We start from the raw sequence: 56,386 nt of genomic DNA, 5'->3' as shown, positions 1-56,386 counted from the left end.
CCCACCGCCGAGAAGCGCGACAGCGAAATCAGCGAGCCGTAGTCGGTGTACTTGTACTCCGGCAGGGGCTTGCCTTCGATGCGCAGCTTCAGCGATTTGGCCAGCAACGACGCCTGTTGGTGCGCAGCCTGGGCCCGTGGTGGAACGTTGCGATCGGAGCCCGGTTGCGGGCACGCGGCGCAGTCACCGAAGGCGAAGATGTTTTCGTCGCGGGTGGTCTGCAGCGTCGGCAGCACTTGCAGCTGATTGATGCGGTTGGTTTCCAGGCCATCGATGTCCTTGAGGAAACCCGGTGCGCGGATCCCGGCAGCCCAGACTTTCAGGCTCGCCTTGATCTCGTTGCCATCGGCGGTGATCAGGCTGTCAGCGGTGACCTGGCTGACCGAGGCGTTGGTCATCACGTTGACCCCGAGTTTCTCCAGGGTCTTGTGCACCGGCCCGCTGATGCGCTCCGGCAGGGCTGGCAGTACCCGTGGCCCGGCTTCGATCAGGGTGATGTGCATGTTCTCCGGTTTGATCCGATCAAGACCGTAGGCGGCCAGTTCATGGGCGGCGTTGTGTAGTTCTGCCGCCAGTTCGACGCCCGTGGCGCCCGCACCGACAATGGCCACGCTAATCTGCTGGATCGCATCGGTCTGCCCGGCGTGGGCGCGCAGATAGTGATTGAGCAGTTGCTGGTGAAAACGCTCGGCCTGCTTGCGGGTGTCGAGGAACAGGCAGTGCTGCGCGGCGCCCTGGGTGCCGAAATCGTTGGTGGTGCTGCCGACCGTGATCACCAGCGAGTCATAGGGCACTTCCCGCGCCGGGACCAGTTCAACGCCGTTTTCGTCGTAGGTGGCGGCCAGCTGGATCTTCTTCTGCTCACGATCGAGCCCGCTCATGCGCCCCAGCTGGAACTCGAAGTGGTTCCATTTGGCCTGGGCGACATAGTTGAGTTCGTCTTCGGAAGAGTTCAGCGATCCGGCGGCCACTTCGTGCAGCAGCGGTTTCCAGATGTGCGTGAGGTTCGCGTCGACCAGCATGATGCTGGCGGTGCCGCGTTTGCCCAGAGTCTTACCCAGACGGGTAGCCAACTCCAGACCGCCGGCGCCGCCGCCGACAATGACAATACGATGGGACATAGGGATAGCTCGCAAGGTTTTTAAAGGAAATCGGTACGGCTACCCGAGCGAGCGCGATGCAGCTCATAGCGTCAGGTAACTGATAAATCGGCTCAACAGGCCCAGACCAATGGTCACTGCCAGCACCAGCACCAGGAGCATCCACGGCCGGAATGGCCGGCGCTCGACACGGTGTTGGGACAACTGCAGGTACTCTTCGACATGCTTCTGGTCTTCGGGGTTCAGGCGGCTGGTCATAAAGGCCTCGTCAGGTAGACGTTACTGAATGAGAACACGCTACAGCGGTTTTCAACCGGGATTGAACGCAGCATAGCCACTGTCCGGGACCGGTTCGACAGACACACTGTCCCCGAGGCGAATGATCCCGCTTTGTAACACTCGCGCAGTGATTCCGCCATGCCCGCGCACGGCCTGGAACGTGCCCGGGCCGAGGTTGTTCTGCAGGCGCGCGCACGGCTGACACCAGCCCGTGGTTTCGAAAATCGCCTGACCAATGCGAAAGCGCCGCCCCTTGAGGCTGAACAGGTTGATCCCGCTGATAACGAGATTGCGCCGCAGATCTTCAGGCCTGACCGGATGCTCGTGGGGACGGCCCATCAATGCACTGATCACGGCCAGGTGTTCGAACTGAATCAGCGTGACCTGTCGGGCGTTACGTACTCCGGGGCGGGCATGATCCCCGGTCAATCCCGCTTCAAGGCGTGCTTCTACGGCGTCGAGCTCGAGCATCGGCCCACGAGATTCAGGACGCACGCCAATCCAGCGTACGCGGCCGCTCTGCGGGACCTCGGCGATCAATTGTTGAAGCGGCGTCACAGGCTGATCCCTACATCGAACACGATGCTGCGCCCCAGATTGCCGCGCAGAAAATCCGGGGCATCGGGATGGGCGAACAGCACCCGGGCGAACGTAGGTCCGACCAGCGACAGCGAACGCCAGCCCTGGCGCAGGTATTCGGTGGGCGGCGGAAAGTGGCTGTTGAGGTCGAGCACTTCGCGCTTGAGGCTGGCGAAGGCAATGATGTCCAGCTCGCCGAGATCCATGCCGCGTTCCTTGTAGTTGTGCGCTTTCTTGCGCAAGGTCGGCGCCAGTCTCAGCAGAAATTCATTGGCCGGAATCCGCCGCGGCTTGGCTTCACGGCGCACCAGTTGGCTGAGGGAAAACGCACTGCGCCGACGTTGCAGCTCATCGCGCCATTCGTCGTTCAGCCGACGACCTTCATCGAGGACGAAAAACACCTCGAAATTGGCGTCGCGAAACAGCACGTCCGGCGGCTCACCGGCCGGGGCGAATTCGTCGGCGCGATAAGGAATGTTCAAGCCTTGCAGCAGGCGCTGGCAGACCCAACGCTCACGCTCCCATTTGCGGGCATTGGACAGGAACGCGTTGGCTTGCTCGGCCGCAATGGTCAGCAGGCGTAAGTAATCTGAGTCATCCATAGGCCCAAGCTTAGCGTTCAATTGCGACAAGCAGAAAGCTTTGCATCGGCAGATGTGCCGCCGTGCAGGTGTAGACTTCGCCGCAGGAGCGCCAATCAAAGGAGTCTGCGGTGCGAATGAAGGTGATGGGATCATGATCGGTGCAGAACTGCTGTCATCGGCAAGTCTGACCCTCGGCTGGCTGATTTACCTGCCGGTGTTGCTCTGGGCGATTGTCCGCGCACCGTGGGTCGAGCTGTTCAGCGACAACCGCCGTCAGCACTTGCTGTTCGGCACGGTGTTCGCGTTGTTTCTGCTGTGGCTGGTGCGCAGGGATTTTGATACCGGGGTGTCTTACCACTTCATCGGCATGACAGCGGTGACGCTGCTGCTGGACTGGCCACTGGCGATCGTCGGTGCACTGGTGGCCCAACTGGGGCTGGTGCTGCTGGGGCGCCAGGATCTGGTGGCCGTCGGGGTCAATGGCGCCTTGCTGATCCTGTTGCCGGTGCTGATCACCGAATGCGTGGCGATTCTGGTCGAGCGCGCCCAGCCGCGCAATCCGTTCGTGTACATCTTCTGTTCCGGTTTTTTCGCCGCGGCGCTGTCGGCGTTGTTCTGCCTGACGCTGAGCCTGACGTTGCTCTGGTACGACGGCCTGTTTGCCATGCCGGAATGGCTGGAAGATTTCATCGGTTACCTGTGGCTGCTGATTTTTCCCGAAGCCTTCATCAACGGCATGGTGGTCAGCGCGCTGGTGGTGTTCTGCCCGGAATGGCTGGAGACCTTCAACCGTACCCGCTACCTTTCGGCGCCCTGGAAGGACGACGATCCCAAGTCTTGATCCACATCAAATTCACTCTGTGCGCGGCATTTCATGCTCGGCCAAATTCCTTCAGGAGCAGCGGCATGAGCGTGTACGAGTGGGCGAGGCAGGAAACCCGGCAGAGTCTGGAGATGGCGCAGGAGGTGGGGTTCGATCCGGGCCTGAGCCTGCGCGCCTTGCTCAGTGCGGTGGTGCAGCAGAGCAAGGCGGTGCGCAACGCCGAAGACCTGGCCGACGAGTTGCGCTTTCTGGCGGAAAACCTCGACGACGATCAGGACTACGGCTTCATGCGGCCCTGACGGGATCAGTGACGCGGGTCGAAATCGCCGGAAAACAGTTCGTCCTCGGCATCCGGGGCCACCGGAATCTTGTGTTCTTCCGACGCCCAGGCGCCGAGGTCGATCAGTTTGCAGCGGTCCGAGCAGAACGGACGGTATTTGTTTTCCGGGGTGAATTCCACGGGCGCGCCGCAAGTCGGGCAGTTGACGGTTGGGGTCTGGCTCATGATTGGCCTCCGGATAAAGTCAGGTAAAAGTGATGCAGGCGCTCGACTTCGCTGTGCAACCAGGCGAGGTCGCGGTCGTTGACCACCACGTCATCGGCACGGCTGACGCGGTCTTCGCGGCTGGACTGGGCCTTGAGGATCGCCTGGACCTGCTCTTCGCTGGTCTGGTCACGCTGCAAGGTGCGTTCGATCTGCAGTTGTTGCGGGGCGTCGATTACCAGGATGCGTTGGGTCATCGCGTATTGCCCGGATTCGATCAGCAGCGGCGAAACCAGAATCGCATAAGGCGATTTTGCCAGCGCCAGGTGATGGGCGATTTCTTCGGCGATCAACGGATGCAGCAAGGCCTCAAGCCAGCGCCGTTGCTCCGGCACTTCAAAAATCAGTTTGCGCAGGGCTGCACGATCCAGCGTGCCGTCGGCCTGCAGGACTTCGGGGCCGAAGTGTTCGGCGATCTTCGCCAGCGCCGGGCGGCCCGGTTCGACCACCCAGCGCGCCGCGTGATCGGCGTCCACCACGTGGATACCAAGATCAATGAAGTGCTGGGCGGCGGCGCTTTTGCCGCTGCCGATGCCGCCGGTCAGGCCGAGAATCCAGGGTTTTTCCGCAGGGGTATTCATTTCAAACCGACAAACTGCCAATAGAAGCCGGTTATTTGACCACCCCAGAGCAAGGCAATCCAGCCGGCAATTGCCAGATACGGGCCGAAGGGGATCGGCGTCGAGGTTTTCTGGTCGCGCAGCTTGAGCAAAATCACCCCGAGCACGGCGCCCACCAGCGAGGACAAGAGGATGGTCAGCGGCAGAATCTGCCAGCCGCCCCAGGCCCCGAGCAGCGCCAGCAGCTTGAAATCGCCGTGACCGATGCCGTCCTTGCCGGTGAGCAGTTTGAACAGCCAGAACACCGACCACAGCGCCATATAGCCCAGCACCGCGCCCCACAGGGCGTCGTGCAGCGGCACGAACAGCTCGAAGCTGTTGACGATCAGCCCCAGCCACAGCAACGGCAGTACCAGCACGTCAGGCAGCAGTTGGTGCTCGATGTCGATCAGGCTCATGGCCAACAGGCCCCAGGTCAGCACGATCAACAGGCACGCCGGCCAGCCGAAACCCAGGTGCCAGGCGATGAACGCCGAGAGCAGGCCGCAGGCCAGTTCGGTCAGCGGGTAACGCTTGCTGATCGGTGCGCTGCAACTTGAACAGCGCCCGCGCAGGCACACGTAACTCAACAGGGGAATGTTTTCCCACGCACGGATCCGGTGGCCACAGTGCGGGCATTGCGAGTGCGGCAGCATCAGGTTGTAGGTGGGCAATGGCGATTCACCGGGCAGGCCCAGTACATCGTGAGCCTGCTGGCGCCATTCGCGCTCGAGCATTTTTGGCAGGCGCCAGATCAACACGTTGAGGAAACTGCCCACCACCAGCCCCAGCAGCAGGGCGGCGACGACAAAGGCCAGCGGATACAGGCTGAGGAGTTCGTCGATAGGCATGTCAGATCGCTGAGCCGAGTTGGAAGATCGGCAGGTACATCGCCACCACCAGACCGCCGACGATCACCCCCAGCACCACCATGATGAACGGCTCCATCAGGCTGGTGAGGTTGTCGACCATGTTGTCCACTTCGTCCTCATAGAACCCCGCGACCTTGTCGAGCATCTCGTCCAGTGCGCCGGACTCTTCGCCGATGGCGGTCATCTGCACCGCCATGTTCGGAAAGATGCCGGTGGAACGCATCGAGAAATTCAGCTGCATGCCGGTAGAGACGTCCTGGCGGATGCGCAGCACGGCACGCTTGAACACCACGTTGCCGGTGGCACCGGCCACCGAGTCCAGCGCTTCCACCAGCGGCACACCGGCGGCGAAGGTAGTCGACAGGGTCCGGGCAAACCGCGCCACGGCGGACTTGTACATCAATGTGCCCACCAGCGGCAGCTTGAGAAACCAGGCGTCGCGTCGATCGCGCAGGGCCTGGGATTTTTTCAGGGCATGGCGGGTGCCGAAAAACGCGGCCACCAGCGCACCGAGAATCGCCCACCACCATTGCTGCATGAATTCGGACAGGCTGATCACCATCAGCGTGAAGGCCGGCAGTTCGGCACCGAAGCCGGAGAACACCGACTGAAACTGCGGCACCACCTTGACCAGCAGAATCCCGGTGACCACCGCCGCCACCAGCACTACGGCCGACGGGTAGGTCATGGCCTTCTTGATCTTGGCCTTGAGGCTTTCGCTCTTTTCCTTGTAGGTCGCGACCCGTTCCAGCAGGGTGTCGAGGGCGCCGGACTGTTCACCGGCATCCACCAGGTTGCAGTACAACTCGTCAAAATACTGAGGCTTCTTGCGCAGCGCGGCGGCGAAGCTGTTGCCGGCGGCGACCTCCTGTTTCACCTCGTCCACCAGCTTGCGCATGGCCGGGTTTTCGAAGCCTTCGCCAATGATGTCGAACGACTGCAACAGCGGTACGCCGGCCTTCATCATGGTCGCCATCTGCCGGGTGAACAGGGCAATGTCCTGGGCCTTGATGCGCTTGCCGAAGCTCAGCAGCGAGGCGGATTTCTTGCGTACCTTGCCCGGGTTGATGCCTTGTTTGCGCAATTGGGCCTTGACCAGTGCGGGGTTCTGGCCGCTCAACTCGCCGGTCACCTTGCTGCCTTTGCGGTCCGTACCTTCCCAGGCGTAGACACTGATTTTCGCTGCCTTGACCGCCATGTTCAGTCCTTGGTGACCCGGTTGATTTCTTCAAGGCTGGTAATGCCTTGCATGGCCTTGATCAGGCCCGAGGTACGCAGGTCATTGAAGCCGTCCCGGCGCATCTGGATATCGATTTCCAGTGAGTTGCCCTCGGCCATGATCAGCCGTTGCAGATCGGGGGTGTTCTTTACCACTTCATAAATCCCCACGCGACCCTTGTACCCGCCGTTGCAGTGATCGCAACCGGCGGGCTCATAGATCGTGAAATGGCCGATGCGTTCCTCGGGGAAGCCTTCCTTGATCAGGGTCTCGCGTGGGATCTCGATGGGTTTCTTGCAGTGGCTGCAGAGTTTTCGCGCCAGACGCTGGGCAATGATCAGGCTCACTGAGGTCGCGATGTTGAAGCCGGGAATGCCCATGTTGTGCAGGCGGGTGAGGGTTTCCGCCGCGCTGTTGGTGTGCAGGGTGGACAGCACAAGGTGCCCGGTCTGGGCGGCCTTGATCGCGATTTCGGCGGTTTCGAGGTCGCGGATTTCGCCGACCATGATCACGTCCGGGTCCTGACGCAGGAACGAGCGCAAGGCCTGGGCAAAGTCCAACCCCTGACGGGGATTGACGTTGACCTGGTTGATGCCTTCCATGTTGATCTCCACCGGGTCTTCGGCGGTGGAGATGTTGATGTCGACGGTATTGAGGATGTTCAGTCCCGTGTACAGCGACACGGTTTTGCCCGAACCGGTGGGGCCGGTTACCAGAATCATGCCTTGCGGCTGTTTGAGGGCGGCCATGTACAGGTCTTTCTGTTCCGGCTCGTAGCCGAGGGCATCGATGCCGATCTGGGCGCTGGACGGGTCGAGGATCCGAATCACCACTTTCTCCCCCCAGAGGGTGGGCAGGGTGTTGACCCGGAAATCAATCGACTTGCTTTTCGACAGACGCATCTTGATCCGCCCGTCCTGGGGTTTGCGTCGCTCCGAAATGTCGAGGCTGGCCATTACCTTGAGGCGTGCAGCGATGCGCCCGGCCAGTTGAATCGGCGGCTTGGCCACTTCCCGCAGAATGCCGTCGGTGCGCACCCGCACCCGGTAGTTCTTTTCGTAAGGCTCGAAGTGCAGGTCGGACGAGCCGCTCTTGATCGCGTCCAGCAGCATCTTGTGAACAAAACGCACCACCGGGGCATCGTCGGCATCGATGCCGCCGAGGGTGTCCTGTTTGCTGTCGTCGACCGACTCGATGTCCAGCCCGTCGAGGTCGACATCGGCCATTTCCTCCAGGCCGGTGGCGTGGGTGTCGAAGAATTTTTCGATGGCGTCGGTGAGCTTGTCGTCCTCGACCAGAATGGCTTCGGTGCTCAGCCCGGTGCTGAACTGAATGTCATTGATCGCCTGATGATTGCTGGGGTCGGAAATCCCCACGAACAGTTTGTTGCCGCGCCGCCAGAGGGGCAGGGCGTGGTGCTGGCGCACCAGTTTTTCGCTGACCAGGCCCTTGGGCTGAGTTTCCCTGTCGAGACAGTTGAGGTCGAGAAATGCCATGCCGAAATGCTCCGAGGCTATTTCGGCGACCTGCCAGCTCTTCACCAGTTTGTTCTGCACCAGGTAACTGACCAGCGACAGGCGATTGCGCTGCGCCTGCTGCCAGGCCTGCTGGGCACTCTTTTCCGTGAGCAATTCGGCCTGGACCAGTTGTTTGGCCAGACCGCTCAGAGCGATGTCATTCATGGGGTTTCCACGTGCTTGCCGTTCATGACTTATAGCCTAGTCAAGTGACAGCGCCATACACGTGGAGTGCGGGTGACAAAAAGTGTCAGATAGTGCGGTTACGGGTTGTAGGAATCGGCATGTCAGCCGGATGGCGCCCAGCGGGTATGGGTTGCCAGCGTTTGGCACGGGCTGTGCTGAGTCTTGAACAGATCATGAGATTTCGACTCATGCATGGAGCGTGTCTATGAATAAACAACAGGGTTTCACTCTGATCGAGCTGCTGATCGTCGTGGCGATCATCGGTATTCTCGCCACTGTGGCGCTGCCGCAGTACTCCAAATATCAGGCGCGGTCGAAGGTGACGGCTGGGCTGGCCGAGATCTCGGCAATGAAAGTGCCGTTCGAGGATGTGATTAACCAAGGCACCGATCCTACGCTGACTAATGTGGCGGGCAGTGCAACGGTTACAACCTCCAATTGTTCTGTTACGGCTTCGGGCACCGCTTCGTCGGGCGCCGGTTCAATTGTTTGCACGATCAAAAACGCTCCGGGTCCGGTACTGGACAAAACCATCACGCTTACTCGCTCTTCCGGTACGGGGGCAGGTGTATGGACATGTGCCACAACGGTGGCGCCGGATTATTCGCCAAAAGGCTGTACTGCGAGCGGTACCTGATTTGTTGATGGACTACAAAAATGCCCCGCAATGCGGGGCATTTTTCATTGCGCGACACTTCACAAAAGCTTCAATAATTTCAGGCTGTTAGGAACTTTCCGAAAAGCCGCAACTTGCATGTAGATATTTCACGACTCATGCAATTTGCATGATTCCGAAAAAATGCGACATTTATAAGTTATTGATTTATAAGGTTTTAATCCAATTTTGAAAGTTGGCACAGCGTTCGCAATATCTCCAGTAACCCTGCTGACAAGACAACCAGCAGACTTTCCAGAAAAACAGGAGTTACTCGTATGAAGAAGTTCGCTATCACTGCCGCTGCTGCTACCGCGCTGACCCTGACCATGGCTTCGGGTGCATTTGCTCAATCGACCCAGACCACTCAGGCTCCAATGACCCTGGCTGCCGGTGAAGTCACCAAGGCTAAAGAAGCTACTTCCGATACCTGGATCACCACCAAAGTCAAAAGCGACCTGGTAACCGAAAAAGGCATTCCTGGTACCGACATCAAAGTTGAAACCAACAAAGGTGTGGTTTCCCTGTCTTCTGACGTCGCGATCACCGAAGCTCAGAAAACCACCGCTGTGAACATCACCAAGAAAATCAAAGGCGTGAAAGCGGTCTCCGCTGACGGCCTGAAAGCCGAGTAAGGCAAGACTTCTCGCCTGGACCGGGAGAAGACGCGACAGGCGGGCCGAGCAATACGTCTGCCGCACTTTAGAGTTCATGCGACCGGCCACACGGAATGTGGCCATTACAGGCCCCGGCATTCATGTCGGGGCCTGTTCTATTCAGGGGCCGGAAAAGGCGGGGAAGGTCAATTGCCGCGTTTGCTGTTGATCTGCTTCAGGCGATTGCCTTCAAAGCGCAGGTATTGATACATGCCGTTGCTCGGGCCGTAGGTCCATTCCTCGACCTGAAACTCTTCACGACGGTTGGCGCTGCGCTTGTAACCGAGCAGATCGCGACCGACCGGCTCACCACATTTTTGCAGCACCTCGCTGGCGCGGTCGCCAAGGCTCACCAACTGGCTGCCGCAGCGCAAGGTATCGGACGCCGCAGCCTGGCTGGCGAGAAACACCAGCCCCAGTGCAGCCAGCCACTTTGGGTTCATCACTCGGCATCCAGATGCATTTGCGTCACCACCCGGCCGTCGCTTTCCGCTTCGCCGAGGTTGGCGTCGATGAAGTACACACGATCGTCGGCCAGTTGGCCCTTGTCTACCAGGTAATCCTTGATGCTGCTGGCACGGTCCTGACCGAGCTGGCGCAGCAGCACATCGCTGGAACTCCAGAACTTGATCACGTCGGCGCGCATTCTCGCGGTGCGTTCTTCCTTGCCCAGATCCTTCCACTCGGCCGGTGGCTGGGTTTTCAGGCGGGTGCGATAGATGCCCTCAAGCAGTGGGCCTTTTTCGTTATCCGGGACCTGGATCAGCGAAGCCTGCGCCGGCACCTTGTCGCCACGGCGCTGGAGCATCTTGTAGTAGTTGTACTGGTATTCACGTTCCAGGCGCTGTTCGGCGAGCAACGGGCCATCACTGCTTTTTGCCGCAGTGCCTTCGATTTCCAGGCGCAGGGCCGGACGTTCCTTCAGCGCTTGCGACAGCTTCACCAGCGCCGCTTCGGCGTCTTTGCTCAGGTCGCTGGAACCCGGTGCGAAGGACACGGTGCCGAGGTCTTCCGAGCCGCCACCGCTGACCAGACCGCCAATCAGCTTGAACGGTGCGGCGGCAGCCTTGACGATTAGGTTGCGCAGGGTCTGCCAGACAATCGGCATCACGCTGAATTGCGGATTGTTCAGGTCACCAGTGACCGGCAGTTCGATGGAAATCTTGCCGTCGACGTCCTTGAGCAGGGCGATCGCCAGTTTTAGCGGCAGGCTCACGGCATCCGGGCTGTCGACTTTCTCACCCAGTTGCAGTTGCTCGACCACCACTTTGTTCTCGGCCTTGAGCTGGCCTTTGGTGATCAGGTAATGCAGGTCGAGGTTGAGCCGGCCCTTGCGGATGCGGTAGCCGGCGAACTTGCCGGAGTAGGGCGTCAGGGTGGTCAGTTCGACCCGTTTGAAACTGGTGGCGATGTCGAGACTGGCCATCGGGTCGAACGGGTTGACCGCGCCTTTGATGGTCACCGGCGCATAGCGGTCGACCTTGCCCTTGATGTCGACGCTGGCCGGTTTCGCCTGACGGCTGTCGATGGTGCCGATCTGGCCGTTGAGCTGCTGAACTGCAGTGGCGAAGTTCGGGGTCAGGCTGAAGTCGGCGAAGTTGGCCGAGCCGTCGTTGATCGCGATGCCGCCGATGTGAATACCCAGCGGTTTGTCATTGCTCGCCGGTTTCGCCGCGGCGGTCTTCGCTCCGGAATCGGCCGGCTGCGGAATCAGCAGGTCGTCGATGTTGGTGGTGCGATCATCATTGATCATGAACCGCGCATACGGCTGGAACAGGTTGACCCTGTCGATCGACAGGCTGTCGCCGTGCTGATAGTTCAGGCCTTCGACCACCACTTGCTGCCACTTCAGGAAGTCGCGGGTTTTCAGGGTGTCGAGGGTGTGCAACTGATCGATCTGAGCACGACCGGTGACGCTGAGGGCCAGCGGGTCAGTGCTTCTCAGGTTCACTTTCAGGTCGCTGCCGAGCATGCCGCTGCGCAGTTCGAGGCGAATGAACGGATTGATGTAGGACTGCGCGACCCGCAGGTCGATGTCCTGGGTTTTCACGTTGAGCTGTGCGGTGACCGGCGCCAGATTGACCACGCCATCGGCGCTGATCTTGCCTTGCTTGCCCAGCCCGGTGTCGAGCCTGAGGTTGAAGGGCGAGCCGTTGAGGCTGTCGAAATTCTGCAGATCGACGTTCAGCGGCGTGACATCCAGAGTGACTTCGGGCTTCGCCGAACGGTCGGCCAGATGCACTTTGTAGTCACGCAGTTGCACGTCCTTGATCAACACTTGCCACGGTTTGCTCGGCGCGGTCGGTTCGGGTTTCGGCGAGTCGGCTGCCGCCGGTGTGTTCGCAGGTTCGGCAGCCGCTTTTGCGGCGGGTTTCGACGGCTGGCTGGCGAACAGTTTTTGCCAATCCAGTTGGCCGTCCGCTTCCAGGGCTGCCCAGGTTTCCAGTTTCTGGCTGCGGATCTTGCCGACCACCACTTGCTGCTTGGCCAGGTCCACCGTGGTGTCGCTGACGTCGAGACGCTCGAGTTTCGCCAGCGGGCGTCCGTCCGGCGCCTTGATGGCGAACGGCGCGATATTGACCGCCACGTTGCTCAGCAGCAGTTCGGTTTCCTTGGACAGGTTGAGCTTGTATTCGGTGCTCAGGCTGACGACCCCGTTTTCCAGCACCAGTGGCACGGCATCACGCACGTAGGGCCAGAAGGCTTTCATCTGGCCGTCGGTGATCTTGAGCGTGCCTTCGGAAGCGATCGGGATCAGGCTGAAGTTGCCTTTCCAGTCGATCTGCCCACCGGCCGGGCCGATCGCGACGAGGGTCATGTCGGCGTTGTCTTCGGGCAGGGTGCTGAGGTTTTTCAGCTCGAAGTCGAGCTTGTCGTAGAGAAACTCGATCGGCTCGCTGGGCCGCGCATCCACAAAATGCAGGTTGCCGCCGGCCAGCTGGATCCGGTCGATGCGCAGCGGAAACGGTTTGGCGTCGGGATCGGCCGGGGTGGGCTCGCTGGCCGGGAGCTTGAACAGACCGAGGAGGTTGAGCTGACCGTCCTTGGCGAACAGGATCTCGGTCCTGGATTTTTCCAGTTCGATGTCGGACAGATGCAGGGCTTTGGTCCACAGGCTGTCGAGTTGCAGGTTGGCATACAGACGTTCGAAGCCGACCTGTTCCTTGCCCGGCTCGCCGATCACCAGGCCCCACAGCGTGAGTTCAAGGCTGAACGGGTTGAGTTCGATACGTTGCAGATGCGCCGGCACTGTGGCGTAGTTGGCCAGTTGCTGATTCACCACCCTGAGCGCAATGCCCGGCAAAATCAGGAACCCCAGCAGGCTGTAGAGGGCCAGGGCAGTCAACAGGGCGCCAATCGCGCGAATCAATCCTTTGGGCATGTGCGGCTTCATCTGTCTGAATCGGAGTGCCTTGGAGTATGGCACGCGATTCCGGTTCCGAAGCAATTGCCCATGCTCAGGATTGTTCAGATTTTTCCGTGGGAAATTTCCTTGGCAACGCTTAGAGCTGAAGGATCAGGGTCTTCAGCGGTGGCTGCTGATCCAGCGACGGGAAGTCGCGGCCCGGGTTCATCACGCTCCACTCACGCACCGGCCGCCCGGCTTTTTCGGCGCAGCGCAGCACCTGTTCGCGCCAGTCGTCCATGCTGACTTTCGCCAGATTGTTGCAGCAGATCAGCACGCCATTCTCGGCGGTGGTCAGCAGGGCTGGCTTTAGCAGGCTCTGATAATCGCGCAGCAGGTCGACGGTGCCGAACGCACTCTTGGCCCACGCGGGCGGGTCGAGCAGCACCAGATCGTACTGGCGCTGTTCGAGACGCTGATAGCTCGGCAGTTTCTGCCCGCGACGCTGGCTGATCGGCAGGCCGGCCAGTTGGCGGATGGCCGGGAAGTAGTCGGACTGGATGAATTCCATGGTCGGCAGGTGCGGATTGAGCTGGCCGTTCTCGCGGCCGACTGCCAGATTGCCCTCGGCGAAATCCAGGTTGCACACCTCGCGCGCACCGCCGGCCGCCGCGCTGAGACCGACCCCGCAGGTATAGGCGAACAGGTTGAGCACACTTTTTCCCTTGGCGTGATCCTTGACCCAGCCGCGGGTGTTGCGCAGGTCGAGGAACAGCAGCGGATCCTGCCCGGCGTGACGTCCGCGCACGCGATAGTTCAGGCCCCATTCGTGGCCGATCAGATCGGCCAGTGCGGCGTCGTCGGCGCGGTAGACGCTGTCTTCACGATCGATCCGTGAGTTGCCACGGGAGCGGTCGTTGTAGACCAGCAGGGTTTCCAGGCCAAGAGTCTGGTTGACCATGGCGTGCAGTTGCAGCAGGTCTTCACGCGCCAGGGTCTGGTGGAAGCTTTGCACCATCAGTTGCGGGCCGTAGCGGTCGATGGTCAGGCCGCCGGCGCCTTCCTGGCTGCCGTGAAACAGCCGATAGCAGTCGGTGCCCTGGCGGTGCAGCTCGGCGAGCAGATCCTGGCGTTGATCGAGAGCGGCGCGCAGCGCCAGGTTCAAGGAAGACATGCGGGCGCCTTGCTGAAGGGAATCGGGGCGCGGGAGTTTAGCAGCAACTTGGCGGCAAGCGGCGAGCTTCAAACTTGAAGCTCGCCGCTTGCCGCTGCTCCTATTGGTTCAAGCGTTTATCGATCAAGCCCTGCACCACGCTCGGATCCGCCAGGGTTGAGGTATCGCCGAGGCTGTCGAGCTCGTTGCAGGCGATCTTGCGCAGGATCCGCCGCATGATCTTGCCCGAGCGGGTTTTCGGCAGGGCCGGGGCCCACTGGATCAGGTCCGGTTTGGCGAAGCTGCCGATTTCCTTGCTGACGTGGGCCAGCAGTTCTTTCTTCAGTTCATCGCTGGGCTCGGTCCCGTTCATCGGAGTGACGAAGGCATAAATCCCCTGGCCTTTGACGTCGTGTGGATAGCCGACCACAGCGGCCTCGGCGATGCTGTCGTGCAGCACCAGCGCGCTCTCTACCTCGGCGGTGCCGATGCGATGGCCGGAGACATTGATCACGTCGTCGATGCGCCCGGTGATCCAGTAATCGCCGTCCTCGTCACGGCGGGCGCCGTCGCCGGTGAAGTAGTAACCGGGGTAGGGCTTGAAGTAGGTGTCGACCATGCGCTGCGGGTCGCCGTAAACGCTGCGGATCTGCGCCGGCCAGCTCGACTTGATCGCCAGCACGCCGCTGCCGGCGCCTTTGATCTCCTTGCCGTGCTCATCGAGCAGCACCGGTTGCACGCCGAACATCGGTTGGGTGGCGCAGCCCGGTTTGATCCGCTGGGCGCTGACCAGCGGGCTGAGCATGATGCCGCCGGTTTCGGTCTGCCACCACGTATCGACTATCGGGCAGCGCTGTTCGCCTACGACGTTGAAATACCATTCCCATGCTTCCGGGTTGATCGGCTCACCGACACTGCCGAGCAATCTGAGGCTTTGCCGCGACGTTTCCTGCAAGGGGCCGGCGCCTTCACGCATCAGGGCGCGCAGGGCGGTGGGGGCGGTGTAGAAGATGTTGACCTTATGTTTGTCGATCACCTGCCAGAATCGCGAAGTGCTCGGGTAGCTCGGCACGCCTTCGAAAATCAGGGTGGTGGCGCCGTTGGCCAGCGGGCCGTACACGATATAGCTGTGGCCGGTGACCCAGCCGACGTCGGCGGTGCACCAGAACACTTCGCCGTCGCGGTAATCGAGCACGTACTTGAAGGTCATTGCCGCTTGCAGCAGGTACCCGCCGGTGGTGTGCAGCACGCCCTTGGGCTTGCCGGTGCTGCCGGAGGTGTAGAGGATGAACAGCGGATCCTCGGCGTCCATCGGTTCCGGCGGGCAATCGTCGCTGACGTCGCGCACGGCCTGGTGATACCAGAGGTCGCGGCCTTCGACCCAGTCGACGTTGTTCTGGGTGCGCTCGACCACCACGACGGTGCTGACATTCGGGCAACTCTGCAGGGCCTTGTCGACATTCTGTTTCAGCGGCACGAATTTGCCACCGCGCACGCCCTCGTCGGCGGTGATCACGGTGCGGCAGTCGGCGTCGAGAATGCGGTCACGCAATGAGTCCGGGGAGAAACCGCCAAACACCACTGAATGAATCGCACCGATCCGCGCGCAGGCGAGCATCGCGTAGGCCGCTTCGGGGATCATCGGCATGTAGATGCACACCCGGTCGCCTTTCTTCACGCCACGGCTTTTCAGCACGTTGGCCAGGCGGCAGACGTGGTGATGGAGTTTGCTGTATGTGATTTGTGTCGATTCGGCGGGGTCGTCGCCTTCCCAGAGGATGGCGGTCTGATCGCCACGCTTTTCCAGATGGCGGTCAATGCAGTTGTAGCTGACGTTCAGCTTGCCACCGGCAAACCAGGCGGCTTCGCCGGTCTTCAGGTCATAGCGCTGGACGGTCTGCCACGGCGTGCTCCAGTCGAGGAAGCGGGTGGCCTGTTCGGCCCAGAAGGTACTGGGGTGTTCAATCGATTCGCGGTACAGGCGCTGGTAGTCGTCCTGACTCAACTGTGCAGCCCGGCGGACGGCATCGGCTTTGGGGAACGTGCTGATATCGAACATGACGGTTCCTTATTCTTGTTGTGCGACAAGGATAAAGATGCGCCGAGAGCAGGGAGGGTTCAATACCTGTAAACAAACACCCCCTCATGGCGAGGGGGTGTGTTCGGGGCTGGATCAGCCGCGGTGACGGCCGCGGAAGTAGTTGATCAGGCCTTGGGTGGACGCGTCTTCGGCGGCGGTTTCTTCGCTGCCGACCAGACGGTTATACACGCCCTTGCCCAGTTCCTTGCCCAGTTCCACGCCCCACTGGTCGAAGGCGTTGATGCCCCAGACCACGCTTTGCACGAAGACTTTGTGTTCGTACATCGCCACCAATGCGCCGAGACGACGCGGGCTGATGCGCTCGACCACGATGGTGTTGCTCGGACGGTTGCCCGGGATCACCTTGTGCGGTGCGAGTTTCTGCACCTGGTCTTCGCTCATGCCCTTGTCGCGCAGTTCCGCTTCGGCTTCCGGCAGGGTCTTGCCGAGCATCAGCGCCTGGCTCTGCGACAGGCAGTTGGCGTACAGCCACTGATGGTGGTCGGAGACCGGGTTGAAGCTGACGATCGGCACGATGAAGTCGGCCGGGATCAGTTGGGTGCCCTGGTGCAGCAACTGGTGGTAAGCGTGCTGACCGTTGCAGCCGACGCCACCCCAGATCACCGGGCCGGTATCGGTCGACACCGCGGTGCCGTCCTGGCGCACGCTCTTGCCGTTGGATTCCATGTCCAGCTGTTGCAAGTGCTTGGTGATGTTACGCAGGTAGTGGTCGTACGGCAGGATCGCGTGGCTTTGCGCGCCCCAGAAGTTGCCGTACCACACGCCGAGCAGGGCCAGCAGCACCGGCATGTTCTGTTCGAACGGCGCGCTCTGGAAATGCTGGTCCATGGTGTAGGCACCGGACAGCAATTCCTTGAAGTTGGACATGCCGATGGCCAGCGCAATTGGCAGGCCGATGGCCGACCACAGCGAGTAACGACCGCCGACCCAGTCCCACATCGGGAAGATGTTTTCTTCGCGAATACCGAAAGCCACGGCTGCCGCGTTGTTGCTCGAGACGGCGATGAAGTGGCGATACAGCTCGGCTTCCGAACCACCCTGAGCCAGGTACCAGGCGCGTGCGGCCTGGGCGTTTTTCAGGGTTTCGAGGGTGTTGAACGATTTCGACGAAACGATGAACAGCGTGGTCTCGGCGCGCAGTTTTTGCGTCAGCTCGTGGAATTCGCTGCCGTCGATGTTCGCCAGGTAATGGCAACGCACGCCTTTCTGGGCATAGGACAGCAGGGCTTCGGAGACCAGCTCGGGGCCGAGGAACGAGCCACCGATGCCGATGTTCACCACGTCGGTGATCGGCTTCTCGGTGTAACCGCGCCACAGACCGTCGTGGATGCGGCCCACGAGATCGGTGATCTGGTTCAGCACCTTGTGTACTTCAGGCATCACGTTGACGCCGTTGACCGACAGTTTGTCGCCGACCGGGCGACGCAGGGCGGTGTGCAGCGCCGGGCGGCCTTCGGAGGAGTTGACGATTTCGCCGTCGAACAGCGCCTTGATCGCGCCTTTGAGATCGACTTCATTGGCCAGACCCACCAGCAGGTTGCGGGTCTCGGCGTTGATCAGATTCTTCGAATAGTCGAGAAACAGTCCGCAGCTGCTGAGAGTGAACTGATTGAAGCGCTGCGGATCGGCGTTGAAGGCTTCGCGCATGCTGAAATCCTGCATGGCTTGGCGGTGATCTTTCAACGCTTGCCAGGCAGGCAGAGCGGTAACGTCATGAGGAGTGCGGTAGTACGCCATCGCTGCGGTTTTCCTTTTTACTTGAACGGCCTTTTGAACTCTGAAAAGACCTCCCCGCCATGTTTGGGCGAGGGGGCAACTGCGTCGACACGATTACTTTGGCGCAGGGCGAATACAGTAAACCCAGCGCCGCGATCTGTCTTGGCTTTGTCTGACCTGTTTTCGGTACTTTTTTAACATTGATAACAGACGGGGCCGACAGACGGCGGGTAATGCGAGCAAGTCCCTGCTTATCGCGTGGCGTCGAACGGCGGGAAGTTTGCCCGATGGGCAGGTGCTCAGCAATACGGTCTGCAAGCGCGTGCAAAAGCTGTGGAAGCGGGGTTGCTTCCACAGCGTCTGCCGGTGTTCAGGCGGGGGTATCGAGATTCAGATGCAGGTTGTCGATCAACCGGGTGGTGCCGAGGAAGGCCGCGACCAGAATCACCAGATCGCGATCTTCCGCCGTTGCCGGACGCAGGGTCAGGGCGTGGCGGATTTCCAGGTAATCCGGACGCAGGCCGGCGGCTTCCAGTTGCTGGCGTTGCGCCTGGATCAGAGCAGGGAAGTCGCGCTCGCCCTGCTTGATCGACTCGGCAATGCTGCTCAGGGTGCGATAGACCACCGGCGCCACGGCGCGCTGTTCTTCACTGAGGAAACCGTTGCGCGAGGACAGCGCCAGACCGTCGGCGGCGCGTACGGTCGGCTCGCCAATGATCTGGATCGGCATGTTCAGGTCGTGCACCAGCGCGCGGATCACCGCCAGTTGCTGGAAATCTTTCTGGCCGAAGATCGCCAGGTCCGGCTGGACCATGTTGAACAGCTTGCTGACCACCGTTGCCACGCCTTCGAAGTGCCCCGGACGGCTGGCGCCGCACAGGCCTTCGGACAGTTGCGGCACGCTGACCCGGGTCTGACCGGCCATGCCGTCGGGGTACATTTCCTCGACGGTCGGGGCGAACAGCAGATCGCATCCGGCTTCCAGCAGTTTTTCCTGATCTGCCGCGAGGGTGCGTGGGTACTTGTCGAGGTCTTCGCCGGCGCCGAACTGCAGCGGGTTGACGAAAATGCTCGCAACCACGAAGTCCACGCGCTGGGTGGCCTTGGTGATCAGCGCGATGTGGCCGCTGTGCAGGTTGCCCATGGTCGGCACGAAGCCGATGCGCTTGCCTTCACTGCGGGCGCGCGCCACGGCGGCGCGCAGTTCACGTACGGTTTTGACGGTGTTCATGCAGAGAATCCGTGTTCGATCCCGGGGAAAGTGGTGGCTTTGACTTCACTGACGTAAGCCTTCAGCGCGGACTGGATGCTGTCCTGACCCTGCATGAAGTTCTTCACGAACTTCGGCACGCGGCCGCTGATCGACAGGCCGAGCATGTCGTGCAGTACCAGCACCTGACCGTCGGTGTCGCTGCCGGCGCCAATGCCGATCACCGGAATCTTCACGGCCTGGCTGATTTCAGCTGCCAGTTCGCTCGGCACGCATTCGAGCAGCAGCATGGCTGCACCGGCCTGCTCAAGCGAGATCGCGTCGGCGCGCATCTGGCGTGCCTGATTCTCGTTGCGACCTTGCACTTTATAGCCACCGAGAATGTTCACGGCTTGCGGGGTCAGGCCCATGTGGGCGCAGACCGGCACACCGCGCTCGGCCAGCAGGCGGATCGAGTCCGCCAGCCACAAGGCGCCTTCGACCTTGACCATGTGCGCGCCGGCCTGCATCAGCAGGGCGCTGTTGGTCATGGTTTGTTCGAGGGTGGCGTTGGCCATGAACGGCAGGTCGGCCAGGATCAGGGCATCAGAGTTGCCGCGTTTGACGCTGGCAACGTGGTAGGCCATTTCTGCGGTGGTCACCGGCAGGGTGCTGTCGTGACCCTGCAGGACCATGCCGAGGGAGTCGCCCACCAGCAGCACTTCGACACCGGCCTCGTTGCAGGCGTGGGCGAAGGTCGCGTCATAGCAGGTCAGCATGGTGATCTTTTCACCTTTCTGCTTGAGGCTCTGGAGCGTGGTCAGGGTGATGGCTGGCATGTAAGAAATCCTCGTTCAGGCGCTTTGGAAACTACTGCGAGTAACGCGCGTGATTCGTCATCTATTCAGGCGCACGCTCTTTCGTCGTGCTTATAAGGCCTGGATTGCGCCCTTGTATGCCGGGTTGGCGGCAGCGGGACGCCTATAGTCGTGATGAGGCCTCAGGAAGTCAATTGCATGTGTTACCGCATTGTTACGAGGGGAGTGTTACCGGCGTTACTGATGCGATTCAGCGGGCCGGCGGGCCTGATCTGCGGGTTTTTTGTCCTACAAGAACGCAAAAAGCGGGAGCCGATAGGCTCCCGCATCAACGGTTTGTGTCAGGCGTGAGAGAGGCGTTCGAGGCCGACGAACGGGCAGGCGGCGAGAAGATCGGCAAGAGCACGGCCATCTGCCAGGCGCAGATCTTCGGGAGCCAGTTCGGCCAGGGGATAGAGAACGAACGCGCGTTCCTGCATGTGGTAATGCGGGACTTTGAGGCGCGGTTCGTCGATCAGGCGATCGCCGAATAACAAAATGTCCAGATCCAGCGTGCGCGGGCCCCAGCGCTCCAGGCGTTCGCGGCCCTGATCGTTTTCGATCGCCTGCAAGGCATCGAGCAGATCCAGCGGGGCGAGCGCGCTGTCGAGCGCGGCAACCGCGTTGGTGTAACGCGGTTGGCCCGGCAGCAGGGAGTCGCTCTGATAAAACGCGGAGACGCCGACCAGCTCGGTGTCGGGCAATTGCCCCAGTGCGTCGACCGCGCTGCGCAGTTGTTCGGCCGGGTCAGCCAGGTTGCTGCCCATGCCGATGTAGATGCGTTCCATGCCTTATTCGCCCGTGGCGCTCGGTGCGCCGGCGCGTTTGCGCTTGGAACCGCTGCTGCGGCGACGCTTGCGCGGTGCACCACTGGCGTCATCACCCTTACCGCTGAGGTCACGGATCATGTCGCGACGTTCGCTGTCGTTGGCGTCCTGATAATCGGTCCACCATTCGCCCAAGCCATCGGTCTGCTCGCCGGCGCTTTCACGCAACAGCAGGAAGTCGTAGCCGGCACGGAAGCGCGGGTTGTCCAGCAACAGGTCGGCACGTTTGCCGCTGCGGCGTGGCAGGCGTTCCTGCATGTCCCAGATTTCGCGGATCGGCATGGTGAAACGTTTTGGAATGGCAATGCGCTGGCACTGCTCGGCGATCAGTTCGTGAGCACCTTCCTGCATGGCCGGAATCGGCGGCATGCCGCGCTCTTGCAGACGCAACACGCGGGCCGGCAGGGCTGGCCACAGCAGGGCGGCAAACAGGAACGCCGGGGTCACCGGTTTGTTCTGCTTGATCCGCAGGTCGGTGTTGGTCAGTGCTTCGCTGATCAGCGTGTGGGTGTATTCCGGGTTGTGTTCCAGCGCATCGGCACTGGCCGGGAACAGCGGCGCGAACAGTTGCAGATCGACCAGCATCTCGAAAGTGATGGCACCGTGACCGGACAGGAACAGCTTGAGCACTTCCTCGAACAGGCGGGCCGACGGAATCTCGCGCAGCATCGGCGCCAGCTCGCGGATCGGCTGGACGGTGTGCTTCTCGATACCGAAATTGAGCTTGGCAGCGAAACGCACGGCCCGCAGCATCCGCACCGGGTCTTCCTGGTAACGTTTCTTTGGGTCGCCGATCAGGCGGATCAGGTGGTTGCGGATGTCGTGTACGCCGTTGGCGTAGTCGAGGATGCGCTCGCTGACCGGATCGTAATACAGGGCGTTGATGGTGAAGTCGCGGCGTTGCGCGTCTTCTTCCAGGGTGCCGTAGACGTTGTCGCGCAGAATACGCCCGCTCTCGTTGCGCGAAGACTGATTGCGGTCTTCATCGTCTTCGTTTTGCGGGTGATTGGCGCGGAAGGTCGCGACTTCAATGATTTCGCGGCCGAAATGGATGTGTACCAGCTTGAAGCGGCGGCCGATGATCCGCGCATTGCGAAATTCGGCGCGGACCTGCTCGGGGGTTGCGCTGGTGGCGACGTCGAAGTCTTTGGGCGTGATGCCCAGCAGCATGTCTCGCACGCAACCGCCAACCAGGTAGGCCTGGTAGCCGGCGCCCTGCAGACGTTCGACGATGTTGACCGCGTACCGGCTGAATTGGGCCTTTTGCAGCGAATGTTGGCCGCTGTTGAGGACTTCAGGCGTGCTACGGATGTGTTGCGTACGACGCAGGGGAGTTCGGAATGACTGGAACAGCTTCTTCAGCATGGGATGCACTGTTTGAAGGAATGTTCGGCCATACCAGAGAATGACCGCATGATGGGCCGGGATTCTAGCATTTAGTCGAGGGATGGTGTAGGACGCTGCCGTTTTGCGCTGCAAGCCGCAGGCTAGAGGGGTGTGAGGGCGTGGTGGAGGAGAGATTTGCCGTAAGGGAGAAACTACAAGGGGAGCCGAAGCTCCCCAAGAAGTAGTTGCGTGCTCTTTTTATTATTGATTCGGGCTTCTTGTTTTTGTTGAGTGCCCTCGTCATGAAGCTTTCCCTTCATGACCCTCCCAATCGGGAGCCAAGAGCAAACGGATTGCTTTGGTCGCTGTGTTGCAGTGATCTTGCGATCCAACCAGTACAGGCTCTGTCTTAAGACAGTTTTTGTTGTTCTCGGCCTGGTCGTGGGGCTAGCCCCAAATACAACGCCTCTCCAAAAGAATCAGTTAGCTGCGCCTCTCGCCGTCTTGTTTTTATTGTGCGTGAGTCGATTCGTCTTATTTTTATTGTCTTGTGCATTGCTTGTTATTGTTCTTGTACCAAACATATAGCAGGTGCCGTGCCAACTTTTGCGAACCCCAATAAAACAAGGGGTTAGGTCGATATAACCGTTTTCGCAGGGCGAAAAAAAGCCGGGGTTTCGTTACCGATAACCCCGGCGTCTGTTACGTGAAAAGACTGAGGTAACAGTTTTTTCACATCTTCAACGGTAACCCGCACACTCGACAGGTAACGTTCAGCTCTCGCTGGCGACCCCGGTCTTGCGCCGTGGAATGCCCAGACGCTGACGACGTTCCCACAAGCATTTGCGGCTGACGCCCAGTTTGCGCGCCAGTTCGGTCTCGGTCATGTGGTCCTGATGCTCGAGCACGAAATGCTGGAAGTAGTCTTCCAGTGACAGGTCTTCTGTCGGTTCGTGGCTGCTGTTGCTGGCGTTACCGGCCGGTTGCGCCGGCAGGCCGATGAATTCGTCGTCCTCCAGATCGCCCAGTTCGATGTCGATGCCCAGCAGGTCGGCAGAGATTTCCGGACTTTCGCTTAGAATCACCGCGCGCTCGACGGCGTTTTCCAACTCCCGCACGTTACCCGGCCAGGAATAGTGCCGGATCGCCTGTTCGGCATCGGCGGCAAATTTCAGGTCGGTGCGGTTGATGCGCGCGCTCTGGCGAGCGAGGAATGCATTGGCGATTTCGTTGACGTCGGCACCGCGCTCGCGCAGGGCCGGGAGTTTCAACGCGATCACGTGGAGGCGGTAGTACAAGTCTTCACGGAACTGGCCGATTTTCGCCAGGCTCTTGAGGTCCCGGTGGGTCGCGGCGATCAAGCGGACATCGACTTTCTGCGACTGGACCGAGCCCACCCGGCGAATTTCGCCTTCCTGCAACACGCGCAGCAGGCGAGCCTGGGCTTCCAGCGGCAACTCGCCGATTTCGTCGAGGAACAGCGTGCCGCCGTCCGCCGCTTCCACCAGACCGGCGCGACCGGCGCTGGCACCGGTGAACGCACCTTTCTCGTGACCGAACAGTTCGGACTCGATGAGGCTTTCCGGAATGGCGGCGCAGTTCACCGAGATCATCGGCGCCTTGGCGCGTTTCGACAGGTTGTGCAGGGCGCGGGCCACCAGCTCTTTACCGGTGCCGGACTCACCCTGGATCAGCACGTTGGAATCGGTCGGCGCGACTTTACGGATCTTGCCGTATAGATCCTGCATCGGCGGACACGAGCCGATAATGCCGATTTCGCCATTGCTGTTGTCGATGGCGGATTTGCCGCTGCCATTGGCCGATTTGGCCGGAGCTGCTTCGCCGGCGGCAGGCGCCGACTGGCGATCGCGCAGAATCCGCGCGACAGCCTGCAGCATTTCATCGTGGTCGAAAGGCTTGGCGATGTAATCCACCGCGCCCATCTTCATCGAGTCGACCGCCGAGCGCAGGCTGGCGTAGCTGGTCATGATCAGCACCGGTGTGCCTTGGCCGAGCTTGATCAGCTCGGTGCCCGGAGCACCCGGCAGACGCAGGTCGCTGACGATCAGATCGAATGTGGGAATACTGAAGCGTTCTTGTGCTTCCTGCACTGAACCGGCTTCGCTGACCTGGTACTGGTTGCGTTCCAGCAGGCGGCGCAAGGCGGAGCGGATAATGGTTTCGTCTTCGACGATCAAAATGTGCGGCATTGATTCGATACTCTCGACGGTCTCAGTTCACAGCGGACGTCGCTTCGACATGACGCGGCAATGTCACCCGGATACGGGTGCCGCGCTGGCTCTGAACATCAGCCGGGCTGTCGATGGTGATTTGTCCATAATGCTCTTCAACGATGGAATAGACCAGTGCAAGGCCCAGACCGGTGCCTTCGCCAGGATCCTTGGTGGTGAAGAAGGGTTCGAACAATCGATCCATGATGCTCGACGGAATACCGCTGCCTTCGTCTTCGACGATCAGATCGACCGTGTGTTCGCCGGCTTCGCTCTTGACCCGCACCGCACTGCCGGCAGGCGAGGCGTCACGGGCGTTGGAGAGCAGATTGATCAGCACCTGGGCGAGTCGCTGCGGATCGCCTTCGACCCAGTGATCGGGATCGCACAGGTTATAGAACTGGACTTCGAAATTGCGTCGATTGAGCGCCAGCAAACCGATGGCGTCCTGGGCGACTTCCGCCAGACAAACGGGCTCGTCACTGTGCTGATGGCTGCCGGCGTGGGCGAAGCTCATCAGCGACTGGACGATGCGCGACACGCGTTTGGTCTGCTCGAGGATCTGGCCGCTGATTTCCGTCAGCTCACCATCCTCTTCGCGCTCTTCGCGCAGGTTTTGTGCGAGGCAGGCGATGCCGGTGATCGGGTTGCCGATTTCGTGGGCCACACCCGCCGCGAGTCGGCCGATGCTGGCCAGACGCTCGGAGTGCACCAGTTTGTCTTCGAGCATCTGGGTTTCGGTCAGGTCCTCCACCAGCAACACCAGGCCGCTGTTGCCCGGTGCCAGCGGCTCGTCGATCGCCGCTTTGTGCAGGTTCAGCCAACGGGTCTGGCCGTCGAGGGCCAAATGCTGTTTGTGCAAATGCTCGTCCGGCAGATGGATGAAGCCTTGCAGCAGGTCTTTCCACGGATTGGCGATGGTACTCAGGCGCGAGCCGACAACCCGTTGCGCAGCAATTCCGGTCAGTTCTTCCATGGCCTTGTTCCACATCAGGATCTCCTGATCCTTGGCCAGCGAGCACACGCCCATCGGCAGTTCCTGCAAGGTCTGGCGGTGGTAGCGGCGCAGGGCATCGAGCTCGGCAGCCAGACCGGTCAGGCGCGAGTGGTAGTCCTCGAGACGGCTTTCAATGAAGTGGATGTCTTCGGTGACGTAGTTTTCACCGCCGGCCTTGTAGGGCAGGAAGGTTTCCACCATGTCCTGGGCGACGCTCGGGCCCATCAGGCCGGAGAGGTTGGCTTCGATCCGGTCACGCAGGCGGCGCAGGGCATAAGGGCGGCGCTCGTCGAAGGGCAGATAAAGGTCGCGCAGGGCCTGTTCGACTTCTTTCTGCGCAGCCTTGGCGCCCAGTGGCTTGGCCAGCTGTGTGGCGAATTCCTGCGGCGAGGCTGCGTGCAATTCGCGGCGTTGCGGGCGACGTACGTTGTCCACAGCGCAGGCTTCGGCGGCGCTGGCCTCTTCCGGGCTGGCATTGGTGAACAGCGAAATCAACGTGAACATCAGGACGTTGGCTGCCAGCGAGGCGATGGCCGCCATGTGCCAACTGGTGTCGTCCAGCACGTAGATCATGTTCAGCAGCGGAATATAGAAACCCTGCAGATTGCCGACCAGCGGCAACAGCATGGTCACGACCCACACCACAATCCCCGCCAGCAGACCGGCGATGAAGCCACGGCGATTGGCGGTCGGCCAGTACAGCACCGACAGCACACCCGGCAGGAATTGCAGGGTCGCGACGAAGGCGACGATGCCGAGGTTGGCCAGATCCTGCTCGGCGCCGAGCATCAGGTAGAAGCAGAAACCGGCCATGATGATCGCGACGATCAGCGCCCGGCGGGTCCATTTCAACCAGCGATAGATATTGCCCTCGGCCGGTGGCTGATAGAGCGGCAGCACCAGATGGTTCAGGGCCATGCCCGACAGCGCCAGCGTGGTGACGATGATCAGGCCGCTGGCCGCCGACAGACCGCCGACATAGGCCAGCAACGCCAGCGACTTGCTGTTGGCGGCGATACCGATGCCGAGTGTGAAGTATTCCGGATTGGTGGTGGCGCCGAGTTTCAGGCCGGCCCAGAGAATCAGCGGCACGGCCAGGCTCATCAACAGCAGGAACAGCGGCAGGCCCCAGCTTGCGCTGACCAGCGAGCGCGGGTTGAGGTTTTCAGTGAAGGTCATGTGATACATGTGCGGCATCACGATCGCCGAGGCGAAAAACACCAGCAGCAATGTGCGCCACGGGCCTTCCTGCAGGGGTGTGTGCAGGGCGGCGAGGGCGGTCTGGTTCTGTAGCAGCCACAGTTCAAGTTGCTGCGGGCCATCGAATACGCCGTACAGCGCATAGAGGCCGACGCCGCCGAGAGCGGCCAGTTTGATCACCGATTCGAAAGCAATCGCGAACACCAGCCCTTCGTGCTTTTCACGGGTGGCGATGTGACGGGAGCCGAAGAAGATCGTGAACAGAATGATCAGCGCACAGAACGCCAGGGCGACGCGATTCTGCACCGGTTCGCCGGTGAGGATGCCGATGGAATCGGCCACGGCCTGGATCTGCAACGCCAGCAGCGGCAAGACGCCGATCAGCATGAAAATCGTGGTCAGCGCACCGGCCCAGGTGCTGCGGAAGCGGAAGGCGAACAGATCCGCCAGCGACGACAGTTGATAGGTGCGGGTGATCTTGAGGATCGGGTACAGCAGCACTGGCGCCAGCAGAAACGCGCCGGAAACCCCGAGATAACTGGACAGAAAACCGTAGCCGTACTGATAGGCCAGACCCACCGTACCGTAGAACGCCCATGCACTGGCGTAGACCCCGAGGGACAGGGTGTAAGTCAACGGGTGGCGAATGATCGCCCGCGGGATCATGCCCCGTTCACTGATCCAGGCCACGCCGAACAGCGCGGCCAGGTAGGCGGCGCTGATCAGCAGCATCTGGGTCAGGCTAAAGCTCATCGGCATCTTTTTGGCTCTGCAGGATGAAGGTCACGACAATCAGGATCAGCCAGAGCAGATAAGGGCGATACCAGGCGCCCGTAGCGTCGATCCACCAATCCATGATGGCAGGAGAAAACAGGTAGATCCCCACGACCAGAAGCAGGACCAAGCGATAGATGTACATCCCGGCCTCTCTTTTTTATGCGCGTGCCCGAAAACGTGCGGCGATGGTAACGGATGGGCGCGCCACTGCAAGTGTCGTCACAGCAGTTGCGCTTCGGGCAGGGTCAGTGTGCGCGGGATTTTCAAGGCATCCCAGTGGGCGCTGCCCCAGTTCAACAGTTCATGCGGCGAGGCGTGGGCGAGTTCGGGCCCCGGGTTTTGCCCCAGTGCACGCAAGGCTCGGAGCAGCAATGGCGTGGCCTGATCGGCTTCCAGCGGTGGCGAGCGATAGGACTTGCCGAGCTTGTTGCCGTCCGGCTGGGTGATCAATGGCAGATGCAGGTAGCGCGGTTGGCGCAGGCCCAGCAGTTCTTGCAGATAGAGCTGGCGCGGCGTGGAGTCGAGCAGATCGGCGCCGCGCACGATGTCGGTGATGCCCTGCCAGGCGTCGTCCAGCACCACCGCCAGTTGGTAGGCGTAGAGGCCGTCGCGGCGGCGGATCACGAAATCTCCCACGTCACGGCCCAGATGCTGGCGGTATTCGCCCTGTACCCGGTCGATGAAATGGTATTCGAGCTCCGGTACGCGCAGGCGGATCGCGGCATTTTCCGGCTCATGGCCGGCGTTGCGGCACAGTCCCGGATAAATGCCATGGTACGGCTCGAGCTGTTTGCGCGAACAGGTGCAGGCGTAGGCCAGGCCGTGATTGAACAGGCTGTCGAGCACTTGGGCGTAGGCTTCGTGCCGATCGCTCTGGCGGACCATCTCGCCGTCCCATTCGAAGCCATAGCTTTCCAGTGCCTTGAGAATCGCCGCTTGCGCGCCCGGCTCTTCACGGGGCGGATCGAGGTCTTCCATGCGCACCAGCCAGCGGCCGCCCACCGAGCGCGCGTCCAGATAAGAGGCCAGGGCGGCGACCAGCGAACCGAAATGCAGGTGCCCGCTGGGTGTCGGGGCGAAGCGGCCAATGTAGGCGGGGGTAGTCATGGAAGTGTTGTCGCTGTTCGGGCTTGGGCACTCGGGTGGGAGCGAGCCTGCTCGCGATTGCAATAGACCACTCAATGATGATGTTGAATGTTATACCGCTATCGCGAGCAGGCTCGCTCCTACAGGAGGCGGGAACAAAAACGGAGCGTTCGCACGCTCCGTTTTTCGTTCAGGCCGGGATTATTTGCCGACCTGCTTTTCCTTGATTTCCGCCAGGTTCTTGCAGTCGACGCACATATCGGCAGTCGGACGGGCCTCGAGGCGCTTGACGCCGATCTCGATGCCGCAAGAGTCGCACCAGCCGTACTCTTCGTCTTCGATCAGTTGCAGGGTCTTGTCGATCTTCTTGATCAGTTTGCGCTCGCGGTCGCGGGCGCGCAGCTCGAGGGCGAACTCTTCTTCCTGGCTGGCACGGTCGGCCGGATCAGGAAAGTTGGCCGCTTCGTCTTTCATGTGATCAACAGTGCGGTCGACTTCCTGCATCAAGTCGAGTTTCCACTTGGTCAGGATCTTGGTGAAGTGCGCACGCATAGGCGCGCCCATGTACTCTTCGCCCTCTTTAGGGACGTAAGGTTCGAAACCGCTGAGTGTCTGACTTGCCTGTTGCTTTGCTTGGGTGGGCATGAAATGGACCGCCTCTACTCTTGTAATCCATTGCGCAGGATTGCTCCATCACCGACACCTGCCGGCCCTGCGGCTGCAAGCGGGCGAACTTACCAGATCAATTCGACCCGCGCTACTCCCGGATGTCGAGCGCGTGGCCGATGGGACTTGCAAATGTTTGCCAAGCCATGTCCGGCGGTGCTGCAAACCTGCTCAATCACTGATTTTAGTCAATCCTGGAGCGTACGCGCGGGTCGTTACAGTCCAGTGTTCTTGTGGCTGTGACCGCTGCGGGTTCTCGCTCGTTCCGGCAGATGGGTAGAATCGTTTCTTTTCCCTCGTTGAAGGAAGGCCAATGGCTCAGCCCTACAGTGCGCGCAGTCGTGCGATCGAACCGTTCCATGTCATGGCGTTGCTGGCGCGGGCCAATGAATTGCAGGCCGCCGGCCACGATGTGATCCACCTGGAAATCGGCGAACCGGACTTCACCACCGCCGAACCGATCATCCGCGCCGGCCAGCAGGCTCTGACGGCCGGGAAAACCCGCTACACCGCAGCCCGTGGCATTCCCGAACTGCGCGAGGCGATTGCCGGTTTCTATCAAACGCGCTACGGCCTGAACATCGATCCTCGACGGATTCTCATCACCCCCGGCGGTTCCGGGGCGTTGCTGCTGGCCAGTGCGTTGCTGGTGGATACGGGCAAGCACTGGCTGCTGGCCGACCCCGGCTATCCTTGCAACCGACACTTTCTGCGGTTGGTCGAAGGCGCGGCACAGCTTGTACCGGTGGGCCCGGACGTTCGCTATCAACTGACGCCGGACCTGGTGGCGCGGCACTGGGACCACGACAGCGTCGGTGCGCTGGTTGCCTCGCCGGCCAACCCGACCGGCACGATTCTGACCCGCGATGAACTGGCCGGGTTATCCGCAGCCATCAAGGCCCGTCACGGGCATCTGGTGGTGGACGAGATTTATCACGGCCTGACTTACGGCACCGATGCCGCCAGTGTGCTGGAAGTGGACGACAGCGCCTTTGTCCTCAACAGTTTCTCCAAATATTTCGGCATGACCGGGTGGCGTCTCGGCTGGTTGGTGGCGCCGGATGCCGCCGTCAGTGAACTGGAGAAGCTTGCGCAGAACCTCTACATCAGCGCACCAAGCATGGCCCAGCATGCGGCGCTGGCCTGTTTCGAGCCGGACACCATCGCGATTCTCGAAGAGCGCCGCGCCGAATTCGGCCGTCGCCGTGACTTCCTGCTGCCGGCATTGCGGGAGCTGGGCTTCAACATCGCCGTGGAGCCGGAAGGCGCGTTCTATTTGTATGCCGATATCAGCCAGTTCGGCGGCGATGCCTTCGCGTTCTGCCGGCACTTCCTCGAAACCGAACACGTGGCATTCACGCCGGGGCTGGATTTCGGCCGCTATCAGGCCGGTCATCACGTGCGCTTTGCCTACACGCAAAACCTCCCACGCCTACAGGAAGCGGTAGAGCGTATCGCCCGTGGCTTGAAGAGCTGGCAAGGCTGATGCGCTTTCATCCTCCGCTCGAAGAAGGCCGATTGATCCGCCGTTACAAGCGTTTTCTCGCCGATATCGAAACCATTGGCGGCGAATTGCTGACCATTCACTGCCCGAACACCGGCTCGATGCTCAATTGCCAGGTCGAGGGCGGCCAGGTCTGGTTCAGCCGCTCCAATGATCCGAAGCGCAAGCTACCCGGCACCTGGGAGGTCGGCGAAACCCCGCAGGGACGGCTGTTTTGCGTCAACACCGGACGCGCCAACGCACTGGTCGAAGAGGCCTTGCAGGCCGGCGTCATCAGTGAGCTGAACGGTTTTACCGGGCTCAAGCGTGAAGTGGCGTACGGGCAGGAAAAGAGCCGGATCGATTTTCGCCTCGACTACCCGACGGGCTCGGCCTACGTGGAAGTGAAAAGCGTCACTCTCGGTTTTGACGGCACGGCGATTGCGGCATTTCCCGATGCAGTGACCCAGCGCGGCGCCAAGCATTTGCGTGAGCTGGCGCATCTGGCCCGGGACGGGATTCGCGCGGTGCAGTTGTACTGCGTCAATCTCACGGGTGTCGAAGCGGTGCGCCCGGCCGAGGAAATCGACTCGGCCTATGCCGCTGCGCTGCGGGAGGCGGTGGCGTGCGGGGTCGAGGTCCTGGCGTACGGCGTGCGGTTGAGCCATGAAGAGATGGTGATCGACCGGCGGCTGGACGTGCTGCTCAACGGTTAAACGTCGATCCACAGCCCTTGCACGTCTTCACGGCAAGGGATGGCCGTCAGCGATTGTCCGGCGCAGGGGCCGGCGACGCATTCACCGTCCTCGATCAGAAACAGTGCGCCGTGGGTGGCACACTGGATCAGGCTGTTGCTCGGGTCGAGAAACTGGTCGGGGTGCCATTCCAGGCCAACGCCCCGGTGCGGGCAGCGATTGAGGTAGACATACGCCTGCCCCGCGCGGCGCACGGCCAACAGTTTTTTCCCGTCGATATCGAAACCGCGACTGCCGCCCTCAACCAGATCGGCGCCCGCGCAAAGAAACTTCATGGCTATCCTCAAGTGTCGGCTCGTGTCCGGATATGTCCGAGCTTGACGTTCAAATGCAAACAATTATCAAATGGCCGCCTTCGCCCGTGGCGAGGTGATCGCTGCCGAGGATACTTGGCCTGCCGTTCCGATGCCCGGGAAAACCTTTCAAGGAAGCTGTCTATGCGCCTGAGTACCCGCGTTGCCGTGCTGTGTGTCGGACTTTTGGTCAGCCACCAGGCTGCAGCGGCCGAGTTGCCGCAACGTTGGGTCAGCGCCGGCGGTGCGTTGTCGGAGTGGGTCAGTGCGCTGGGCGGCGAGGCCAAACTGGTGGGCGTCGACACCACCAGCCAGCATCCCGAGTCTCTCAAGTCGCGGCCGAGCATCGGCTATCAGCGCAGCCTGTCGGCCGAAGGCATCCTCAGCTTGCGCCCGGACATCCTGATCGGCACCGAAGAAATGGGCCCGCCGCCGGTGATCTCCCAGGTTCGCAGCGCCAAAGTGCAGGTGGAATTGTTCTCGGCTCAGCCGGATCTGCCGACACTGGAGAAAAACGTTACTCATCTGGGGCAGTTACTGGGGGCCGAAAGCCAGGCCGCGCAATTGCTGCACAGTTATCAACAGCAACTCGATGCTCAGAAGGCACGTGTAGTTGCGGTGCAATCAAAGCAGAAAGCACCGGGCGTGTTGTTGCTGCTCGGCCATGCCGGCGGCAAACCACTGATCGCCGGCAAGGACACCGCCGCCGATTGGCTGCTGCAACAGGCGGGCGGGCATAACCTCGCGACCCACACCGGTTACAAGCCGTTTTCCGTGGAGTCACTGGCCAGTCTTGATCCTGAAGTGCTGGTGTTCGCTGACCGTGCGCTGAACGGTGAGGCGGCAAAAGCGGCGTTGTTCAAGGAAAACCCGATCCTCAATTCCAGCCGTGCGGCCAAGACCGGCCGTGTGCTGGAGCTGGATCCGACGCTGCTGGTGGGCGGACTCGGGCCGCGTTTGCCGGCTGCGCTGAAGACTCTGTCTGACGGTTTCTATCCGGCCCCGAGCGGCCAATGACCACGCTGGTCAAACCCCGTGGCTTGTTTATCGGCCTGATCCTGATGTGTCTGCTGGCGATCTGGTTGTCGCTGGCGCTGGGGCCGGTCAGCCTGCCGTTGTTCGATACCTTGCGCGCTGCGCTGCGCATGATCGGTGTGCCGTTGGCGCCGGACGGGCTGGAACAGGCTGAACTGATTCTCGGGCAGATTCGTCTGCCGCGTACGTTGCTCGGTTTGGCAGTCGGCGGCGTGCTTGCCCTGTCCGGTGTGGCGATGCAGGGGTTGTTTCGTAATCCTTTGGCCGATCCGGGGTTGGTCGGCGTCTCGAGCGGCGCGGCGTTGGGCGCGGCGGTGGCGATTGTCGGTGGTTCGTTTTTTGGCGGATTGCCGGAGTGGTTCGGGCCCTATCTGCTGTCGGTTTGCGCGTTTCTCGGTGGCCTCGGCGTAACAGCGTTGGTCTATCGACTAGGCCGCCGTAATGGGCAGACCAATGTGGCGACCATGTTGCTGGCGGGGATTGCCCTGACGGCGTTGGCCAGTTCGGCGGTGGGGCTGTTTACCTATCTGGCCGACGACGCGACATTGCGCACGTTGACGTTCTGGAACCTGGGCAGCCTTAACGGCGCGAGCTATGCGCGGTTGTGGCCGCTGCTGATCATCACTGCCGGTGTTGCACTTTGGCTTCCGCGTCGGGCGACGGCACTCAATGCATTGTTGCTCGGCGAATCGGAAGCCGGGCATCTGGGAATCGATGTCGAACGGCTCAAGCGCGAGTTGGTGTTTTGCACGGCGCTGGGTGTCGGTGCGGCGGTGGCGGCGGCAGGGATGATCGGTTTTGTCGGGCTGGTGGTGCCGCATCTGGTGCGCTTGCTCGCCGGGCCGGATCACCGGGTGTTGCTGCCGGCATCGGTGCTGGCCGGGGCCAGTCTGTTGCTGTTGGCGGATCTGGTTGCGCGGCTGGCGCTGGCGCCGGCGGAGCTGCCGATCGGCATCGTCACCGCGTTCATCGGTGCGCCGTTCTTCCTTTATCTGCTGCTGCGAGGGCGTGCCTGATGCTGCGTGCGCACAATCTGCACATCCGCCGTGGCCGCAAGACCGTTCTGGCCGACGTCAGCCTGCAACTCGAACCGGGCGAAGTGCTTGGCGTGCTGGGGCCCAATGGCGCCGGCAAAAGCACTTTGCTCGGCGCGTTGTGCGGTGAGCTGAGCGCACACGAAGGGGAGGTGCTGCTGGACGGTGAGGCATTGAGCCATTGGGGCGGCACTCAGCGCGCTCAGCGGCTGGCGGTGTTGCCGCAGGTATCGACCCTGGATTTTGCCTTTCGCGTTGAAGAAGTGGTCGGCATGGGGCGTCTGCCTTATCAGAGCGGGCGGGTGCGCGACGACGAAATTGTCGTTGCCGCTTTGCGGGCGGCGGATGCCGGGCATCTGAGCGGTCGCAGTTATCTGGCGCTGTCCGGCGGCGAGCGTCAACGCGTGCATCTGGCGCGAGTGCTGGCGCAACTCTGGCCGGGGCAGGCGGGGCAGACTCTGCTGCTTGATGAGCCGACCTCGATGCTTGATCCATTGCATCAACACACGACGCTGCAAGCAGTGCGCGAATTTGCCGATCGCGGCGCGGCGGTGCTGGTGATCCTGCATGATCTGAATCTGGCGGCGCGCTATTGTGATCGCATCCTGCTACTGGAAGGCGGGCGGCCGGTCGCACTGGATTCCCCGCAACAGGTATTGCGCCCGGAATCGCTGAAGGCGGTTTTCGGTCTGGAAGTGCTGGTGCAACCGCACCCGGAGCGCGGGCATCCGCTGATCATCGCCCGCTGATTTCGTCATCGAGGTGAGTGTATGCGCGGGATTTTGCTGTTGGCGGTGTTGTGGCTTGCGGGTTGCCAGCATGTTGCGGCGCCGCCGGTCGTGGGCGAGATCCGTGATCTGCGCAGCGGCGAGCATCTGACGGCGCAGCAATTACTGGCTCGGTTGAGCAGTCCATCGCAGGTGATTATTGGCGAACAGCATGACAACGCCGATCACCATGCCATTCAATTGTGGTTGTTGCAGAACCTCGAAGAAGCGCGGCCCCAAGGCAGTCTCCTGCTGGAAATGCTGACGCCCGATCAACAGTCGCGTGTCGATGACGTGCGCCATGCCGCAACGTCACCGGCCGATCTTCCTGCTGCATTGGCCTGGCAGGAGGGTTGGGACTGGAATCTCTACGGACCGATTGTGCGGTTCGCCCTGACGCAATCCTGGCCGTTGCTGGCGGCGAACCTCGATAACATCGAAATCCGTGCGTTCTATCGCGATCCTCCGGTTCTGAGCGGTGAGCGCAGCAATGCCAAATCTGTGAAAGAGACGCTGTTGGAGCAGATCGGCGATTCTCACTGCGGCTTGCTGCCGTCATCACAAATGCCGGCGATGCTGGCCGTTCAGCAACAACGGGATCGGCGCATGGCTTCGCGGTTGCTGGCAGCGCCTGCGCCTGCCTTGTTATTGGCGGGTGCGTATCACGCGCGCAAGGATGTCGGGGTGCCGCTACATGTGCTGGATCTGGGCGCGCCGCAAGCGCCGACGGTGTTGATGCTGGCGGAGCAGGGCAGTGGGGTTACGGCGGCGATGGCTGATTATGTCTGGCTCACCCCAGCCACGCCGAAACCGGATTATTGCGCGCAGATGCGTAAGCAGTTCGGCAAGGAATGACTTTTTCACAGGCAAAAAAAGACCCGGTAAAAACCGGGTCAAATAACCGTGATTAGCCTGATGAGGAGATAATCTGAGAGTCCGAACCAAGGGCTTTTCAGAATATCGACTGATCTCGCGATCAGTTGTGATAATCATAGCGATTCTCATTAGCGAGTCAACTGCTGTTTTTTCATTTCTGTCGTTTTGTCCCGGCAATGGCGTAAACGCCCCGTGAACAGGGCTTCAGTTCTGGCTGTTAAATCCCGTGAGTTGCTTGTTGAGCTGGTCGATACGCCGCGCCATGCTTTCGATCAGGCTGTGGGCGATTTTCGGATTGGTGCGGGTCATGCTCAGAAACTGATCGCCGGGAATCAGCATCACCGTGCTCGCCTCCCGGGCAATCACCGTCGCATTGCGCGGTTCACCTGTGAACACAGCCATCGCGCCGAAGATCTCATCCTTGGGCACATCGCCTACCTTGTGCCCATTAACAAAGGCTTCGGCGTGTCCTTCGATAATCACGAATACATGGTCAGCGACATCGCCCTGGCGTATCAGAACGTCTCCTGCCTCGAAACGCTTGAACCCATTGGTGCTGCGAAACTCACGTGGCTTGAACTCGGCAACGGCGTGGGCCAGCAGCGCCATTTGCCCCAGCAGGTAGCGCAGAAACTGCTCCGAGCGAGATGAATCGGAATACACATGTTGAAACAAATCGCTTCGACGATAGGGCAGTAAAGTCAGCGGGTTTTCCGTGTATAACGTGCAATCCGCCCATTCCGGCCCCTGCTGCAGGCCGATCAAATCTCCTTCATGCCAATAGAAAAGACCGCGACCGCCCAGTCGGCCAGTGATGACACCTTGCGTGAGCAAGAACAGCTGGTCGTCCGGCAAACGTGTCAGCAAATCATCCGTGGCTTCCAGTTCCAGCGTCGGCCCGCACGGCGCCAAGGCTTCGAGCCATTGCGCAGGCAAGCTCTGCAAGTGGTTGATCAATGCATCGGCCTGGGCCGATTGTTCCCCGAGCAGGTACATGGCGGTCAGTGCCCGTCAGTTCTTGTGGCGAGAGGAAATGGCTTCCAATTGCTTGTTCAGCGCATCCTTGCGTTCGGCGGGAATGTCGTTCCAGTGCACATCCATCAGCGCCCCTTCGATCGCGTACAACAACACCTTCGACGCCCGGAACCCGCGGGTACGCACGGCCCGGTAGGCATCCACCGCGCCCAGGCGACGCAAGTCGGAGGCGCTATGGATGCCCACGGCATGCAGCCATTGCGCCGACGTCTTGCCAAGATTCTTCAGGTGTTGCAGTTCATCATTCATCAAGCCTCCTTGCGACGGCCGAATGGTGCGTGGGCGAGCTTCTCAGGAGTGTAGCCATCAGTAGGAAAAGCGTGGTTGTTTGGTCGGATTCGACGCAAACGCTTCTAAGAAACGTCAGTTCTCCACTGATGAATCAGGATGGGGAGGACGAGGAGGGAATTACCAATAGCACGCAGTCCAGCGCAAAGCGGGGGCGCTGGACGGTTCAGGTTTTTAAAAGCTTCAGCGAGTGCGATAACGCAGGCGCGTACCGAAATTCATCGACATCAGGATTTCGTCGGCACTCAGCTCCGGCGGGAAGTAAGCCCCGGAAATCTGCGCGTGGGCCAGGCTCGCGCCTTCCAGCGAAGCGTTGCGAAAGTCGATGCCGCGCAGGTCAGCGGAACGGAAGTAGGCGTCCCTGAAATCCACGCCATCGGCGTTCAGCTCTCGCAGGTCGAGACCACGAAAGTCACCGCCGACCATGTCGATCGGGCCGTCTTTCGGCCGTTCATTGTTGAAACCTGTGATGTCGTCTTTGTGCAGCAAGGCATAAAGCGGGGTGTCGAGAAGTTTCGGCTGGCTCATGTCAAATCACCTGTTGGTTTTATGACGCCAGTATAGTGCCACTATTTGACGGCCGTGAAGCGAGCGAGGGCTTCACGGCCGAAATAGTTTCTTACAGGCCTGGCAGGCGCTGGCGGATCTGCGCCACAACGGTGTCCAGGGTGCCGGATTCATTGGTCTGCACGCGTTTGCTGCGCAGGATTTCTTCCGGAGTCAGGGCTTCGCGATTGGCCTGTTGGGCTTCGATCACGGCGAGGGTCGCGTCGGACGGATCCTTCTTGTCCTCCTGACGAATCGCCAGCCAGCTCTCGATCACTGCCTGCGGAGCATTGCAGTCGAGGATCAGGAATGGCGCGCCAGTGGCTTCGGCAACCTTGGCGGCGTTGTCGCGTTGGTCGCGCTTGAGGTAAGTGGCGTCGATCACCACCGGGAAACCGGCGTGCAGGATCACTTCGGCGATTTCATGCAGACGCGCATAGGTTGCGATGCTGGCATCGGCGCTGTAGATCCCGGCCTGAACATCATTGGCAACGGTTTGCTCGCCGAACAGACGTTTGCGCTCGACATCGGAACGCAGACGGATCGCGCCCAGCGCTTCGACCAGACGCATGGCCACGTGGCTTTTACCGACCGCGGACACGCCGTGGGTAATCGCCATGAAGCGCGAAGGAATGGTGCTGTAGCTTTCCGCCAGGTTGGCGTAGTTGCGGTACTGGCGCAGGGTGGTGGCGCGCTGCACCGGCGTCGCATCGGCCGGCATGCTGAACAGTGCAACCTTCGCACGCACCAGGGCGCGGTAAGCCTTGTAGAAGTTCAGCACTTCCAGGCCTTGATAGTCGCCGGTCAGTTCCAGGTATTGGCTGATGAAACGACGGGCGAGGGATTTCAGGCCACGGTCTTCCAGGTCCATTGCCAGGAAACCGGTGTCGGCCCAGACGTCGGTGAAGCGGAACGGTTCGTTGAATTCGATGCAGTCGAAGATCACGACTTTGCCGTCGATCAGCGTCGCGTTGCCCAAGTGAATGTCGCCGTGGCACTCGCGGGTTAAACCGTCGGCCTTGCGTTGGGCGAACAGCGGCTTGAGGCGATCGAAGCTGCTTTCAGCCCATGCTTGCAGAGCGTCGAGTTGCAGCAGATCGTTCTTGTCGCTGAGGAACGGCAGGATCTGTTCGAAGTTCTGGCGCACCGGCGCCATTACGCTTTCAGGCGTGCCGGCATCGTGCTCGGCCGGGACTTTCGGCGCGTTGAGGTGGAAGCGGGCGATCTGCTCGGCCATTGCGTCGATGTGCGCAGTGGTCAGCTCGCCGTTGGCTTGCAGGGTGCTGAGCAGGCCGGTCTGCGGGAACTGGCGCATTTTCAGCACGTATTCGATGGCCGGGCCTTCGCCACCCAATTGCGGGGCTTCGGCGCTGCCGGTCACTGGAATCACTTCCAGATACAAATCTTCGGTCAGGCGCTGGTTCAAGCGCAGCTCTTCACCGCAGAAGTGCTCACGTGATTCGAGGCTGGTGAAGTCGAGGAAACCGAAATTCACCGGTTTCTTCACTTTATAAGCGTAGGGACCGGTGAGCAGCACCCACGAGATATGGGTTTCGATGACCTGGAACCCTTCGACGGGATGCGGGTAGAGGGCCGGGTTTTGCAGGGCAGCGATCAGGGACTGGCTCACGGACGATCCTTCAGAGACTGGGGGAAATTCAAGGCGCTCATTATGGCCGCTCGCCAGCCCGACGCAAACCTCGGAGCGCTCCTGTTGAGTATGAATAAAGTGCGTATAATCCGCCGCCATGACTCGTACTCGATCCCCCCGTACCCCTAAAAAACCAGCTTCCCGGGGCCTGCGCCCATGGTTGGGCTGGGCCCTTAAACTCAGTCTGGTCGGCCTTGTGGTGCTGGCCGGCTTCGCCGTTTACCTCGATGCCGTGGTGCAGGAGAAGTTCTCCGGCAAGCGCTGGACCATCCCGGCCAAGGTGTATGCGCGCCCGCTTGAGCTGTTCGTCGGACAAAAGCTGAGCAAGGACGATTTCCTCACCGAACTCGATGCCCTGGGCTATCGCCGCGAAGCCGTGAGCAACGGTCCCGGCGCGGCGGCGGTCAATGGCAACACGGTTGATCTGAATACCCGTGGCTTCCAGTTCTATGAAGGCCTCGAGAAACCGCAGCCGGTGCGCGTGCGTTTCTCCGGCGATTACGTGGCCGAACTCTCGGCGACCAACGGTTCGAAGCTCTCCGTGGTACGCCTGGAGCCGCTGATGATCGGCGGTATCTACCCGAAAAACCTTGAAGACCGGATTCTGATCAAGCTCGATCAGGTGCCGCCGTACCTGCTGGAAACCCTGGTCGCCGTGGAAGACCGGGATTTCTACAGCCACTGGGGCGTATCGCCGAAATCGATTGCCCGCGCAGTCTGGGTCAACACCTCTGGCGGCAAGATGACTCAGGGTGGCAGTACGCTGACCCAGCAACTGGTCAAGAACTTCTACCTCACCAACGAACGCAGCCTGACCCGCAAGCTCACCGAAGCGATGATGGCGATGCTGCTCGAGCTGCATTACGACAAAAAGGAAATCCTCGAGGCTTACCTCAACGAAGTCTTTGTCGGTCAGGACGGTCAGCGAGCGGTGCACGGTTTCGGTCTGGCCAGCCAGTTTTTCTTTGCCCAGCCTTTGTCTGAGCTGAAGCTGCACCAGGTCGCGCTGTTGGTCGGGATGGTCAAAGGTCCGTCCTATTACAACCCGCGCCGCAATCCGGAGCGGGCGCTGGAGCGACGCAATCTGGTGCTCGATGTGCTTGAGCAGCAGGGTGTCGCCTCCGCCGAGCAGGTGGCTGCCGCGAAGAAAATGCCGCTGGGCGTAACCACGCGCGGCAAGCTGGCCGACAGTTCGTTTCCGGGCTTCATCGATCTGGTCAAACGCCAGTTGCGTGAAGACTACCGCGACGAAGACTTGACCGAAGAAGGCCTGCGGATTTTCACCAGCTTCGATCCGATCCTGCAGATGAAAGCCGAAGCGTCGGTCAACGACACCTTCAAGCGTCTGTCCGGTCGCAAGGGTTCCGACGACGTGGAAGCGGCGATGGTCGTGACCAATCCGGAAACCGGTGAAGTCCAGGCCATGATCGGCAGCCGTCAGGCGAGTTTTGCCGGGTTCAACCGGGCACTGGATGCGGTGCGGCCGATTGGCTCGCTGATCAAGCCGGCGGTTTATCTGACGGCGCTGGAGAAACCGAGCCAGTACACGTTGACCAGTTGGCTGTCGGACGAGCCGCTTTCAATCAAGGGTGCGGATGGTCAGGTCTGGAAACCGCAGAACTATGACCGTCGCTCCCACGGTACGGTGTTCCTGTATCAGGGGCTGGCACATTCCTACAACCTGTCGACCTCGCGTCTCGGTCTGGCGGTTGGCGTTCCGAATGTCCTCAAGACGCTGGGTCGCCTGGGCGTGACCCGCGAGTTTCCGGCGTTCCCTTCGATGCTGCTCGGTGCGGGCGGCATGACCCCGATTGAAGTCGCGACCATGTACCAGACGCTGGCCAACGGTGGTTTCAATACGCCGATGCGCGGGATTCGCAGCGTGCTGACTGCCGACGGCGAGCCGCTCAAGCGTTATCCGTTCCAGATCGAGCAGCGTTTCGATCCGGCCTCTATCTACCTGATCCAGAACGCCATGCAGCGGGTCATGCGTGAAGGTACTGGCAGTTCGGTTTATAACGTGTTGCCAAGAACCCTGACACTGGCGGGCAAGACCGGCACCAGTAACGATTCGCGCGACAGCTGGTTCGCCGGCTTCAGCCAGGATCTGCTGGCGGTGGTGTGGCTCGGCCGTGACGACAACGGCAAGACGCCGTTCACCGGGGCCACCGGTGCGTTGCAGGTCTGGACCAGTTTCATGCGCAAGGCCGATCCGCTGCCGCTGGACATGCCGCAGCCGGATAACGTGGTGCAGGCCTGGGTCGATTCGCGTACCGGCCAAGGCTCCGATGCCAACTGTCCGGGCGCCGTGCAGATGCCGTATATTCGCGGCAGCGAACCGCCACCCGGCGCCTCTTGCGCGAGCGAAAGCCCGGCCTCGGGCGAGTCGGTGATGGATTGGGTCAAGGGCTGGATGAATTAAGCAAAGAGGGTTTCAAGTGAACAAGTGGTTGATTCCAGCGGTGACCGCCGTGGCTTTGCTCAGCGGCTGCTCCACCGTACAGCGTGGTTCGATCCCGGTCGTGGATTCCGGCACCGCCGTGTCCAACAGCGAGCGCATTTCGGCCAATGGCGGTTTCCGTCAAACGACGGTGAAACGTCCTGCACAGGCCCAGACCCAGGCGATCCCGCAAGGCGATACCGGTGTGGTGGTGATGGTGCCGGGCGGCGCAGCGGCTTCGGCGCCGATCAGCGCTTCGCCGATCGTTCCGGGCCCGGCGTCGGGTGGCATCACACCGGGGCCGTACAACCCGTCGGCGGTCGAGTCGGCGCCGATCAGCTCCGGCAGCTACAGCATGCCTTCGACGCCGAGCGGCATCCCTTCGGCCAGCAGCAGCGGCGGTGGTCTGTCTGCTGATGAACAACTGGATGGCCCGGTTCTCGCCCTGTTGACCACTGCGCAACAGCAGCAGGCCGGTGGCGACCTCAACGGCGCGTCCTCCAGCCTGGAACGCGCCCAGCGTGTAGCGCCGCGCGAGCCGCAAGTGCTTTACCGTCTGGCGCAGGTGCGCATGGCCCAGGGCGATGCGCCGCAAGCCGAGCAGACCGCTCGTCGCGCACTGACCATGGCCAATGGTCGTCCGGACCTGCAGGCCAGTCTGTGGGAATTGATCGCTCAGGCGCGTGAGAAACAAGGTGATTCCGCCGGCGCCACCCTGGCCCGTCAGAAGGCCAAGGTTTCGCTGTGATGGACAGTCGTTTCTCCAAAGTCGCCGATCAATTGCTGTTGATCGAGCGCGAACTGCGCGCCCAGGGCTGGTGGGATGACGTCCAGCCCTCGGTCGAAGCCCTGAGCAGCGTCGAGCCGTTTTCGGTCGACACGCTTGATTTCGAGCAGTGGCTGCAATGGATCTTCCTGCCGCGGATGAAGATGATCCTCGAACAGGATCTGCCGTTGCCCAATGCTTCGGGCATTCAGGAAATGGCCGAGATGGTTTTTGCCCAACGCAACCTGCATGGCAAGGATCGGCAGCTTCAGGTGTTGCTCAAAGAGTTCGACCTGCTGATCACCGCTTCACGCTGAGCCGGGAGCTGCCAGTCGTCACTGGCAGTTTTCCGCTATCTGTTTCTTTGCCTCTTCAGTACGCTGCTGGCGCTGGTCGTCGCTCAGCCGCCGCAGTTCTCCCTCCACCTCCTCCCTCAAGCGCGGATTGTTCTGCAGTTGCGCGAGATTCGTGCGCGCCTGTTCGCAAAATGCCTTGAGTTGATTCTGTTGTTCGGCCACTTGCTTCTTGACCTTGTCATCGATGGCTTTCTGATCGCCCAGCGCGCCGCTGCCAGGTAATGCGGCAGGTATTGGTGCGGGAGAGGAGGGTGTCTTAACGGCGGTGGACGACTGCCCTTGTGGTGGCTGTTGATCGAAATGGGTGACGCCCTGGGCGTCGACCCATTTGTAGATCTGAGCGGCCATGCACCATGGGCTGGCGCCGATTAGCAGAGTTAAGAGAAGCGTTCGCATGCTGATTCCTTGGCAAAACTGCGCAATTGAAGCTAACAGAGTAGCGGTTTCCAGGTTTTTTCTTGCGTTCTCATGTGCTTACCCACAATTAAGCACATAGACGGCTTGACTTGCAGAGGGCGAAACAGAAGAATCCAAAGTCCGCTGTACAGGGACTGCCAGAAGCAGACCCTCTCGGCAGATCATGAGGCGCATATCCGCGTCGACCTGTTACACCCGCAACGCGTTACCTCGCGCTGGGTGGGAAAGGCCCGCAACACTTGGGACGATCCCAATACTTGCTCAGTCAGTGCTGACGTAGTCGGCGACCACCGTCGCTCATGCTCTGCCGAGAAGTAAACCTATTAAGACCCGTTCGCCTTTTTGTGGACGGTATTCTGGCGTTTTAGAGGTGAACAACGTGGAGCTTTTATCTGGCGGTGAGATGCTCGTCCGCTTTTTGCGTGACGAAGGCGTCAAATATATCTACGGGTACCCGGGTGGTGCTCTCCTTCATGTTTACGATGCCCTGTTCAAAGAACCGGAAGTGACCCACATCCTGGTTCGTCACGAACAAGCGGCTACCCATATGGCTGACGGCTACGCCCGTGCCACCGGTAAAGCCGGCGTGGTATTGGTGACTTCCGGTCCAGGCGCCACAAACGCCATCACCGGTATCGCCACTGCCTATATGGATTCGATTCCAATGGTGATCATTTCCGGTCAGGTGCCAAGCACCATGGTCGGCACCGATGCGTTCCAGGAAACCGACATGATCGGTATCTCCCGGCCGATCGTGAAGCACAGCTTCATGATCAAGCACGCCTCGGAAATCCCGGAAGTCATGAAGAAGGCCTTCTACCTGGCGCAATCCGGTCGTCCGGGCCCGGTCGTGGTCGATATTCCGAAAGACATGACCAACCCGGCCGAGAAGTTCGAATACATCTTCCCGAAGAAAGCCAAACTGCGTTCCTACAGCCCGGCCGTTCGCGGTCACTCCGGACAAATCCGCAAGGCGGCAGAAATGCTCCTGGCGGCCAAGCGTCCCGTGCTGTACTCCGGCGGTGGTGTGATTCTCGGCAACGGCTCCGCGCCGCTGACCGAACTGGCGCAAATGCTCAACCTGCCGGTTACCAATACCTTGATGGGCCTGGGTGCCTATCCTGGCACTGACCGTCAGTTCATCGGCATGCTCGGCATGCACGGCAGCTATACCGCGAACCTTGCGATGCACCATGCCGACGTGATCCTGGCGGTCGGTGCGCGTTTCGACGATCGTGTGATCAACGGCGCGCCGAAGTTCTGTCCGAACGCCAAGATCATTCACATCGACATCGACCCGGCTTCGATTTCCAAGACCATCAAGGCCGACGTGCCAATCGTTGGTCCGGTGGACAGCGTCCTGACTGAAATGGTCGCGATCCTCAAGGAAATCGGCGAAACCCCGAACAAGGAAGCGGTCGCCAGTTGGTGGAAGCAGGTTGACGAGTGGCGCGGTGATCGCGGCCTGTTCCCTTACGACAAGGGCGACGGCAGCAAGATCAAGCCACAGACCGTAATCGAAACCCTGTGCGAAGTGACCAAGGGCGACGCCTTTGTGACTTCCGACGTGGGCCAGCACCAGATGTTTGCTGCGCAGTACTACAAGTTCAACAAGCCGAACCGCTGGATCAACTCCGGTGGCCTGGGCACGATGGGCTTCGGTCTGCCGGCCGCGATGGGTATCGCTTTGAGCTTCCCTGACACCGATGTTGCGTGCGTCACCGGTGAAGGCAGTATCCAGATGAATATCCAGGAGCTGTCGACCTGCCTGCAATACGGTTTGCCGGTCAAGATCGTCATCCTGAACAACGGTGTTCTGGGCATGGTTCGTCAGTGGCAGGACATGAGTTACGGCAGCCGTCACTCCCACTCCTACATGGAATCCTTGCCTGACTTCGTCAAGCTGGCTGAAGCCTATGGCCACGTCGGCGTACGCATCACCGAATCGAAAGATTTGAAGTCGAAGATGGAAGAGGCGTTCGCCATGAAAGATCGCCTGGTCGTGATCGACATTTCGGTCGACACCAGCGAGCACGTCTATCCGATGCAGATCAAAGACGGCTCGATGCGCGATATGTGGCTGAGCAAGACGGAGCGTACCTAATCATGCGGCACATTATTTCCTTGCTTCTGGAAAACGAACCCGGTGCTTTGTCTCGCGTAGTCGGCCTGTTCTCGCAGCGCAACTACAACATCGAAAGCCTGACCGTGGCGCCAACCGAAGACCCGACCCTGTCGCGTCTGACGCTGACCACCGTCGGTCACGATGAAATCATCGAGCAGATCACCAAAAACCTGAACAAGCTGATCGAAGTGGTCAAGCTGGTGGACCTGTCGGAAAGCGCTCACATCGAGCGCGAACTGATGCTGGTCAAGGTCAAGGCCACTGGCGCCCAGCGCGCCGAGATCAAACGCACCACCGATATTTACCGTGGACAGATCGTCGACGTCAGCGCCAGCGTGTATACCGTTCAACTGACCGGTACCAGCGACAAGCTCGACAGCTTCATTCAGTCCATCGGCACCGCATCGATTCTGGAGACCGTCCGCAGTGGCGTCACCGGTATTGCCCGCGGCGACAAAGTACTCAGCATCTAAACCAAATTAGCGAATGGCCTGAACGGCCTGGATATAAAGGGGAAATTCATGAAAGTTTTCTACGATAAAGACTGCGACCTGTCGATCATCCAGGGCAAGAAAGTTGCCATCATCGGTTACGGCTCCCAGGGCCACGCCCAGGCGTGCAACCTGAAAGATTCCGGTGTCGACGTTACCGTCGGTCTGCGTAAAGGTTCGGCTACCGTTGCCAAGGCTGAAGCCCACGGCCTGAAAGTGACCGATGTGGCTGCCGCTGTTGCCGGTGCCGACCTGGTCATGATCCTGACCCCGGACGAGTTCCAGTCCCAGCTGTACAAGAACGAAATCGAGCCGAACATCAAGAAAGGCGCCACCCTGGCCTTCTCCCACGGCTTCGCGATTCACTACAACCAGGTTGTTCCGCGTGCCGACCTCGACGTGATCATGATCGCGCCGAAAGCCCCGGGCCATACCGTACGTTCCGAGTTCGTGAAGGGCGGCGGTATCCCTGACCTGATCGCGATCTACCAGGACGCCTCGGGCAACGCCAAGAACGTCGCGCTGTCCTACGCCGCCGGCGTGGGTGGCGGTCGTACCGGCATCATCGAAACCACCTTCAAGGACGAGACCGAAACCGACCTGTTCGGCGAACAAGCCGTTCTGTGCGGCGGTACCGTTGAACTGGTAAAAGCCGGTTTCGAAACTCTGGTTGAAGCTGGCTACGCGCCGGAAATGGCCTACTTCGAGTGCCTGCACGAACTGAAGCTGATCGTTGACCTCATGTACGAGGGCGGTATCGCCAACATGAACTACTCGATCTCCAACAACGCTGAGTACGGCGAATACGTGACTGGTCCGGAAGTGATCAACGCCGAATCCCGTCAGGCCATGCGCAACGCCCTGAAACGTATTCAGGACGGCGAATACGCCAAAATGTTCATCAGCGAAGGCGCAACCGGCTACCCTTCGATGACCGCCAAGCGTCGTAACAACGCCGCTCACGGTATCGAAATCATCGGCGAGCAGCTGCGCTCCATGATGCCGTGGATCGGTGCCAACAAGATCGTCGACAAAGCCAAAAACTAAGTCGTCGAACCTTGTATGAAAAAACGCGGCCTCGGCCGCGTTTTTTCGTATGGGCGGGCGGTTCTGGTATAAAGCTGCATCGTTTGTGGCCGAACCGTCGTCCCAGACACCTGTCGAAAATGTCCAATCCGTTGCAAGGTACTGTCCATGAGCGAACGTCCCGAAGAGCCGAACCAGGCTTCAGACGCCGAAAGCCTGCTGCCCATCGATGAGCACATCGAAGAAGGGCATGACGCAGAAGGCCGTAAAGTCCGGCATCGCGGTATCTATCTTCTGCCGAATCTGTTCACCACTGCGAATCTGTTCGCGGGGTTCTATTCCATCATCAACTCGATGAGTGCCCAGGCTGCCTTGAGTGCCGGGGACGCGGCGAATGCGAGCAAGTATTTCGCCTTTGCCGCCATCGCGATTTTCGTCGCCATGGTGCTCGACGGCCTTGATGGTCGCGTGGCACGCATGACGAATACCCAAAGTGCGTTCGGTGCCGAGTACGACTCGTTGTCGGACATGGTTGCTTTCGGTGTCGCGCCGGCGCTTCTGGCTTTCGGCTGGGCACTGGGTGACATGGGCAAGGTCGGCTGGATGGTTGCCTTCATCTATGTGGCGGGTGCGGCGTTGCGTCTGGCGCGTTTCAACACTCAGGTGGGGACCGCCGACAAGCGCTACTTCATCGGTCTTGCCAGCCCGGCGGCTGCCGGTGTGGTTGCGGGGATTGTCTGGGCGTTCAGCGATTACGGGATCCAGGGTTCGAAGATGTCATTCCTGGTTGCGCTGATGGTGGCCGCCGCCGGCATGCTGATGGTCAGCAACATCAAGTACAACAGCTTCAAGGAGCTGGATCTGAAGGGGCGCGTGCCTTTCGTGGCGATTCTGGCGGTGGTGCTGGTGTTTGCCGTGGTGTTCAGCGATCCGCCTCGCATTCTGCTGCTGGTGTTCCTCGCTTATGCCGCGTCGGGCCCGGTGCAGTATCTGTTGCATCTTCGTCGTCACAAACACGCCGAGTGATGTAATTTCCCTCATACTCCGCAGTCTATGGTGCATCTGTCCTCCAAAGCTGCGGAGTTGCCATGCTGATCAAAGTCCCCAAAGCGTCCGACTGCCATGAGTCGGACGTCACGCCTGAATCCATTTATCTCTCTCGCCGACAATTGCTCGGAGCAACTGCGGCCGGGTTGGCCATGAGCAGTCTGCCGCGCTGGGCCAGTGCCGAAGAGGCCGCCCGCTATGCCGATGTCGAAGCCGGAAAGGCGCCCGCCTGGTTTGCCGAGAAACTGCCTTCTGTCAAATGGGGAGCGGTGAACGTCAAGGATGAGGCGATCACACCTTTCAAAGACGCGACCCATTACAACAACTTCTATGAATTCGGTACCGACAAGGGCGACCCGGCGGCCAATGCCGGGTCGTTGAAAACCGAACCGTGGAGTGTTGTCGTGGACGGGGAGGTGGGTAAGCCGGGGCGTTATGCTCTGGAAGACTTCATGAAACCTTACCAGCTGGAAGAGCGCATCTACCGTCTTCGTTGTGTCGAAGCGTGGTCGATGGTGATTCCCTGGATCGGTTTCCCCATCTCGGCGTTGTTGAAGCAGGTAGAGCCCACTTCCAATGCCAAATACATTCGCTTCGAAACCTTGCAGGATCCCAAGAGCATGCCCGGACAGCGTTCGGGATTTGCCCTGATCGACTGGCCCTATGTTGAAGGTTTGCGCCTGGATGAGGCGATGAATCCCTTGGCGATTCTTGCGGTAGGTATGTATGGCCGCGAATTGCCAAATCAGAACGGTGCGCCTTTGCGTCTGGTGGTGCCCTGGAAGTACGGATTCAAGAGCGTCAAATCCATCGTGCGGATCAGTCTGGTCAGCGAGCAGCCAAAGACGACCTGGCAGAGCATTGCGGCGGATGAGTACGGGTTTTATGCGAATGTGAACCCTACGGTCGACCATCCACGTTGGACCCAGGCGCGGGAGAGGCGGTTGCCCAACAGCCTGTTCAAGCCGAATGTGCGTGATACGCAGATGTTCAACGGCTATGCGGACGAGGTCGCTTCTTTATATACAGGGCTCGATCTGCGGAAGAACTATTGATGCGATATCCGATCTGGCGCGTAGGTGTTTTCCTGGCTGCGGCGATCTGGCCGCTGTTCTGGTTCTATCAGGCTTTTGCGGATCTGCTTGGACCCGATCCGGGGAAAGTCCTGGTTGATCGGCTAGGGCTTGGGACATTGGTATTGCTGTTGATCACCCTGAGTATGACGCCGCTGCAGAAACTTACGGGGTGGGCCGGGTGGATTGCCGTGCGCCGTCAGTTGGGGCTCTGGTGTTTTGCCTATGTGGTTCTGCATCTTTGCAGCTATATGGCGTTCATTCTCGGTTTCGACTGGTCGCAACTGGGTGTCGAGCTGCGCAAGCGTCCCTACATCATTGTGGGTGCTCTGGGTTTTCTGGGATTGTTGGCATTGGCGGTTACCTCCAACCGATACAGCCAGCGCCGTTTAGGTACCCGCTGGAAGAAGCTGCACCGGTTGGTGTATGTGATTCTCGGGTTGGGATTGCTGCATATGTTGTGGATCGTGCGCGCCGATCTTAAGGAGTGGGCAGTCTATGCCTTTATAGGTGTTTTCCTTTTGGCGCTGCGGATTCCTCCCTTGACCCGCCGGATCCCGCGTTTGATGGGTAAAAAGCAGGTTTTTCAGGAAAAGCGAAATTAAGTGTTGACGGCAGATTCTGAGTCTCTATAATTCGCCCCACTTCCGGCGCAGTCGAAACGGAAAACTCCTTGAGATTCAATGAGTTAAGTAGGTTTCGATAGTGGATCGCTTCAGCTCATCGAAGTCTGGAAGGAGTTGGAAATGCCGGTTTTCTGGTGCTTTCAACGGTTCGATCTTCTCGGTCGAAAGCGGAGAAAAAGAGGTGTTGACAGCAGCGTGTAACGCTGTAGAATTCGCCTCCCGCTAACGAGAGATCGGAAGCGCAAGTGGTTGAAGTTGTTGAAGAAATCTTCGAAAACTTCTGAAAATAATCACTTGACAGCAAATGAGGCTGCTGTAGAATGCGCGCCTCGGTTGAGACGAAAGATCTTAACCAACCGCTCTTTAACAACTGAATCAAGCAATTCGTGTGGGTGCTTGTGGAGTCAGACTGATAGTCAACAAGATTATCAGCATCACAAGTTACTCCGCGAGAAATCAAAGATGTAACCAACGATTGCTGAGCCAAGTTTAGGGTTTCTTAAAAACCCAAAGATGTTTGAACTGAAGAGTTTGATCATGGCTCAGATTGAACGCTGGCGGCAGGCCTAACACATGCAAGTCGAGCGGATGAAGGGAGCTTGCTCCTGAATTCAGCGGCGGACGGGTGAGTAATGCCTAGGAATCTGCCTGGTAGTGGGGGACAACGTTTCGAAAGGAACGCTAATACCGCATACGTCCTACGGGAGAAAGCAGGGGACCTTCGGGCCTTGCGCTATCAGATGAGCCTAGGTCGGATTAGCTAGTTGGTGAGGTAATGGCTCACCAAGGCGACGATCCGTAACTGGTCTGAGAGGATGATCAGTCACACTGGAACTGAGACACGGTCCAGACTCCTACGGGAGGCAGCAGTGGGGAATATTGGACAATGGGCGAAAGCCTGATCCAGCCATGCCGCGTGTGTGAAGAAGGTCTTCGGATTGTAAAGCACTTTAAGTTGGGAGGAAGGGTTGTAGATTAATACTCTGCAATTTTGACGTTACCGACAGAATAAGCACCGGCTAACTCTGTGCCAGCAGCCGCGGTAATACAGAGGGTGCAAGCGTTAATCGGAATTACTGGGCGTAAAGCGCGCGTAGGTGGTTCGTTAAGTTGGATGTGAAATCCCCGGGCTCAACCTGGGAACTGCATCCAAAACTGGCGAGCTAGAGTATGGTAGAGGGTGGTGGAATTTCCTGTGTAGCGGTGAAATGCGTAGATATAGGAAGGAACACCAGTGGCGAAGGCGACCACCTGGACTGATACTGACACTGAGGTGCGAAAGCGTGGGGAGCAAACAGGATTAGATACCCTGGTAGTCCACGCCGTAAACGATGTCAACTAGCCGTTGGGAGCCTTGAGCTCTTAGTGGCGCAGCTAACGCATTAAGTTGACCGCCTGGGGAGTACGGCCGCAAGGTTAAAACTCAAATGAATTGACGGGGGCCCGCACAAGCGGTGGAGCATGTGGTTTAATTCGAAGCAACGCGAAGAACCTTACCAGGCCTTGACATCCAATGAACTTTCCAGAGATGGATTGGTGCCTTCGGGAACATTGAGACAGGTGCTGCATGGCTGTCGTCAGCTCGTGTCGTGAGATGTTGGGTTAAGTCCCGTAACGAGCGCAACCCTTGTCCTTAGTTACCAGCACGTTATGGTGGGCACTCTAAGGAGACTGCCGGTGACAAACCGGAGGAAGGTGGGGATGACGTCAAGTCATCATGGCCCTTACGGCCTGGGCTACACACGTGCTACAATGGTCGGTACAAAGGGTTGCCAAGCCGCGAGGTGGAGCTAATCCCATAAAACCGATCGTAGTCCGGATCGCAGTCTGCAACTCGACTGCGTGAAGTCGGAATCGCTAGTAATCGCGAATCAGAATGTCGCGGTGAATACGTTCCCGGGCCTTGTACACACCGCCCGTCACACCATGGGAGTGGGTTGCACCAGAAGTAGCTAGTCTAACCTTCGGGAGGACGGTTACCACGGTGTGATTCATGACTGGGGTGAAGTCGTAACAAGGTAGCCGTAGGGGAACCTGCGGCTGGATCACCTCCTTAATCGACGACATCAGCTGCTCCATAAGTTCCCACACGAATTGCTTGATTCATTGAAGAAGACGATAGAAGCAGCTTTAAGCTCCAAGCTGATAGCTCACAGCTAGCAGTTACAAGCTCGAAATTGGGTCTGTAGCTCAGTTGGTTAGAGCGCACCCCTGATAAGGGTGAGGTCGGCAGTTCGAATCTGCCCAGACCCACCAATTTTGTTATGGGGCCATAGCTCAGCTGGGAGAGCGCCTGCCTTGCACGCAGGAGGTCAGCGGTTCGATCCCGCTTGGCTCCACCATAAACTGCTTCGAAAGTTTGAGAGTTTAGAAATGAATATTCGAGTTGAATATTGATTTCTAGTCTTTTGATTAGATCGTTCTTTAAAAATTTGGGTATGTGATAGAAAGATAGACTGATGGCCACTTTCACTGGTGGTGATCAGGCTAAGGTAAAATTTGTGAGTTCTCTTAGTTGAGAAATTCGAATTTTCGGCGAATGTCGTCTTCACAGTATAACCAGATTGCTTGGGGTTATATGGTCAAGTGAAGAAGCGCATACGGTGGATGCCTTGGCAGTCAGAGGCGATGAAAGACGTGGTAGCCTGCGAAAAGCTTCGGGGAGTCGGCAAACAGACTTTGATCCGGAGATGTCTGAATGGGGGAACCCAGCCATCACAAGATGGTTATCTTGCACTGAATACATAGGTGCAAGAGGCGAACCAGGGGAACTGAAACATCTAAGTACCCTGAGGAAAAGAAATCAACCGAGATTCCCTTAGTAGTGGCGAGCGAACGGGGACTAGCCCTTAAGTGGCTTTGAGATTAGCGGAACGCTCTGGAAAGTGCGGCCATAGTGGGTGATAGCCCTGTACGCGAAAGTCTCTTAGTCATGAAATCGAGTAGGACGGAGCACGAGAAACTTTGTCTGAATATGGGGGGACCATCCTCCAAGGCTAAATACTACTGACTGACCGATAGTGAACTAGTACCGTGAGGGAAAGGCGAAAAGAACCCCGGAGAGGGGAGTGAAATAGATCCTGAAACCGTATGCGTACAAGCAGTGGGAGCAGACTTTGTTCTGTGACTGCGTACCTTTTGTATAATGGGTCAGCGACTTATTTTCAGTGGCGAGCTTAACCGAATAGGGGAGGCGTAGCGAAAGCGAGTCTTAATAGGGCGTCTAGTCGCTGGGAATAGACCCGAAACCGGGCGATCTATCCATGGGCAGGTTGAAGGTTAGGTAACACTGACTGGAGGACCGAACCGACTACCGTTGAAAAGTTAGCGGATGACCTGTGGATCGGAGTGAAAGGCTAATCAAGCTCGGAGATAGCTGGTTCTCCTCGAAAGCTATTTAGGTAGCGCCTCATGTATCACTGTAGGGGGTAGAGCACTGTTTCGGCTAGGGGGTCATCCCGACTTACCAAACCGATGCAAACTCCGAATACCTACAAGTGCCGAGCATGGGAGACACACGGCGGGTGCTAACGTCCGTCGTGAAAAGGGAAACAACCCAGACCGTCAGCTAAGGTCCCAAAGTTATGGTTAAGTGGGAAACGATGTGGGAAGGCTTAGACAGCTAGGAGGTTGGCTTAGAAGCAGCCACCCTTTAAAGAAAGCGTAATAGCTCACTAGTCGAGTCGGCCTGCGCGGAAGATGTAACGGGGCTCAAACCATACACCGAAGCTACGGGTATCACGCAAGTGATGCGGTAGAGGAGCGTTCTGTAAGCCTGTGAAGGTGAGTTGAGAAGCTTGCTGGAGGTATCAGAAGTGCGAATGCTGACATGAGTAACGACAATGGGTGTGAAAAACACCCACGCCGAAAGACCAAGGTTTCCTGCGCAACGTTAATCGACGCAGGGTTAGTCGGTCCCTAAGGCGAGGCTGAAAAGCGTAGTCGATGGAAAACAGGTTAATATTCCTGTACTTCTGGTTATTGCGATGGAGGGACGGAGAAGGCTAGGCCAGCTTGGCGTTGGTTGTCCAAGTTTAAGGTGGTAGGCTGAAATCTTAGGTAAATCCGGGGTTTCAAGGCCGAGAGCTGATGACGAGTTGCCTTTAGGCGACGAAGTGGTTGATGCCATGCTTCCAAGAAAAGCTTCTAAGCTTCAGATAACCAGGAACCGTACCCCAAACCGACACAGGTGGTTGGGTAGAGAATACCAAGGCGCTTGAGAGAACTCGGGTGAAGGAACTAGGCAAAATGGCACCGTAACTTCGGGAGAAGGTGCGCCGGTGAGGGTGAAGCACTTGCTGCGTAAGCCCACGCCGGTCGAAGATACCAGGCCGCTGCGACTGTTTATTAAAAACACAGCACTCTGCAAACACGAAAGTGGACGTATAGGGTGTGACGCCTGCCCGGTGCCGGAAGGTTAATTGATGGGGTTAGCTAACGCGAAGCTCTTGATCGAAGCCCCGGTAAACGGCGGCCGTAACTATAACGGTCCTAAGGTAGCGAAATTCCTTGTCGGGTAAGTTCCGACCTGCACGAATGGCGTAACGATGGCGGCGCTGTCTCCACCCGAGACTCAGTGAAATTGAAATCGCTGTGAAGATGCAGTGTATCCGCGGCTAGACGGAAAGACCCCGTGAACCTTTACTATAGCTTTGCACTGGACTTTGAATTTGCTTGTGTAGGATAGGTGGGAGGCTTTGAAGCGTGGACGCCAGTTCGCGTGGAGCCATCCTTGAAATACCACCCTGGCAACTTTGAGGTTCTAACTCAGGTCCGTTATCCGGATCGAGGACAGTGTATGGTGGGTAGTTTGACTGGGGCGGTCTCCTCCTAAAGAGTAACGGAGGAGTACGAAGGTGCGCTCAGACCGGTCGGAAATCGGTCGTAGAGTATAAAGGCAAAAGCGCGCTTGACTGCGAGACAGACACGTCGAGCAGGTACGAAAGTAGGTCTTAGTGATCCGGTGGTTCTGTATGGAAGGGCCATCGCTCAACGGATAAAAGGTACTCCGGGGATAACAGGCTGATACCGCCCAAGAGTTCATATCGACGGCGGTGTTTGGCACCTCGATGTCGGCTCATCACATCCTGGGGCTGAAGCCGGTCCCAAGGGTATGGCTGTTCGCCATTTAAAGTGGTACGCGAGCTGGGTTTAGAACGTCGTGAGACAGTTCGGTCCCTATCTGCCGTGGACGTTTGAGATTTGAGAGGGGCTGCTCCTAGTACGAGAGGACCGGAGTGGACGAACCTCTGGTGTTCCGGTTGTCACGCCAGTGGCATTGCCGGGTAGCTATGTTCGGGAAAGATAACCGCTGAAAGCATCTAAGCGGGAAACTTGCCTCAAGATGAGATCTCACTGGAACCTTGAGTTCCCTGAAGGGCCGTCGAAGACTACGACGTTGATAGGTTGGGTGTGTAAGCGCTGTGAGGCGTTGAGCTAACCAATACTAATTGCCCGTGAGGCTTGACCATATAACACCCAAGCAATCTGTAGACTCGAAAGAGACCAGATTGCGGTGTGTGAAGACGCAATGAACCGAAAGTTCGACGCTCACAAAACACCGACAGCTGTCACATACCCAATTTGCTGAAGCGAGACCATCCGGTCACGAGTCAGTACCCGAATTTCTTGACGACCATAGAGCGTTGGAACCACCTGATCCCATCCCGAACTCAGAAGTGAAACGATGCATCGCCGATGGTAGTGTGGGGTTTCCCCATGTGAGAGTAGGTCATCGTCAAGATTAAATTCCGAAACCCCAATTGCGAAAGCAGTTGGGGTTTTGTTTTGCCCGTTGAAAAGTTTTTACTCGCGACAGCGAACAAATTTGCACAGTTATTTTCGAATCAGAACACTAGAATAGCCCCACCTTTTTCGGAGCCAGAGCCTTTATGTCAGATCCGGTTGGCGCCCAAGGGCTGTCAGAATTACCGCTGGAAGACTTGGTGGCCTGTCATGAGTGCGACCTGCTGATGCGCAAGCCAACCCTTGCTCATGGCGAAAAAGCCCTCTGCCCACGTTGCGGTTACGAACTGTATGCCCATCGCCATAATGTGGTGCAGCGCAGCCTTGCCCTGGTGATTGCGGCATTGCTGTTGTATATCCCGGCAAACTTTTTACCCATCATGCAGCTCAATATCCTCGGGCAATCCTCGCAGGATACGGTATGGAGCGGCGTGCTCGGTCTGTTCAACACTGATATGCAGGGCGTTTCGATCGTCGTGTTTCTATGCAGCATGGCTATACCGCTGCTCAAGCTGCTCTGCCAGTTGTTCGTTTTACTCACAATTCGCTTCAATGTCGGCCGCAGCTATGGTCTGTTGCTCTACCGCATTTATCACCACCTCAAAGACTGGGGCATGCTTGAGGTCTACCTCATGGGCGTCCTTGTCGCGATCGTCAAACTGGCGGACATGGCGGCCATCACCGTCGGCCTCGGTCTGGCATGTTTCATCGGTTTGTTACTGGTTCAGGTCTGGCTTGAAGTGGTGATGTCGCCGCACCAGATCTGGCAGGCGTTATCAGGAGAAGATGCCCATGCGGGCGATTGATGCAGGCATTCTGATCTGTACCGAATGCCACGAACTGAACAGGCAGGATACCGACAGCGATGTGCAGACCTGCACCCGATGCGGTGCGCTGGTTCACGCCCGGCGGCCCAACAGTCTTGCGCGAACGTGGGCGCTGTTGATCACGGCCGCGATTATCTACATCCCGGCCAACGTGCTGCCGATCATGACCGTCAGCTCGCTTGGTCAGGGGGATCCGAGCACGATCATGTCCGGTGTCATCCAATTGGTGCAGCACGGCATGATTCCCATCGCCGCCGTGGTGTTCATCGCCAGTATCCTGGTGCCGACCTTCAAGCTGGTGGGCATCGCGCTGCTTCTGTTTTCCGTACAGCGCCGCCAGCCCTTGTCCGCACGTCAGCGGATCTGGATGTATCGCTTCATCGAGTTTATTGGCCGCTGGTCGATGCTCGATATTTTCGTGATCGCCATTCTGGTGGCGGTCGTCAACTTCGGCCGGCTTGCCAGTGTCGAAGCCAATCTTGGCGCCATCGCCTTCGCCAGTGTGGTGATTCTGACGATGCTCGCCGCTGTCACTTTCGATCCCCGACTGATTTGGGATAACACGGAGTCGGACGCCGACCATGACTGATTTGCCTGTA

At 59.4% G+C, this 56,386-nt stretch carries 51 protein-coding genes, 2 tRNA genes and 3 rRNA genes (2 of these 56 only partly in view); 27 read left to right on the top strand and 29 right to left on the bottom strand.

What is annotated here, in order from left to right; all coding sequences use genetic code 11:
* The 4 genes from ACEN93_RS12385 to ACEN93_RS12370 form a co-directional block, all read right to left on the bottom strand.
* Positions 1–1,121: the 5' portion of an NAD(P)/FAD-dependent oxidoreductase gene (locus ACEN93_RS12385; RefSeq protein ID WP_495611462.1), read on the bottom strand. The gene continues 178 nt to the left of window position 1, outside the view; 1,121 of the gene's 1,299 nt are visible here — the first part of the coding sequence; it begins with the start codon at positions 1,119–1,121; the stop codon falls past the left edge of the window.
* 63 nt (positions 1,122–1,184) lie between these two features.
* Positions 1,185–1,358, bottom strand: coding sequence for a DUF3094 domain-containing protein (locus ACEN93_RS12380; RefSeq protein ID WP_007909875.1), 174 nt, complete (start codon positions 1,356–1,358; stop codon positions 1,185–1,187).
* A gap of 51 nt (positions 1,359–1,409) precedes the next feature.
* Entirely contained in the window at positions 1,410–1,937 is a 528-nt protein-coding gene (locus tag ACEN93_RS12375) for an MOSC domain-containing protein (protein WP_039771669.1), read from the bottom strand.
* A complete protein-coding gene (locus ACEN93_RS12370; RefSeq protein WP_007959580.1) occupies positions 1,934–2,560 on the bottom strand; it encodes a DUF1780 domain-containing protein in 627 nt (208 codons plus the stop codon). Before ACEN93_RS12370 ends, ACEN93_RS12375 begins: the two co-directional genes overlap by 4 nt.
* A 133-nt stretch (positions 2,561–2,693) precedes the next feature.
* On the opposite strand from ACEN93_RS12370, the gene ACEN93_RS12365 reads away from it, so the two are divergent.
* Both ACEN93_RS12365 and ACEN93_RS12360 read left to right on the top strand, forming a co-directional pair.
* Positions 2,694–3,383 carry an energy-coupling factor ABC transporter permease gene (locus ACEN93_RS12365; protein ID WP_039771666.1) on the top strand — a complete coding sequence of 230 codons (690 nt, stop codon included), beginning with the start codon at positions 2,694–2,696 and terminating at the stop codon, positions 3,381–3,383.
* A gap of 65 nt (positions 3,384–3,448) precedes the next feature.
* A complete protein-coding gene (locus ACEN93_RS12360; protein WP_007959584.1) occupies positions 3,449–3,664 on the top strand; it encodes a hypothetical protein in 216 nt (71 codons plus the stop codon).
* A gap of 5 nt (positions 3,665–3,669) precedes the next feature.
* Here ACEN93_RS12360 and yacG read toward each other — a convergent pair whose 3' ends face one another.
* The 5 genes from yacG to pilB are packed head-to-tail and all read right to left on the bottom strand — an operon-like array spanning position 3,670 to position 8,281.
* The gene (gene yacG / locus ACEN93_RS12355; protein WP_011335983.1) at positions 3,670–3,870 is read right to left on the bottom strand and encodes a DNA gyrase inhibitor YacG; all 201 of its coding nucleotides are present in this window, start codon (positions 3,868–3,870) and stop codon (positions 3,670–3,672) included.
* Positions 3,867–4,490, bottom strand: coding sequence for a dephospho-CoA kinase (gene coaE, locus ACEN93_RS12350; RefSeq protein WP_074691472.1), 624 nt, complete (start codon positions 4,488–4,490; stop codon positions 3,867–3,869). The genes yacG and coaE overlap by 4 nt, the downstream gene beginning before the upstream one ends.
* Complete coding sequence (locus ACEN93_RS12345; RefSeq protein ID WP_103385449.1) at positions 4,487–5,359, bottom strand: prepilin peptidase; 873 nt, start codon at positions 5,357–5,359, stop codon at positions 4,487–4,489. Before ACEN93_RS12345 ends, coaE begins: the two co-directional genes overlap by 4 nt.
* Before the next feature lies 1 nt (position 5,360).
* A complete protein-coding gene (locus ACEN93_RS12340) occupies positions 5,361–6,578 on the bottom strand; it encodes a type II secretion system F family protein (RefSeq protein ID WP_103385448.1) in 1,218 nt (405 codons plus the stop codon).
* 2 nt (positions 6,579–6,580) lie between these two features.
* A complete protein-coding gene (pilB, locus tag ACEN93_RS12335; RefSeq protein ID WP_134333456.1) occupies positions 6,581–8,281 on the bottom strand; it encodes a type IV-A pilus assembly ATPase PilB in 1,701 nt (566 codons plus the stop codon).
* Positions 8,282–8,507: 226 nt separating this feature from the next.
* On the opposite strand from pilB, the gene ACEN93_RS12330 reads away from it, so the two are divergent.
* Positions 8,508–8,939 (top strand): pilin, encoded by a 432-nt coding sequence (locus ACEN93_RS12330; RefSeq protein ID WP_039771655.1) that lies wholly within the window; start codon positions 8,508–8,510, stop codon positions 8,937–8,939.
* Between the two features lie 296 nt (positions 8,940–9,235).
* Entirely contained in the window at positions 9,236–9,592 is a 357-nt protein-coding gene (locus ACEN93_RS12325) for a BON domain-containing protein (RefSeq protein WP_011335977.1), read from the top strand.
* 167 nt (positions 9,593–9,759) lie between these two features.
* Here the strand turns inward: ACEN93_RS12325 and ACEN93_RS12320 are convergent, their stop codons facing one another.
* From ACEN93_RS12320 to dksA, 14 genes are all read right to left on the bottom strand, one after another.
* On the bottom strand, positions 9,760–10,056 hold the full coding sequence (locus ACEN93_RS12320; RefSeq protein ID WP_074691468.1) for a DUF2845 domain-containing protein: 297 nt from the start codon (positions 10,054–10,056) through the stop codon (positions 9,760–9,762).
* A complete protein-coding gene (locus ACEN93_RS12315) occupies positions 10,056–13,007 on the bottom strand; it encodes a DUF748 domain-containing protein (protein WP_495611461.1) in 2,952 nt (983 codons plus the stop codon). Before ACEN93_RS12315 ends, ACEN93_RS12320 begins: the two co-directional genes overlap by 1 nt.
* Before the next feature lie 109 nt (positions 13,008–13,116).
* Complete coding sequence (locus ACEN93_RS12310; protein WP_103385445.1) at positions 13,117–14,133, bottom strand: class I SAM-dependent rRNA methyltransferase; 1,017 nt, start codon at positions 14,131–14,133, stop codon at positions 13,117–13,119.
* Positions 14,134–14,233: 100 nt separating this feature from the next.
* Positions 14,234–16,171: an acetate--CoA ligase gene (gene acs / locus ACEN93_RS12305; protein ID WP_495611460.1), complete on the bottom strand. Its 1,938-nt coding sequence runs from the start codon at positions 16,169–16,171 to the stop codon at positions 14,234–14,236.
* Positions 16,172–16,285: 114 nt separating this feature from the next.
* Positions 16,286–17,950: a glucose-6-phosphate isomerase gene (gene pgi / locus ACEN93_RS12300; RefSeq protein WP_039771644.1), complete on the bottom strand. Its 1,665-nt coding sequence runs from the start codon at positions 17,948–17,950 to the stop codon at positions 16,286–16,288.
* A gap of 349 nt (positions 17,951–18,299) precedes the next feature.
* Positions 18,300–19,160, bottom strand: coding sequence for a pantoate--beta-alanine ligase (gene panC / locus ACEN93_RS12295; protein ID WP_007959604.1), 861 nt, complete (start codon positions 19,158–19,160; stop codon positions 18,300–18,302).
* The gene (gene panB / locus ACEN93_RS12290; protein WP_039771642.1) at positions 19,157–19,957 is read right to left on the bottom strand and encodes a 3-methyl-2-oxobutanoate hydroxymethyltransferase; all 801 of its coding nucleotides are present in this window, start codon (positions 19,955–19,957) and stop codon (positions 19,157–19,159) included. Before panB ends, panC begins: the two co-directional genes overlap by 4 nt.
* A 320-nt stretch (positions 19,958–20,277) precedes the next feature.
* Positions 20,278–20,763 carry a 2-amino-4-hydroxy-6-hydroxymethyldihydropteridine diphosphokinase gene (folK, locus tag ACEN93_RS12285; protein ID WP_210710595.1) on the bottom strand — a complete coding sequence of 162 codons (486 nt, stop codon included), beginning with the start codon at positions 20,761–20,763 and terminating at the stop codon, positions 20,278–20,280.
* Between the two features lie 3 nt (positions 20,764–20,766).
* A complete protein-coding gene (locus ACEN93_RS12280; RefSeq protein ID WP_495611459.1) occupies positions 20,767–22,167 on the bottom strand; it encodes a polynucleotide adenylyltransferase PcnB in 1,401 nt (466 codons plus the stop codon).
* 734 nt (positions 22,168–22,901) lie between these two features.
* On the bottom strand, positions 22,902–24,338 hold the full coding sequence (locus ACEN93_RS12275) for a sigma-54-dependent transcriptional regulator (protein ID WP_011335968.1): 1,437 nt from the start codon (positions 24,336–24,338) through the stop codon (positions 22,902–22,904).
* 22 nt (positions 24,339–24,360) lie between these two features.
* A complete protein-coding gene (locus tag ACEN93_RS12270) occupies positions 24,361–27,315 on the bottom strand; it encodes a sensor histidine kinase (RefSeq protein ID WP_007959612.1) in 2,955 nt (984 codons plus the stop codon).
* Positions 27,299–27,475, bottom strand: a complete 177-nt coding sequence (locus tag ACEN93_RS12265; protein ID WP_003176118.1) for a hypothetical protein — start codon at positions 27,473–27,475, stop codon at positions 27,299–27,301. The genes ACEN93_RS12270 and ACEN93_RS12265 overlap by 17 nt, the downstream gene beginning before the upstream one ends.
* A gap of 77 nt (positions 27,476–27,552) precedes the next feature.
* Positions 27,553–28,440, bottom strand: coding sequence for a tRNA glutamyl-Q(34) synthetase GluQRS (gluQRS, locus tag ACEN93_RS12260; RefSeq protein ID WP_074691460.1), 888 nt, complete (start codon positions 28,438–28,440; stop codon positions 27,553–27,555).
* Positions 28,441–28,620: 180 nt separating this feature from the next.
* Positions 28,621–29,064 (bottom strand): RNA polymerase-binding protein DksA, encoded by a 444-nt coding sequence (gene dksA / locus ACEN93_RS12255; protein WP_039771633.1) that lies wholly within the window; start codon positions 29,062–29,064, stop codon positions 28,621–28,623.
* Positions 29,065–29,398: 334 nt separating this feature from the next.
* Here dksA and ACEN93_RS12250 point away from each other — a divergent pair, with 334 nt between their 5' ends.
* Positions 29,399–30,571 carry a pyridoxal phosphate-dependent aminotransferase gene (locus tag ACEN93_RS12250; protein ID WP_495611458.1) on the top strand — a complete coding sequence of 391 codons (1,173 nt, stop codon included), beginning with the start codon at positions 29,399–29,401 and terminating at the stop codon, positions 30,569–30,571.
* On the top strand, positions 30,571–31,284 hold the full coding sequence (gene sfsA, locus ACEN93_RS12245; protein WP_495611457.1) for a DNA/RNA nuclease SfsA: 714 nt from the start codon (positions 30,571–30,573) through the stop codon (positions 31,282–31,284). The genes ACEN93_RS12250 and sfsA overlap by 1 nt, the downstream gene beginning before the upstream one ends.
* Here the strand turns inward: sfsA and ACEN93_RS12240 are convergent.
* Positions 31,281–31,598 carry a Rieske (2Fe-2S) protein gene (locus tag ACEN93_RS12240; protein ID WP_039771628.1) on the bottom strand — a complete coding sequence of 106 codons (318 nt, stop codon included), beginning with the start codon at positions 31,596–31,598 and terminating at the stop codon, positions 31,281–31,283. The two genes, sfsA and ACEN93_RS12240, sit on opposite strands and share 4 nt — an antisense overlap.
* A gap of 162 nt (positions 31,599–31,760) precedes the next feature.
* On the opposite strand from ACEN93_RS12240, the gene ACEN93_RS12235 reads away from it, so the two are divergent.
* Genes ACEN93_RS12235 through ACEN93_RS12220 form a run of 4 tightly spaced genes read left to right on the top strand, consistent with a single transcriptional unit; the run spans position 31,761 to position 35,307 of the window.
* Entirely contained in the window at positions 31,761–32,633 is an 873-nt protein-coding gene (locus ACEN93_RS12235; protein ID WP_495611456.1) for a heme/hemin ABC transporter substrate-binding protein, read from the top strand.
* A gap of 50 nt (positions 32,634–32,683) precedes the next feature.
* A complete protein-coding gene (locus tag ACEN93_RS12230) occupies positions 32,684–33,667 on the top strand; it encodes a FecCD family ABC transporter permease (RefSeq protein WP_172829550.1) in 984 nt (327 codons plus the stop codon).
* The gene (locus tag ACEN93_RS12225; RefSeq protein WP_210710599.1) at positions 33,667–34,434 is read left to right on the top strand and encodes a heme ABC transporter ATP-binding protein; all 768 of its coding nucleotides are present in this window, start codon (positions 33,667–33,669) and stop codon (positions 34,432–34,434) included. Before ACEN93_RS12230 ends, ACEN93_RS12225 begins: the two co-directional genes overlap by 1 nt.
* Positions 34,435–34,455: 21 nt before the next feature.
* Positions 34,456–35,307: a ChaN family lipoprotein gene (locus ACEN93_RS12220; protein WP_495611455.1), complete on the top strand. Its 852-nt coding sequence runs from the start codon at positions 34,456–34,458 to the stop codon at positions 35,305–35,307.
* A gap of 225 nt (positions 35,308–35,532) precedes the next feature.
* On the opposite strand, the gene ACEN93_RS12215 is transcribed toward ACEN93_RS12220, so the two are convergent.
* The 4 genes from ACEN93_RS12215 to ACEN93_RS12200 all read right to left on the bottom strand — a co-directional run bounded on the left by ACEN93_RS12215 (position 35,533) and on the right by ACEN93_RS12200 (position 38,827).
* Positions 35,533–36,324, bottom strand: coding sequence for a Crp/Fnr family transcriptional regulator (locus ACEN93_RS12215; protein ID WP_414882782.1), 792 nt, complete (start codon positions 36,322–36,324; stop codon positions 35,533–35,535).
* A gap of 15 nt (positions 36,325–36,339) precedes the next feature.
* A complete protein-coding gene (locus ACEN93_RS12210; RefSeq protein ID WP_003228231.1) occupies positions 36,340–36,612 on the bottom strand; it encodes a TfoX/Sxy family protein in 273 nt (90 codons plus the stop codon).
* 222 nt (positions 36,613–36,834) lie between these two features.
* Positions 36,835–37,179, bottom strand: a complete 345-nt coding sequence (locus ACEN93_RS12205) for a pentapeptide repeat-containing protein (RefSeq protein ID WP_007959639.1) — start codon at positions 37,177–37,179, stop codon at positions 36,835–36,837.
* 91 nt (positions 37,180–37,270) lie between these two features.
* A complete protein-coding gene (locus ACEN93_RS12200; protein WP_495611454.1) occupies positions 37,271–38,827 on the bottom strand; it encodes a bifunctional aminoglycoside phosphotransferase/ATP-binding protein in 1,557 nt (518 codons plus the stop codon).
* 118 nt (positions 38,828–38,945) lie between these two features.
* Here ACEN93_RS12200 and mrcB point away from each other — a divergent pair, with 118 nt between their 5' ends.
* From mrcB to ACEN93_RS12185, 3 genes are read left to right on the top strand one after another with little or no spacing between them, the layout of a single operon-like run.
* Complete coding sequence (mrcB, locus tag ACEN93_RS12195; protein WP_103385434.1) at positions 38,946–41,270, top strand: penicillin-binding protein 1B; 2,325 nt, start codon at positions 38,946–38,948, stop codon at positions 41,268–41,270.
* Between the two features lie 16 nt (positions 41,271–41,286).
* Complete coding sequence (locus tag ACEN93_RS12190; protein ID WP_495611453.1) at positions 41,287–42,036, top strand: tetratricopeptide repeat protein; 750 nt, start codon at positions 41,287–41,289, stop codon at positions 42,034–42,036.
* A complete protein-coding gene (locus ACEN93_RS12185) occupies positions 42,036–42,371 on the top strand; it encodes a YqcC family protein (RefSeq protein WP_039771612.1) in 336 nt (111 codons plus the stop codon). The genes ACEN93_RS12190 and ACEN93_RS12185 overlap by 1 nt, the downstream gene beginning before the upstream one ends.
* An 18-nt stretch (positions 42,372–42,389) precedes the next feature.
* Here the strand turns inward: ACEN93_RS12185 and ACEN93_RS12180 are convergent, their stop codons facing one another.
* Entirely contained in the window at positions 42,390–42,806 is a 417-nt protein-coding gene (locus tag ACEN93_RS12180) for a DUF4124 domain-containing protein (RefSeq protein ID WP_039771610.1), read from the bottom strand.
* A gap of 400 nt (positions 42,807–43,206) precedes the next feature.
* Here ACEN93_RS12180 and ACEN93_RS12175 point away from each other — a divergent pair, with 400 nt between their 5' ends.
* From ACEN93_RS12175 to ACEN93_RS12110, 14 genes are all read left to right on the top strand, one after another.
* Positions 43,207–44,931 (top strand): acetolactate synthase 3 large subunit, encoded by a 1,725-nt coding sequence (locus tag ACEN93_RS12175; RefSeq protein WP_039771990.1) that lies wholly within the window; start codon positions 43,207–43,209, stop codon positions 44,929–44,931.
* A 2-nt stretch (positions 44,932–44,933) separates the two neighbouring features.
* Positions 44,934–45,425, top strand: coding sequence for an acetolactate synthase small subunit (gene ilvN, locus ACEN93_RS12170; protein ID WP_003205610.1), 492 nt, complete (start codon positions 44,934–44,936; stop codon positions 45,423–45,425).
* Between the two features lie 48 nt (positions 45,426–45,473).
* Positions 45,474–46,490: a ketol-acid reductoisomerase gene (gene ilvC, locus ACEN93_RS12165; protein ID WP_007959661.1), complete on the top strand. Its 1,017-nt coding sequence runs from the start codon at positions 45,474–45,476 to the stop codon at positions 46,488–46,490.
* A 147-nt stretch (positions 46,491–46,637) separates the two neighbouring features.
* The gene (gene pssA, locus ACEN93_RS12160) at positions 46,638–47,495 is read left to right on the top strand and encodes a CDP-diacylglycerol--serine O-phosphatidyltransferase (RefSeq protein WP_039771608.1); all 858 of its coding nucleotides are present in this window, start codon (positions 46,638–46,640) and stop codon (positions 47,493–47,495) included.
* Between the two features lie 62 nt (positions 47,496–47,557).
* Complete coding sequence (gene msrP / locus ACEN93_RS12155; protein WP_039771607.1) at positions 47,558–48,571, top strand: protein-methionine-sulfoxide reductase catalytic subunit MsrP; 1,014 nt, start codon at positions 47,558–47,560, stop codon at positions 48,569–48,571.
* Positions 48,571–49,194: a protein-methionine-sulfoxide reductase heme-binding subunit MsrQ gene (gene msrQ, locus ACEN93_RS12150; RefSeq protein ID WP_039771606.1), complete on the top strand. Its 624-nt coding sequence runs from the start codon at positions 48,571–48,573 to the stop codon at positions 49,192–49,194. Before msrP ends, msrQ begins: the two co-directional genes overlap by 1 nt.
* 540 nt (positions 49,195–49,734) lie before the next feature.
* Positions 49,735–51,271 (top strand): 16S ribosomal RNA (locus ACEN93_RS12145).
* Between the two features lie 123 nt (positions 51,272–51,394).
* A tRNA-Ile gene (locus ACEN93_RS12140) sits at positions 51,395–51,471 on the top strand.
* A 10-nt stretch (positions 51,472–51,481) separates the two neighbouring features.
* Positions 51,482–51,557 (top strand) — tRNA-Ala (locus ACEN93_RS12135).
* 238 nt (positions 51,558–51,795) lie between these two features.
* Positions 51,796–54,686: ribosomal RNA gene (locus ACEN93_RS12130) — 23S ribosomal RNA — on the top strand.
* A gap of 156 nt (positions 54,687–54,842) precedes the next feature.
* Positions 54,843–54,958 (top strand): 5S ribosomal RNA (gene rrf / locus ACEN93_RS12125).
* Together the 16S, 23S and 5S rRNA genes with 2 tRNA genes alongside form the textbook arrangement of a ribosomal RNA operon.
* A gap of 148 nt (positions 54,959–55,106) precedes the next feature.
* Complete coding sequence (locus ACEN93_RS12120) at positions 55,107–55,766, top strand: paraquat-inducible protein A (RefSeq protein WP_039766393.1); 660 nt, start codon at positions 55,107–55,109, stop codon at positions 55,764–55,766.
* The gene (locus ACEN93_RS12115) at positions 55,753–56,376 is read left to right on the top strand and encodes a paraquat-inducible protein A (RefSeq protein ID WP_007951771.1); all 624 of its coding nucleotides are present in this window, start codon (positions 55,753–55,755) and stop codon (positions 56,374–56,376) included. The genes ACEN93_RS12120 and ACEN93_RS12115 overlap by 14 nt, the downstream gene beginning before the upstream one ends.
* A protein-coding gene (locus ACEN93_RS12110; protein ID WP_210710072.1) for a PqiB family protein crosses the window boundary here: on the top strand, positions 56,369–56,386 show its beginning. Its footprint extends 2,286 nt past the window's final position; 18 of the gene's 2,304 nt are visible here — the first part of the coding sequence; the start codon lies at positions 56,369–56,371; its stop codon lies beyond the right edge, outside the window. The genes ACEN93_RS12115 and ACEN93_RS12110 overlap by 8 nt, the downstream gene beginning before the upstream one ends.

The sequence above is a fragment of the Pseudomonas sp. Pseusp21 genome (assembly GCF_059492145.1).
Note: the sequence above shows the minus strand (reverse complement) of the source record. Positions and strands in the feature narration are given on the sequence as shown.

Coding starts and splice junctions, on each gene's coding strand:
- ACEN93_RS12220 (WP_495611455.1), top strand. CDS start 34,456: ATGCGCGGGATTTTGCTGTTGGCGGTGTTGTGGCTTGCGGGTTGCCAG.
- ACEN93_RS12115 (WP_007951771.1), top strand. CDS start 55,753: ATGCGGGCGATTGATGCAGGCATTCTGATCTGTACCGAATGCCACGAA.
- mrcB (WP_103385434.1), top strand. CDS start 38,946: ATGACTCGTACTCGATCCCCCCGTACCCCTAAAAAACCAGCTTCCCGG.
- coaE (WP_074691472.1), bottom strand. CDS start 4,490: ATGAATACCCCTGCGGAAAAACCCTGGATTCTCGGCCTGACCGGCGGC.
- ACEN93_RS12330 (WP_039771655.1), top strand. CDS start 8,508: ATGAATAAACAACAGGGTTTCACTCTGATCGAGCTGCTGATCGTCGTG.
- ACEN93_RS12215 (WP_414882782.1), bottom strand. CDS start 36,324: ATGTACCTGCTCGGGGAACAATCGGCCCAGGCCGATGCATTGATCAAC.
- gluQRS (WP_074691460.1), bottom strand. CDS start 28,440: ATGACTACCCCCGCCTACATTGGCCGCTTCGCCCCGACACCCAGCGGG.
- ACEN93_RS12320 (WP_074691468.1), bottom strand. CDS start 10,056: ATGAACCCAAAGTGGCTGGCTGCACTGGGGCTGGTGTTTCTCGCCAGC.
- sfsA (WP_495611457.1), top strand. CDS start 30,571: ATGCGCTTTCATCCTCCGCTCGAAGAAGGCCGATTGATCCGCCGTTAC.
- panB (WP_039771642.1), bottom strand. CDS start 19,957: ATGCCAGCCATCACCCTGACCACGCTCCAGAGCCTCAAGCAGAAAGGT.
- ilvC (WP_007959661.1), top strand. CDS start 45,474: ATGAAAGTTTTCTACGATAAAGACTGCGACCTGTCGATCATCCAGGGC.
- pgi (WP_039771644.1), bottom strand. CDS start 17,950: ATGGCGTACTACCGCACTCCTCATGACGTTACCGCTCTGCCTGCCTGG.
- ACEN93_RS12380 (WP_007909875.1), bottom strand. CDS start 1,358: ATGACCAGCCGCCTGAACCCCGAAGACCAGAAGCATGTCGAAGAGTAC.
- ACEN93_RS12185 (WP_039771612.1), top strand. CDS start 42,036: ATGGACAGTCGTTTCTCCAAAGTCGCCGATCAATTGCTGTTGATCGAG.
- ACEN93_RS12120 (WP_039766393.1), top strand. CDS start 55,107: ATGTCAGATCCGGTTGGCGCCCAAGGGCTGTCAGAATTACCGCTGGAA.
- ACEN93_RS12315 (WP_495611461.1), bottom strand. CDS start 13,007: ATGAAGCCGCACATGCCCAAAGGATTGATTCGCGCGATTGGCGCCCTG.
- ACEN93_RS12250 (WP_495611458.1), top strand. CDS start 29,399: ATGGCTCAGCCCTACAGTGCGCGCAGTCGTGCGATCGAACCGTTCCAT.
- msrP (WP_039771607.1), top strand. CDS start 47,558: ATGCTGATCAAAGTCCCCAAAGCGTCCGACTGCCATGAGTCGGACGTC.
- ACEN93_RS12180 (WP_039771610.1), bottom strand. CDS start 42,806: ATGCGAACGCTTCTCTTAACTCTGCTAATCGGCGCCAGCCCATGGTGC.
- ACEN93_RS12360 (WP_007959584.1), top strand. CDS start 3,449: ATGAGCGTGTACGAGTGGGCGAGGCAGGAAACCCGGCAGAGTCTGGAG.
- yacG (WP_011335983.1), bottom strand. CDS start 3,870: ATGAGCCAGACCCCAACCGTCAACTGCCCGACTTGCGGCGCGCCCGTG.
- pssA (WP_039771608.1), top strand. CDS start 46,638: ATGAGCGAACGTCCCGAAGAGCCGAACCAGGCTTCAGACGCCGAAAGC.
- ilvN (WP_003205610.1), top strand. CDS start 44,934: ATGCGGCACATTATTTCCTTGCTTCTGGAAAACGAACCCGGTGCTTTG.
- ACEN93_RS12280 (WP_495611459.1), bottom strand. CDS start 22,167: ATGCTGAAGAAGCTGTTCCAGTCATTCCGAACTCCCCTGCGTCGTACG.
- ACEN93_RS12210 (WP_003228231.1), bottom strand. CDS start 36,612: ATGAATGATGAACTGCAACACCTGAAGAATCTTGGCAAGACGTCGGCG.
- ACEN93_RS12365 (WP_039771666.1), top strand. CDS start 2,694: ATGATCGGTGCAGAACTGCTGTCATCGGCAAGTCTGACCCTCGGCTGG.
- ACEN93_RS12205 (WP_007959639.1), bottom strand. CDS start 37,179: ATGAGCCAGCCGAAACTTCTCGACACCCCGCTTTATGCCTTGCTGCAC.
- panC (WP_007959604.1), bottom strand. CDS start 19,160: ATGAACACCGTCAAAACCGTACGTGAACTGCGCGCCGCCGTGGCGCGC.
- ACEN93_RS12235 (WP_495611456.1), top strand. CDS start 31,761: ATGCGCCTGAGTACCCGCGTTGCCGTGCTGTGTGTCGGACTTTTGGTC.
- dksA (WP_039771633.1), bottom strand. CDS start 29,064: ATGCCCACCCAAGCAAAGCAACAGGCAAGTCAGACACTCAGCGGTTTC.
- pilB (WP_134333456.1), bottom strand. CDS start 8,281: ATGAATGACATCGCTCTGAGCGGTCTGGCCAAACAACTGGTCCAGGCC.
- ACEN93_RS12240 (WP_039771628.1), bottom strand. CDS start 31,598: ATGAAGTTTCTTTGCGCGGGCGCCGATCTGGTTGAGGGCGGCAGTCGC.
- ACEN93_RS12340 (WP_103385448.1), bottom strand. CDS start 6,578: ATGGCGGTCAAGGCAGCGAAAATCAGTGTCTACGCCTGGGAAGGTACG.
- ACEN93_RS12265 (WP_003176118.1), bottom strand. CDS start 27,475: ATGTACATCTATCGCTTGGTCCTGCTTCTGGTCGTGGGGATCTACCTG.
- ACEN93_RS12275 (WP_011335968.1), bottom strand. CDS start 24,338: ATGCCGCACATTTTGATCGTCGAAGACGAAACCATTATCCGCTCCGCC.
- acs (WP_495611460.1), bottom strand. CDS start 16,171: ATGTTCGATATCAGCACGTTCCCCAAAGCCGATGCCGTCCGCCGGGCT.
- ACEN93_RS12325 (WP_011335977.1), top strand. CDS start 9,236: ATGAAGAAGTTCGCTATCACTGCCGCTGCTGCTACCGCGCTGACCCTG.
- ACEN93_RS12345 (WP_103385449.1), bottom strand. CDS start 5,359: ATGCCTATCGACGAACTCCTCAGCCTGTATCCGCTGGCCTTTGTCGTC.
- folK (WP_210710595.1), bottom strand. CDS start 20,763: ATGGAACGCATCTACATCGGCATGGGCAGCAACCTGGCTGACCCGGCC.
- ACEN93_RS12225 (WP_210710599.1), top strand. CDS start 33,667: ATGCTGCGTGCGCACAATCTGCACATCCGCCGTGGCCGCAAGACCGTT.
- msrQ (WP_039771606.1), top strand. CDS start 48,571: ATGCGATATCCGATCTGGCGCGTAGGTGTTTTCCTGGCTGCGGCGATC.
- ACEN93_RS12370 (WP_007959580.1), bottom strand. CDS start 2,560: ATGGATGACTCAGATTACTTACGCCTGCTGACCATTGCGGCCGAGCAA.
- ACEN93_RS12270 (WP_007959612.1), bottom strand. CDS start 27,315: ATGCCGATGAGCTTTAGCCTGACCCAGATGCTGCTGATCAGCGCCGCC.
- ACEN93_RS12310 (WP_103385445.1), bottom strand. CDS start 14,133: ATGTCTTCCTTGAACCTGGCGCTGCGCGCCGCTCTCGATCAACGCCAG.